The 56,783-nt window shown below is 65.9% G+C and carries 50 protein-coding genes, 1 pseudogene and 2 riboswitches (2 of these 53 only partly in view); of the genes and pseudogenes, 34 read left to right on the forward strand and 17 right to left on the reverse strand.

The window, feature by feature from the left end; translation table 11 throughout:
• Positions 1-637: the 3' portion of a precorrin-3B C(17)-methyltransferase gene (gene cobJ, locus ABIG06_RS25665; RefSeq protein ID WP_124158381.1), read on the forward strand. Its footprint begins 98 nt before the window's first position; the window shows 637 of its 735 coding nt (coding positions 99-735); its start codon lies off the left edge, out of view; its stop codon occupies positions 635-637.
• Here cobJ and ABIG06_RS25670 read toward each other — a convergent pair.
• Positions 613-1,359: a cobalt-precorrin-6A reductase gene (locus ABIG06_RS25670; RefSeq protein ID WP_124158382.1), complete on the reverse strand. Its 747-nt coding sequence runs from the start codon at positions 1,357-1,359 to the stop codon at positions 613-615. The two genes, cobJ and ABIG06_RS25670, sit on opposite strands and share 25 nt — an antisense overlap.
• On the opposite strand from ABIG06_RS25670, the gene cbiE reads away from it, so the two are divergent.
• From cbiE to cobT, 8 genes are all read left to right on the forward strand, one after another.
• Positions 1,358-2,539 carry a precorrin-6y C5,15-methyltransferase (decarboxylating) subunit CbiE gene (gene cbiE / locus ABIG06_RS25675; protein ID WP_370139064.1) on the forward strand — a complete coding sequence of 394 codons (1,182 nt, stop codon included), beginning with the start codon at positions 1,358-1,360 and terminating at the stop codon, positions 2,537-2,539. The two genes, ABIG06_RS25670 and cbiE, sit on opposite strands and share 2 nt — an antisense overlap.
• The gene (locus ABIG06_RS25680; protein ID WP_370139065.1) at positions 2,536-2,904 is read left to right on the forward strand and encodes a cobalamin biosynthesis protein; all 369 of its coding nucleotides are present in this window, start codon (positions 2,536-2,538) and stop codon (positions 2,902-2,904) included. The genes cbiE and ABIG06_RS25680 overlap by 4 nt, the downstream gene beginning before the upstream one ends.
• A complete protein-coding gene (cobM, locus tag ABIG06_RS25685; protein ID WP_370139066.1) occupies positions 2,901-3,683 on the forward strand; it encodes a precorrin-4 C(11)-methyltransferase in 783 nt (260 codons plus the stop codon). The genes ABIG06_RS25680 and cobM overlap by 4 nt, the downstream gene beginning before the upstream one ends.
• Positions 3,683-4,993, forward strand: a complete 1,311-nt coding sequence (locus tag ABIG06_RS25690) for a cobyrinate a,c-diamide synthase (RefSeq protein WP_370139067.1) — start codon at positions 3,683-3,685, stop codon at positions 4,991-4,993. The genes cobM and ABIG06_RS25690 overlap by 1 nt, the downstream gene beginning before the upstream one ends.
• The gene (cobA, locus tag ABIG06_RS25695; RefSeq protein ID WP_370139068.1) at positions 4,990-5,721 is read left to right on the forward strand and encodes a uroporphyrinogen-III C-methyltransferase; all 732 of its coding nucleotides are present in this window, start codon (positions 4,990-4,992) and stop codon (positions 5,719-5,721) included. Before ABIG06_RS25690 ends, cobA begins: the two co-directional genes overlap by 4 nt.
• Positions 5,722-5,766: 45 nt before the next feature.
• Positions 5,767-5,987, forward strand: a riboswitch (cobalamin riboswitch).
• Positions 5,988-6,024: 37 nt separating this feature from the next.
• Positions 6,025-6,702, forward strand: a complete 678-nt coding sequence (locus tag ABIG06_RS25700) for an energy-coupling factor ABC transporter permease (RefSeq protein WP_124158388.1) — start codon at positions 6,025-6,027, stop codon at positions 6,700-6,702.
• Between the two features lie 46 nt (positions 6,703-6,748).
• Positions 6,749-7,495: a precorrin-6A synthase (deacetylating) gene (gene cobF / locus ABIG06_RS25705; protein ID WP_370139069.1), complete on the forward strand. Its 747-nt coding sequence runs from the start codon at positions 6,749-6,751 to the stop codon at positions 7,493-7,495.
• Between the two features lie 10 nt (positions 7,496-7,505).
• A complete protein-coding gene (gene cobT / locus ABIG06_RS25710; RefSeq protein WP_370139070.1) occupies positions 7,506-8,558 on the forward strand; it encodes a nicotinate-nucleotide--dimethylbenzimidazole phosphoribosyltransferase in 1,053 nt (350 codons plus the stop codon).
• Between the two features lie 6 nt (positions 8,559-8,564).
• On the opposite strand, the gene ABIG06_RS25715 is transcribed toward cobT, so the two are convergent.
• The gene (locus ABIG06_RS25715; RefSeq protein WP_370139071.1) at positions 8,565-9,137 is read right to left on the reverse strand and encodes a histidine phosphatase family protein; all 573 of its coding nucleotides are present in this window, start codon (positions 9,135-9,137) and stop codon (positions 8,565-8,567) included.
• Positions 9,138-9,209: 72 nt separating this feature from the next.
• A riboswitch (cobalamin riboswitch) is annotated at positions 9,210-9,412 on the forward strand.
• A 117-nt stretch (positions 9,413-9,529) separates the two neighbouring features.
• On the opposite strand from ABIG06_RS25715, the gene ABIG06_RS25720 reads away from it, so the two are divergent.
• Both ABIG06_RS25720 and ABIG06_RS25725 read left to right on the forward strand, forming a co-directional pair.
• On the forward strand, positions 9,530-11,887 hold the full coding sequence (locus ABIG06_RS25720) for a TonB-dependent receptor (protein ID WP_370139072.1): 2,358 nt from the start codon (positions 9,530-9,532) through the stop codon (positions 11,885-11,887).
• Between the two features lie 13 nt (positions 11,888-11,900).
• Positions 11,901-13,316 carry a PepSY domain-containing protein gene (locus ABIG06_RS25725; RefSeq protein WP_370139073.1) on the forward strand — a complete coding sequence of 472 codons (1,416 nt, stop codon included), beginning with the start codon at positions 11,901-11,903 and terminating at the stop codon, positions 13,314-13,316.
• On the opposite strand, the gene ABIG06_RS25730 is transcribed toward ABIG06_RS25725, so the two are convergent.
• The 3 genes from ABIG06_RS25730 to ABIG06_RS25740 all read right to left on the reverse strand — a co-directional run bounded on the left by ABIG06_RS25730 (position 13,313) and on the right by ABIG06_RS25740 (position 15,827).
• Positions 13,313-14,062, reverse strand: a complete 750-nt coding sequence (locus ABIG06_RS25730; protein WP_370139074.1) for a siderophore-interacting protein — start codon at positions 14,060-14,062, stop codon at positions 13,313-13,315. The two genes, ABIG06_RS25725 and ABIG06_RS25730, sit on opposite strands and share 4 nt — an antisense overlap.
• 39 nt (positions 14,063-14,101) lie before the next feature.
• Positions 14,102-14,794 (reverse strand): O-methyltransferase, encoded by a 693-nt coding sequence (locus ABIG06_RS25735; RefSeq protein WP_370139075.1) that lies wholly within the window; start codon positions 14,792-14,794, stop codon positions 14,102-14,104.
• A gap of 106 nt (positions 14,795-14,900) precedes the next feature.
• Positions 14,901-15,827, reverse strand: a complete 927-nt coding sequence (locus ABIG06_RS25740) for an AraC family transcriptional regulator (protein ID WP_370139076.1) — start codon at positions 15,825-15,827, stop codon at positions 14,901-14,903.
• Between the two features lie 159 nt (positions 15,828-15,986).
• Between ABIG06_RS25740 and ABIG06_RS25745 the strand changes: the two genes are divergently transcribed.
• The 8 genes from ABIG06_RS25745 to ABIG06_RS25780 all read left to right on the forward strand — a co-directional run bounded on the left by ABIG06_RS25745 (position 15,987) and on the right by ABIG06_RS25780 (position 27,745).
• Positions 15,987-17,420 (forward strand): NAD-dependent succinate-semialdehyde dehydrogenase, encoded by a 1,434-nt coding sequence (locus ABIG06_RS25745; RefSeq protein WP_370139077.1) that lies wholly within the window; start codon positions 15,987-15,989, stop codon positions 17,418-17,420.
• Between the two features lie 78 nt (positions 17,421-17,498).
• On the forward strand, positions 17,499-19,016 hold the full coding sequence (locus tag ABIG06_RS25750) for a PLP-dependent aminotransferase family protein (protein ID WP_370139078.1): 1,518 nt from the start codon (positions 17,499-17,501) through the stop codon (positions 19,014-19,016).
• Positions 19,017-19,462: 446 nt separating this feature from the next.
• Entirely contained in the window at positions 19,463-21,472 is a 2,010-nt protein-coding gene (locus tag ABIG06_RS25755) for a hydantoinase/oxoprolinase family protein (protein ID WP_424578409.1), read from the forward strand.
• Complete coding sequence (locus tag ABIG06_RS25760; protein WP_370139079.1) at positions 21,469-23,049, forward strand: hydantoinase B/oxoprolinase family protein; 1,581 nt, start codon at positions 21,469-21,471, stop codon at positions 23,047-23,049. Before ABIG06_RS25755 ends, ABIG06_RS25760 begins: the two co-directional genes overlap by 4 nt.
• An 11-nt stretch (positions 23,050-23,060) precedes the next feature.
• Positions 23,061-24,356 carry an aminotransferase class III-fold pyridoxal phosphate-dependent enzyme gene (locus ABIG06_RS25765; protein WP_370139080.1) on the forward strand — a complete coding sequence of 432 codons (1,296 nt, stop codon included), beginning with the start codon at positions 23,061-23,063 and terminating at the stop codon, positions 24,354-24,356.
• On the forward strand, positions 24,353-26,035 hold the full coding sequence (locus ABIG06_RS25770) for a long-chain-fatty-acid--CoA ligase (RefSeq protein ID WP_370139081.1): 1,683 nt from the start codon (positions 24,353-24,355) through the stop codon (positions 26,033-26,035). Before ABIG06_RS25765 ends, ABIG06_RS25770 begins: the two co-directional genes overlap by 4 nt.
• 112 nt (positions 26,036-26,147) lie before the next feature.
• Positions 26,148-27,080 carry an N-carbamoyl-D-amino-acid hydrolase gene (locus ABIG06_RS25775; RefSeq protein ID WP_370139082.1) on the forward strand — a complete coding sequence of 311 codons (933 nt, stop codon included), beginning with the start codon at positions 26,148-26,150 and terminating at the stop codon, positions 27,078-27,080.
• 5 nt (positions 27,081-27,085) lie between these two features.
• Positions 27,086-27,745, forward strand: coding sequence for a flavin reductase family protein (locus ABIG06_RS25780; RefSeq protein WP_370139083.1), 660 nt, complete (start codon positions 27,086-27,088; stop codon positions 27,743-27,745).
• On the opposite strand, the gene ABIG06_RS25785 is transcribed toward ABIG06_RS25780, so the two are convergent.
• Positions 27,742-28,404, reverse strand: a complete 663-nt coding sequence (locus ABIG06_RS25785) for an aspartate/glutamate racemase family protein (protein WP_370139084.1) — start codon at positions 28,402-28,404, stop codon at positions 27,742-27,744. The genes ABIG06_RS25780 and ABIG06_RS25785 overlap by 4 nt on opposite strands.
• 56 nt (positions 28,405-28,460) lie before the next feature.
• Here ABIG06_RS25785 and hydA point away from each other — a divergent pair, with 56 nt between their 5' ends.
• From hydA to ABIG06_RS25850, 13 genes and pseudogenes are all read left to right on the forward strand, one after another.
• Positions 28,461-29,930, forward strand: a complete 1,470-nt coding sequence (gene hydA, locus ABIG06_RS25790) for a dihydropyrimidinase (protein WP_370139085.1) — start codon at positions 28,461-28,463, stop codon at positions 29,928-29,930.
• 16 nt (positions 29,931-29,946) lie between these two features.
• Positions 29,947-30,922 (forward strand): annotated as a pseudogene (locus ABIG06_RS25795) (NAD-dependent epimerase/dehydratase family protein).
• A gap of 1 nt (position 30,923) precedes the next feature.
• Positions 30,924-31,673 carry an SDR family oxidoreductase gene (locus ABIG06_RS25800; RefSeq protein WP_370139087.1) on the forward strand — a complete coding sequence of 250 codons (750 nt, stop codon included), beginning with the start codon at positions 30,924-30,926 and terminating at the stop codon, positions 31,671-31,673.
• On the forward strand, positions 31,670-33,106 hold the full coding sequence (locus ABIG06_RS25805; protein ID WP_424578410.1) for an NAD(P)-binding domain-containing protein: 1,437 nt from the start codon (positions 31,670-31,672) through the stop codon (positions 33,104-33,106). The genes ABIG06_RS25800 and ABIG06_RS25805 overlap by 4 nt, the downstream gene beginning before the upstream one ends.
• A 118-nt stretch (positions 33,107-33,224) precedes the next feature.
• Positions 33,225-34,844, forward strand: a complete 1,620-nt coding sequence (locus ABIG06_RS25810) for an ABC transporter substrate-binding protein (RefSeq protein ID WP_370139089.1) — start codon at positions 33,225-33,227, stop codon at positions 34,842-34,844.
• A gap of 28 nt (positions 34,845-34,872) precedes the next feature.
• Positions 34,873-35,907 (forward strand): ABC transporter permease, encoded by a 1,035-nt coding sequence (locus ABIG06_RS25815; protein ID WP_124158408.1) that lies wholly within the window; start codon positions 34,873-34,875, stop codon positions 35,905-35,907.
• Positions 35,904-36,752, forward strand: coding sequence for an ABC transporter permease (locus ABIG06_RS25820; RefSeq protein WP_424578411.1), 849 nt, complete (start codon positions 35,904-35,906; stop codon positions 36,750-36,752). The genes ABIG06_RS25815 and ABIG06_RS25820 overlap by 4 nt, the downstream gene beginning before the upstream one ends.
• Entirely contained in the window at positions 36,749-38,419 is a 1,671-nt protein-coding gene (nikE, locus tag ABIG06_RS25825; protein WP_370139090.1) for a nickel ABC transporter ATP-binding protein NikE, read from the forward strand. The genes ABIG06_RS25820 and nikE overlap by 4 nt, the downstream gene beginning before the upstream one ends.
• 143 nt (positions 38,420-38,562) lie before the next feature.
• Positions 38,563-40,164, forward strand: coding sequence for an ABC transporter substrate-binding protein (locus ABIG06_RS25830; RefSeq protein ID WP_370139091.1), 1,602 nt, complete (start codon positions 38,563-38,565; stop codon positions 40,162-40,164).
• A 17-nt stretch (positions 40,165-40,181) separates the two neighbouring features.
• Positions 40,182-41,123, forward strand: coding sequence for an ABC transporter permease (locus ABIG06_RS25835; RefSeq protein WP_370139092.1), 942 nt, complete (start codon positions 40,182-40,184; stop codon positions 41,121-41,123).
• Positions 41,120-42,043 carry an ABC transporter permease gene (locus ABIG06_RS25840; protein ID WP_370139093.1) on the forward strand — a complete coding sequence of 308 codons (924 nt, stop codon included), beginning with the start codon at positions 41,120-41,122 and terminating at the stop codon, positions 42,041-42,043. The genes ABIG06_RS25835 and ABIG06_RS25840 overlap by 4 nt, the downstream gene beginning before the upstream one ends.
• A 31-nt stretch (positions 42,044-42,074) precedes the next feature.
• The gene (locus ABIG06_RS25845) at positions 42,075-43,064 is read left to right on the forward strand and encodes an ABC transporter ATP-binding protein (RefSeq protein WP_370139094.1); all 990 of its coding nucleotides are present in this window, start codon (positions 42,075-42,077) and stop codon (positions 43,062-43,064) included.
• On the forward strand, positions 43,061-44,053 hold the full coding sequence (locus ABIG06_RS25850) for an ABC transporter ATP-binding protein (RefSeq protein WP_370139095.1): 993 nt from the start codon (positions 43,061-43,063) through the stop codon (positions 44,051-44,053). Before ABIG06_RS25845 ends, ABIG06_RS25850 begins: the two co-directional genes overlap by 4 nt.
• Before the next feature lie 251 nt (positions 44,054-44,304).
• On the opposite strand, the gene ABIG06_RS25855 is transcribed toward ABIG06_RS25850, so the two are convergent.
• The 11 genes from ABIG06_RS25855 to ABIG06_RS25905 all read right to left on the reverse strand — a co-directional run bounded on the left by ABIG06_RS25855 (position 44,305) and on the right by ABIG06_RS25905 (position 55,171).
• On the reverse strand, positions 44,305-44,592 hold the full coding sequence (locus ABIG06_RS25855) for a YciI family protein (RefSeq protein WP_370139096.1): 288 nt from the start codon (positions 44,590-44,592) through the stop codon (positions 44,305-44,307).
• A 74-nt stretch (positions 44,593-44,666) separates the two neighbouring features.
• The gene (locus tag ABIG06_RS25860; protein WP_370139097.1) at positions 44,667-45,641 is read right to left on the reverse strand and encodes a sugar ABC transporter substrate-binding protein; all 975 of its coding nucleotides are present in this window, start codon (positions 45,639-45,641) and stop codon (positions 44,667-44,669) included.
• Between the two features lie 42 nt (positions 45,642-45,683).
• The gene (locus ABIG06_RS25865; RefSeq protein WP_370139098.1) at positions 45,684-46,661 is read right to left on the reverse strand and encodes an ABC transporter permease; all 978 of its coding nucleotides are present in this window, start codon (positions 46,659-46,661) and stop codon (positions 45,684-45,686) included.
• Positions 46,658-47,608 (reverse strand): ABC transporter permease, encoded by a 951-nt coding sequence (locus tag ABIG06_RS25870; protein WP_370139099.1) that lies wholly within the window; start codon positions 47,606-47,608, stop codon positions 46,658-46,660. Before ABIG06_RS25870 ends, ABIG06_RS25865 begins: the two co-directional genes overlap by 4 nt.
• The gene (locus tag ABIG06_RS25875; protein ID WP_370139100.1) at positions 47,601-49,124 is read right to left on the reverse strand and encodes a sugar ABC transporter ATP-binding protein; all 1,524 of its coding nucleotides are present in this window, start codon (positions 49,122-49,124) and stop codon (positions 47,601-47,603) included. The genes ABIG06_RS25870 and ABIG06_RS25875 overlap by 8 nt, the downstream gene beginning before the upstream one ends.
• Positions 49,121-50,515 carry an FAD-linked oxidase C-terminal domain-containing protein gene (locus ABIG06_RS25880; RefSeq protein ID WP_370139101.1) on the reverse strand — a complete coding sequence of 465 codons (1,395 nt, stop codon included), beginning with the start codon at positions 50,513-50,515 and terminating at the stop codon, positions 49,121-49,123. The genes ABIG06_RS25875 and ABIG06_RS25880 overlap by 4 nt, the downstream gene beginning before the upstream one ends.
• Positions 50,516-50,570: 55 nt before the next feature.
• On the reverse strand, positions 50,571-51,455 hold the full coding sequence (locus tag ABIG06_RS25885) for an intradiol ring-cleavage dioxygenase (protein ID WP_370139102.1): 885 nt from the start codon (positions 51,453-51,455) through the stop codon (positions 50,571-50,573).
• Between the two features lie 14 nt (positions 51,456-51,469).
• On the reverse strand, positions 51,470-52,372 hold the full coding sequence (locus ABIG06_RS25890) for an NAD(P)-dependent oxidoreductase (RefSeq protein ID WP_370139103.1): 903 nt from the start codon (positions 52,370-52,372) through the stop codon (positions 51,470-51,472).
• A 21-nt stretch (positions 52,373-52,393) separates the two neighbouring features.
• Positions 52,394-53,767 carry an amidohydrolase family protein gene (locus ABIG06_RS25895; protein WP_370139104.1) on the reverse strand — a complete coding sequence of 458 codons (1,374 nt, stop codon included), beginning with the start codon at positions 53,765-53,767 and terminating at the stop codon, positions 52,394-52,396.
• Positions 53,768-53,771: 4 nt separating this feature from the next.
• Complete coding sequence (locus tag ABIG06_RS25900) at positions 53,772-54,851, reverse strand: maleylacetate reductase (protein WP_370139105.1); 1,080 nt, start codon at positions 54,849-54,851, stop codon at positions 53,772-53,774.
• Positions 54,848-55,171 carry a Dabb family protein gene (locus tag ABIG06_RS25905; RefSeq protein WP_124158426.1) on the reverse strand — a complete coding sequence of 108 codons (324 nt, stop codon included), beginning with the start codon at positions 55,169-55,171 and terminating at the stop codon, positions 54,848-54,850. The genes ABIG06_RS25900 and ABIG06_RS25905 overlap by 4 nt, the downstream gene beginning before the upstream one ends.
• Positions 55,172-55,277: 106 nt before the next feature.
• Here ABIG06_RS25905 and ABIG06_RS25910 point away from each other — a divergent pair, with 106 nt between their 5' ends.
• Positions 55,278-56,201, forward strand: a complete 924-nt coding sequence (locus ABIG06_RS25910; RefSeq protein WP_370139106.1) for a LysR family transcriptional regulator — start codon at positions 55,278-55,280, stop codon at positions 56,199-56,201.
• Between the two features lie 13 nt (positions 56,202-56,214).
• Positions 56,215-56,783, forward strand: partial view of a xylulokinase gene (gene xylB, locus ABIG06_RS25915; protein WP_370139107.1) — the start only. Its footprint extends 877 nt past the window's final position; the window shows 569 of its 1,446 coding nt (coding positions 1-569); it begins with the start codon at positions 56,215-56,217; the stop codon falls past the right edge of the window.

The raw sequence follows: 56,783 nt of genomic DNA on the forward strand, positions 1-56,783 counted from the left end.
GGGCTATGCGCCCTATGTCGCACGCGTACCGCCGCGACCGGGGCTGACCCTGCATCCCTCCGACAATCGCGAAGAGCTGCAACGCGCGAGCGAAGCCTTGCGGCTTGCTGCGGAAGGCGGGGAGGTCGTTGTCGTCTCCTCCGGGGATCCCGGCGTGTTCGCGATGGCCTCGGCCGTGTTCGAGGCGCTCGAACAGGCGCCGCAATGGCAGGCGCTGCCGATCCGCGTGCTGCCCGGCGTCACCGCGATGCTGGCGGCGGCCGCGCGTGCCGGCGCGCCCCTCGGTCATGATTTCTGCGCGATCAATCTCTCCGACAATCTCAAGCCGTGGGCAGTGATCGAGAAACGCCTCCGCCTCGCGGCCGAAGCCGATTTTGCCATCGCGATGTACAATCCGCGCTCGGCGAGCCGGCCGGAAGGATTTGGCCGCGCACTTGCGGTGCTTCGAGAGGCTGGTTGCGGCGAGCGTCTGGTGATCTTCGCGCGCGCGATCAGCGCGGCTGACGAGAAGATCGAGACCGTGACGCTGAACGAAGCGACGCCCGAAATGGCCGACATGCGCACGCTGGTGATCGTCGGCAATTCGCAGACGCGCCGCGTCGGCCGCTGGGTCTATGCGCCGAGGCGGATAGAATGACCGAGCCACTGCATGATCTCGGCCACGCTCTCGACCCGCAGCCGCTCGGGCAGTCTTGGTCGCGAGATCATGATAACGGACAAGCCAAGCATGCGAGCCGCCTCGATCTTGGCGCGCGCGCCGTCGCCGCCGGAGTTGCGGGCGACGATCCACGCGATGTCGCGCGAGCGCAGCATGTCCAGCTCGCCGTCGAGGGTGAAGGGTCCACGCGACACGATCACGTCGGCCGCGAAGGGCAGGGGCGCCTCGGGGGGATCGACGAAGCGCAGCGTGTAGGCATGCTGCGGCCGGCTCGCGAACGGCGCGATGTGCTGGCGGCCGATGGCGAGGAACACGTTTGTCGGCGCGTCAGGCAGCGCGGCGACGGCCGCGTTGACGTCGACCACCTCGATCCAGCTGTCACCGGGCGCTTTTGTCCACGGCGAGCGTTCGAGCGCGATCATCGGCGTGCCGGTTTCCGCGCACGCCACGACCGCGTTGCGGCTCATCTCGGCCGCGAAGGGATGCGTCGCGTCGATCACATGGGTGATACTGTCACGGCGAATGTAATCGGCCAGCCCGCTCACGCCGCCAAAGCCGCCGATGCGGGTCGGCAGCGGCTGGTCGGCCGGCGCGCGGGTGCGGCCGCCATAGGAATAGACGGCGTCGATGCCGGCGCGCGCGACCTCCGCTGCGAGCAGGCTCGCATCGGCCGTTCCGCCCAGAATGAGGGCGCGCGTCATGTCTGATCCCTGGCTGACCATCATCGGTATCGGCGAAGATGGCCTTGCCGGGTTGTCCGAGGCAAGCCGAAAGGCGCTTGCCAGGGCCGAAACCGTCTTCGGCGGCGAGCGCCACCTTGCGCTTGCGGAGGTTGGCGGCCGCGGCCGCCCGTGGCCGGTGCCGTTCGACGCCAAGATCGTGCTGAGCTGCCGTGGCCGGCCGACGGCGGTGCTCGCCTCCGGCGATCCGTTCTGGCATGGCGCCGGCGCGGGCCTCGCCGAGAAGCTCGGTAGCGACGAGTGGATCGCGTATCCCACGCCGTCGGCATTCTCGCTTGGGGCAGCGCGGCTGGGCTGGCGCCTCGAATCCACCGTCTGCCTCGGGCTTCACGCCGCACCGTTCGAGCGTCTCGGTCCGCATCTGGCGCGAGGGGCGCGCATCATCTGCCTCGTGCGCGATGGGAAAGCGGCTGGCGATCTCGCAAGGTGGTTGAGCGAGCGCGGGTGGGGCGCCTCGGCCTTCTGGATGCTCGCCGCCCTCGGTGGCCCGCGCGAAAGCATCAGAGAATATCGCGCCGATAGTCTTGCCGGTGATCTCGCCGGAAACCTGGTCACGGTCGCCGTCGAGGCAAAGGGTGGACAGGGGATGCCCCGCAGTTCGGGATTATCGGACGATCTCTTCGTCCATGACGGCCAGATCACCAAGCGGCCGGTGCGTGCGCTCGCCCTCTCGGCGCTGGCGCCGCGGCCCGGCGAACGGCTGTGGGACGTCGGCGCCGGTTCGGGGTCGATCTCGGTGGAGTGGGTGCGGTGCGGCGGGACGGCCACGGCCATCGAGCTGCGCGAAGATCGCGCCGCGAACATTCGCAGCAATGCAGCCGCGTTCGGACTGGAGCATCGGATCAACGTCATCGCAGGCAAGGCGCCCGAAGCGCTTGCTGCGCTGGATCCGCCGGATGCCGTCTTCATCGGCGGCGGCCTTGATGGCATGATGTTCGATGCCATCTGGGCGCGTCTCTCGCCTGGGGTGCGGTTCGTTGCGCATTCAGTCACGCTGGAGACGGAAGCGCTGCTCGGCGAACTGCACCAGCGCCATGGTGGCGAGCTGATGCGGGTCGAATTGGCGCATGCCGCCCCGCTCGGCCGCTACCGATCCTGGGAAGTGACGCGGCCGGTGGTGCAATGGAGTGCGGTCCGATGAAGGTCGCCGGTCTGGGATTCAAGAGGGATGTGACGCTGGCCTCGTTGCGCGAGGCGCTCGCGACAGCCGGCGGCCCAGAAGGTCTTGCAGCATTTGCGACCGTCAGCGACAAGGCCGACGCGGAGGCGCTGAAGCAGCTCGCGCGCGAATGCGGTGTGCCGATCAGGGCCGTTCCCGTCAAAGCGCTGGCCGGCATTGACACGCCGACGCAGTCAAAACTCGTCGCGGAAAAATTCGGCACCGGATCGGTCGCCGAGGCTGCGGCGCTCGCGGCAGCGGGCCCTCGCGCGCGATTGATTGCAACGCGCGTGATCTCGCAGGATCGCACTGCGACTGCGGCGATCGCGGAAGGGGACGGCGCATGACGGTGCATTTTATCGGCGCCGGGCCCGGCGCGCCCGATTTGCTGACGTTGCGCGGCCGCGATCTGATCGCAGCCTCTCCGGTCTGCTTGTATGCCGGCTCGCTGGTGCCCGAAGGCGTGCTGGCGCATTGCCCGCCCGGTGCGCGGATCGTCAACACCGCGCCGCTGTCGCTCGACGAGATCATCGCGGAGATCGCCGCCGCGCATGCGGACGGCAAGGATGTCGCGCGGCTGCATTCCGGCGATCTCTCGATCTGGTCGGCGATGGGCGAGCAGCTCCGCCGCCTGCGTGCGCTCGGGATTCCCTATTCGGTGACGCCGGGCGTGCCGGCCTTCTCGGCTGCTGCCGCTGCGCTGGAAATGGAGCTCACGCTGCCCGGCCTTGCCCAGACGGTGGTGCTGACCCGCACGCCGGGCCGCGCCAGCGCGATGCCCGAGGGCGAGAAGCTCGCCGCATTCGCAGCGACCGGCGCGGTGCTCGCGATCCATCTGTCGATCCATCTGCTCGACAAGGTTGTGGCTGAACTCACGCCGCATTACGGCGCGGACTGTCCGGTCGCGATCGTCTGGCGTGCGAGCTGGCCGGACCAGCGCATCGTCCACGCGACGCTCGGCACTCTTGATGCCGCCGTGAGCAGCGAGATGGAGCGTACCGCCCTGATCCTGGTCGGCAGGACACTTGGCGCTGCGAATTTCGACGAGAGTCGCCTCTACGCCGCCGATTACGACCGCCGCTATCGGCCGCTCGGCGCCGAGCCGCGTTTTCCGGAGGCATCGTGATGGCCGCAGCGCTCGTCATCTCCGCGCCGGCCTCCGGTGTCGGCAAGACCACGCTGACGCTGGCGCTCGCCCGCGCCTGGCGCAATCGCGGATTGAACGTGCAGTGCTTCAAGAGCGGGCCCGACTACATCGATCCCGCGTTCCACGCCGCCGCCACCGGACGCGCCTCCGTCAACATCGATAGCTGGGCGATGGACCGCGCAAGTATCGCGCACCTCGTCAGCCGTGGTGCGGACGCCGATGTCGTGCTTGCCGAGGGCTCGATGGGCCTGTTCGACGGTGTCGCCGCGCGCGGCGTCTGCGGCACCGGCGCCACCGCCGACATCGCGGAGATGCTGGGCTGGCCGGTGGTTCTGGTGATCGATCCATCGGGACAAGCGCAGACGGCGGCTGCGATTGCCGCGGGCCTTCGCGACTACCGCCCCGGCGTGCGACTTGCCGGCGTCGTGCTCAACCGCGTCGCCAGCCCGCGCCACGAAGACCTGGTGCGGCGTGCGCTCAACGAGGCCGGCATCGCCGTGTTCGGCGCGCTGCCGCGTCATGCCGAGATCAGCCTGCCGAAGCGGCATCTTGGTCTCGTGCAGGCCGAGGAGCGGGATGAAATCGGCAAGCTGATCGACGAGGCCGCGCGCTTCGTCGCCGAGCATGTCGATCTCGATGCTTTGCTGGGATCGGCGGCTCGCTGGTCGCCGCTACCAGCCGCGAACGGTCTCAACGTGGCGCCACCCGGGCAACGCATCGCGCTCGCCCGCGATGCGGCCTTCTCCTTCGTCTATCCGCATATGGTGGAGGCCTGGCGCGCGGCGGGCGCCGAGATCTCGACATTCTCGCCGCTTGCCGATGAAGTGCCTGACGCGAGCGCCGACGTCTGCTGGCTTCCTGGCGGCTATCCCGAGTTGCACGCCGGCAGGATCGCGGCCAATGCGCGCTTTCGAGACGGCCTGCGCGCCTTCGCCGAGTCACGGCCGGTCCACGGCGAGTGCGGAGGCTATATGGTGCTGGGAGCTGCTTTGACTGATGCCGACGGCGCCAGCCATGAGATGACGGGGCTGCTTGGGCTGGAGACGAGCTTTGCAAAGCGCCGCATGCATCTGGGCTATCGTCTCGTCGAGCTCGCTGCACCGATGCCGGGACATCGTGTTGGCGCACGCCTGCGCGGTCACGAGTTCCACTATTCGACGATCGTCGCGCAACCGGATGCGCCGCTCGCGGTCGTGCACGATGCGACGGGCGCCGTCATGGCCGAGACCGGCTCGCGGCGCGGCCACGCCACCGGCACGTTCTTTCATCTGATCGCGGAGGACCGGTGAGAGGATTCGTGTCGTTCATTTCCGCCGGACCCGGCGATCCCGAATTGCTCACGGTGAGGGGCGCCGCACGGCTGCGCGAGGCCGACGTCGTGCTCTATGACGACCTCGCCTCCGGCGCGATCCTGGATCTGGCGCGGCCCGGCGCCAATCTCGTCGCGGTGGGAAAACGGGCAGGGCGGCCCTCGACCAAGCAGCACCACGTCAATCGTCTCCTGGTCGACTATGCCGCGACAGGCGCGCGCGTAGTGCGGCTCAAGTCCGGCGACGCCGGCATATTCGGCCGGCTCGAGGAGGAGCTGGAGACGCTGCGCGAAGCCGGCATCGGCTACGAAATCATACCCGGCGTCACATCCGCCTGCGTCGCCGCCGCCCAGGCCGGCATTCCCCTGACCCGTCGGCATACCTCCCGCCGCGTGCAGTTCATTACCGGGGCTGATGTCAGCGGCGAGCTGCCGTCCAACCTGAACTGGGCGGCGCTGGCGGATCCCGAGGCCACGACCGTGGTCTATATGGGCCGGCGCACCTTTCCGGCGCTTGCCGCAAAATTGATCGCACACGGCCTCGCCCCAAACACGCCCGCACTGTTTGCCGAATCCCTCGGCCGTCCCGACGAGCGGCTGGTCCGCACCACCATCGCCGAGCTCGCCGCGCAGCTAGGCCGGGGCGGCGCCGCGTCCACGGCCGCCGTGATCCTGTTCGGCGCGCTGGCAGGGGATTATCCGTCATGACGGTGGCGGTCGCCCTTCGCCTCTTGACGCCCGGCTCGCGAAAGGCGCACACAGGAGAGGCATGGTGCTCGACGCGGCGCAAAGCGCCGGGGCATAATCGGGAATGGGGGTGGGCGGACCAAGTTGCGGCGCCCCAAACCCCAGCCGCCCCCGCGACTGTAAGCGGTGAGGGGCTCCGAATCGCCACTGGGCCGCAAGGTTCGGGAAGGGCCGGAGAACCCCAGTGAACCGCGAGCCAGGAGACCGGCCCTGCACGTTTTGAGGCCAAGGCCGTCGGGTGTGACGGCAGGAAGGAATTGAGCCATGCATATCGAACCCGGAATCGTGACGGGCGCCAAGCTCGTGTTGAGTTACGCAACTGGCATCGCCGCAGGCGGCGTTGCGCTGAAGCTGGCGGTCGAAACCGTCCGCGCGCAGGGCGTCGGCTCGTTCGCCACGCGCACGCTCGCCACCACGGGCCTCGTCTTCACCTTCTTCCAGGTCCTGCCCCACTTCCCGGTCGGCGTCTCCGAAGTGCACTTCATCCTCGGCTCGACCTTGTTCCTGCTGTTTGGTGCGGCGCCAGCCGCCTTCGGCCTCGCATTTGGCCTGCTGCTCCAGGGTCTGTTGTTCGAGCCCGCTGACCTGCCGCAATACGGCATGAACGTCACCACGCTCCTGGTGCCGCTGTTCGCGATCCAGGCCATCGCCACGCGCATCATTTCGCGTAACACCGCCTATGTCGATCTGAAGTACGGTCAGGCGCTGGCGCTTTCGACGACTTATCAAGCGGGTGTTGTCGCCTGGGTGGCGTTCTGGGCGCTCTACGGCTCCGGCTTTGCCATGAGCAACCTCGCCAACATCGCGACCTTCGCGGCCTCCTACGCGCTGGTCATCGTGATCGAGCCGCTCGCCGACCTCGCGGTGCTGGCGCTGGCGAAGTCGCTGCGCGGCGTCACCGCGCCCGGCCTCGTCACGCCGCGCCTGCACAACGGCGCCTGAGAGACAAGCGAGAGGGCGGCCTTGATGGCCGCCCTTCGCGCTCGCGATGCTCACGCTCTCCCTGATAGGCATCGGTTGCGGCGATCCCGAGCAGCTTACGCGCGCCGCGATCGCTGCCATCAACGCGGCCGATCTCGTCCTGATCCCGCGCAAGGGGGCTGCCAAGTCCGATCTCGCCGATCTCCGGCGAGCGATCTGCGCGGACGTGCTCACCAGCGACATAGCCATCGCCGAATTCGATCTTCCCGTGCGCGACAGCGGTGAAGCTGATTACCGCAAGGGCGTAGACGATTGGCACGATGTGGTTGCCGCGACCTGGTCGCAGACGATCGCGAGGCATCTCGAAGGTGAGGGCAAGGTCGCGCTCCTGATCTGGGGCGATCCGTCGCTCTACGATTCCTCGCTGCGCATTGCGCGGCGATTGAATCCGTTGCCGAAAATCGAGGTCGTGCCCGGCATCACCTCGATCCAGGCGCTGTGTGCGGCGCATGCGCTGCCGCTCAACGACATCGGCGAGCCGTTCCTGGTTACGACAGGGCGGCGCTTGCGCGACGGCGGCTGGCCGCAAGGTGTCGATACCGTGGTGGTGATGCTCGACGGCGGCACAGCGTTCCAGTCGCTCGATCCAGAGCGTTTGCATATCTGGTGGGGCGCCTATCTCGGCATGCCCGATCAGATCATCATGTCCGGCGCGCTGGCCGAGGTCGGTCCGCACATCGTGATCGCGCGACAGGAAGCACGCGAGCGGCACGGCTGGATCATGGACAGCTATATTCTCAAGCGCAGGGCGTAAGCGAGGCAGCATGCTTCCCGAATGGGTTTACCAGAACTGCCCCGAGGTCTCCGCGGTTCATCGCGAGGCGGCCATCGCGCGGCAGGCGCAACTGACAAAGCCGACCGGCGCGCTCGGCCGGCTCGAGCAGCTCGCGGTCGAGCTTGCGGGCTTGCAGGCGACCGAGCAGCCCCGCGCTTCGCGGGTGCCGATCATCATCTTCGCCGGTGATCACGGCATCGTCGCGCAGGGCGTGTCAGCCTATCCGCAAGCCGTGACGATCGCGATGATGGCGAATTTTACGTCCGGTGGCGCGGCGATCTCGGTGCTGGCGCGTGAACTGGGTTCCAGCCTGGAGGTGATTGACGCCGGCACGCTGGCCCAGGAGCAGATGGCGGGAATCGTCACCGACAAGCCGCGCAGCGGCACACGCGATTTCAGCGTCGAGGCTGCGCTCACGCCGACCGAGCTGGCCTTTGCCTTCGAGGCCGGCCAGCGCGCTGTCGCGCGCGCAGCAGCTAGTCAGCCCGATCTCCTGATCTTCGGCGAGATGGGCATCGGCAACACCACCACCTCAGCGGCGATCGCGGCGAGTCTGACTGGTGTGAGCGCCGGGGAGATCGCGGGCAGCGGCACCGGCGTCGATATGGCCGGCCGCGCGCACAAGGCACGGGTGATCGATGCGGCGATCGCACGCCACGGCGTCTCCGGAGCGTCGGTCGAGAAGATCCTGTGCGCGGTCGGCGGCCTCGAGATCGCGGCGATCTCAGGCGCGATCATTGCGGCCGCGCAGGCCCGCATTCCGGTGTTGATCGACGGCTTCATCGTGTCCGTCGCGGCCCTGGCCGCGGCGCGTCTCAATCCGTCCTGCCAGCCGTTCCAGCTTGCCGCGCATCAATCGGCGGAGCAGGGGCATCGGCTGGTGTTGCGCGCGCTCAACGTTCAGCCGCTGATCAGCCTCGATCTCAGGCTCGGCGAGGGATCGGGCGCGGCCATCGCGCTGCCGCTGGTCCGCTCGGCCTGTGCGCTTCACAACGGCATGGCGACGTTTACGCAGGCCAACGTGCCGGATCGCCCGGCCTGATGCGGCTCAAGCCACGCGCTGGTTGACCGAGACGACACGCCAGCCCGCCGTGAGCCGGTCGATCCGGGTCAGCGACAGCGGATCGATCACGAAGCGCAAGGCGGCCTGCGGCGTCAAGTCCAGCGCGATGCAGAGCGCGGCGCGGATGGTGCCGGAATGCCCAACCAGCGTTGCCGAGCCTGCGCCAATCCGCGATAGACCCACCTGCACGCGCGCAACCTGATCCGCAAAGCTTTCGCCGCTCGGCGGCCGTCCGTGCGCCGGATCGCGCCAGAACTGCGCGTACGTCTCGCCACCGCTCGCGGCGAGCTCGTCATGCCGACGACCGGTCCAGTCGCCGAAATCCTGCTCGCGAAATTCGCTGACCAATTCCGGTTCGAGCCCCAGAGCGCGCGCCGTCTCGACCGTGCGCCGCGACGGGCTGGCATAGCTGGTGGCATCCGGCGGCAAACGCTGCCGCAGAGCCGCCAACGCGGCCTGATCGCCGAGATCCGCCCGCGCATCGGCTGCGTGGATCGTGCCGGCCACGCCCTCGACGGCCGCATGCCGTATCAACCAGAGGAAGGTCTCGCCTTCCATGCTCATCTCCAAGGAAGTTGGTCGCTGTGGCCACACCGCCGCAACTGCCACATTGACTCTGTCTTGGTGGTAATCCTAGATGCTGGCGACGGTTTTCCCGAGAGGGAATGAAAAGGGAATGCGGTGCGGGGAAACTTGTCCCCAATGCCGCGGCTGCCCCCGCAACTGTGAGCGGATAATCCTTCGTCACAAGCCACTGGGTCCTCGGTCCCGGGAAGGCGACGAAGCGGTGATGACCCGCGAGCCAGGAGACCTGCCGTCAGCCGTGGTCACACGCGAAGATGTCGGTCGGGGAGTACAGACATTCGGCTTCATCGGACGGCCCGAAAGGCCAACAGATGAGACCTCGTTCGCTGTGACGTGCCACTGACGTCATACCGAGGTTTCATATCGTGTCTTCCATCTGTATCTTACGGCCGAGCCGCTTCCTGCTCGCTTGTGCTGCGCTTACATCGTTCGTCGTTGCCGATATGCCTGCCGCCCTGGCGCAGCAGGTCCGCGAACCTCTGCCGCCGGTCGAGGTCTCGCCTGCTGAAACCGGCAGGCGGGCCACGCCAGCCGGCCGTGAAGCGCAGCGCGCACGCCGTGCAGCTGCGCGCCGGCCAGCGATCGTACCGGCCCCGCCCAAGCCCGGCGCGCCGGCCGCGACAGCGCAGACGCCGCTCAACAGCAATGTGGTCGCCGAAAGCGCCTCGCGGCTCGGCCTGACCGTGCGTGAGACGCCGGCGACGGTCGAGGTGATCTCCGCCGAGACCATGCGCGAGCAGGGCTATCGAACTGTCTCGGAGGTGGCGCAGGGTGCCGTCGGCGTCACCTCCGGCGACAATCCGGCCGAGCCCGCGGCGTTTTCCATGCGTGGCTTCACCAACAGCCAGATCAACACGCTCTACAACGGCATCAAGATCGGCCCGCAGAACATGACCTCGCGGATCACCGACACCGCCAATCTCGAGGCCGTGGAGTTCGTCAAAGGCCCGGCCTCGCTGATGTCAGGCGAGGGTGCCGCCGGCGGCGCCATCAACTTCGTTACCAAGCAGCCGCACACCGGACCGATCCGGAACGAAGCCGAATTTTCCTGGGACTCGCTCAACTCATTCCGCGCCCATTACGGTTCGGGCGGCAGCACCAATGTGCAGGGCCTCGACTATCGCTTCGACATCAGCCGTTCCACCCTCAGCGGCTTTGCCGACGACACCAACGTCAAGACGTTCGGCACGTCCGGCCAGCTCAATTACCGCGTCTCCGATAGTCTCAAAATCTGGGGCGCTATCGAGTACCGCGAGGATCGCTCCAAGGCCTATTGGGGCGCGCCGCTGGTGCCGGCCGCCTTCAGCGGCTCGCATGCGACGACGGGGATCGTCTCCGGCAATTACATCTCGAATTACAACAAGACCAATCTTGGCGCGGTCACCATCGACGATCGCACGTTCAACACCAATTACAACGTTCTCGACAACCGAAACGTGGCGCAGGAAGTCTGGCTGCGCGGCGGTTTTGAGCTGAAGCTCGCGCCTGATCTGACCTTGAAGAGCCAGGCCTATGGCTATGGCGCAGAGCGGACCTGGTTCAACAACGAGATCGAGGCGTTCAATTCCACCACGAACCTGGTCGATCGCGAGCGCTTCTATGTCGCGCACAGCCAGCGTCTGGTCGGCAACATCACCGACCTGATCTGGGACGCTGATATCGCGGGCTTTGACAACCGGCTGGTCACGACGCTCTCGTCAAGCTATCTCGATTTCGTAAGGCCGGGCGCGGCCAACTTTCCAGGCGATTCCGTTTCGCTGGTCGATCCCAATCGGGGCTACTACGGCCTGCTCACGACCCAGCAGCAGACCGCGCGCATCGACAACGAGGCGCTGTCGTTCGAGGACCGGCTGAAGCTGACACGTAACTTCGCGCTGGTTGGCGGCCTCCGCGTCGAGCATATCGGGCTCGACCGCAATTCGACCGACGTGAGCGGGCTGGAGAAGGCAGGCTTCCCGTTCACGAAAGACTGGGCGCCGGTGACGGGCCGCATCGGTTACACCTGGGAGGCCGTTCCCGGCCTCACCTTCTTCAGCCAGTACGCCACCGGCGCCGACATCGCCGCCAACAATATCTTTTTGCTTGGGCCGACCCAGCCGCTCGACCTGACGACCGCGCGCACCTACGAGACCGGCGTCAAGCATCTGTTCTGGGACAACAGGGCGGAATGGTCTTTCTCGGCCTACGACATCCTGCGCAAGAACGTCTACGCGGCGGCCGGCGGCATGCAGCTCAACATTGCCGGGCGGCAGGAGTCCAAGGGCGTCGAGCTTGCCGCGGCGGTGCGCCCGATCGAGCCGCTGCGGCTGTGGGGCAACATCGCCTATGTTGACGCTCGCTATGCCGACTACAATTTTGCCGGCGGCTCGTTCTCCGGCAACACGCCGCCGAACGTGCCGCGTATCGTCGCCAATGCCGGCGCGTCGTACCGGTTCTTCACGCCCTGGCCGGTGGAGGTCGGCATCACCGGCCGCCATGTCGGCGACCGCTACAACACCGATGCCAATGTCGTGACGATGAAGGCCTACACCGTCGCCGACGTCTATGCCTTCGTCGACATTCCCAAGACGGTCTTCGCTGCGGTCGACCAGGCCCGCCTGACCTTCCGTGTCCGCAACATCGCCGACAAGCGCTACGCGATCTGGGGCGATCCGTTCTATCCCGACCAGATCCTGCTGGGCGCGCCGCGCACCTACGAGATCTCGGCCGCGTTCAAATGGTAGGGGCGCTGACCGCATGATGGGCGCGATCGCCCTGCTGCATCGCTGGCTCGGGATCGCGTTCTGCCTCCTGTTCGCGATGTGGTTCGCGACGGGGATCGTGATGCACTTCGTTCCGTTTCCGTCGCTGACGGAAGCGGAGCGATTTGCCGGACTCGCGCCGGTGGATCGCGGCGAGACGACGATTTCGGTTGCCGATGCCGTTGCGGCGAGCGGGATCGCCGATGCAATGCGTGTTCGATTGATCCAGCGGCGTGATGGACCGGTCTATGTCGTATCGGGATTATCCCGTTTGCGCGCGGTCCACGCCTCCGACGGACGAGACGCGTCGGTGACATCTGCCGATGCCGCGCTCACCATCGCGCAAGATCATGCCCGTCGGCGCGGGCTCGATGCCGCACGGGCCGCAATCGTCGCTCGTTCGGACCACGATCAATGGAGCGTGCCGAACGGCTTCGATCGCCATCGGCCCTTGTTTCGCGCTGCTCTCGGTGATGCCGCCGGAACCGAGGTCTATGTCTCGTCGCCGGCCGGCGAGGTCGTGCTCGATACGACGCGCAGCGAGCGCGGGTGGAATTGGGCCGGCAGCGTGCTGCACTGGATCTATCCGACGGTTCTGCGCAGCAACTGGGCGGTGTGGGATCAGGTGGTCTGGATCCTGTCGCTGCTGGCCCTCATCGCAGCGTTGCTTGGTGCGGTGCTCGGGATCGTGCGGGTGAGGATACGAGGACGCCGGATCTCCTCGCCTTACCGCGGCTGGCACGCCCTGCATCACCTCATTGGCCTCGCGGCGACGCTCTTCGTGCTGAGCTGGATCTTCAGCGGCTGGCTCTCGATGGATCATGGGCGGCTGTTCTCGCGCGGGCAATTGACACCGACAGAGGCCCACGTGATGAACGCCGCGCCGGATTGGAGGGACGCGCCGTCATTCGATCGGCAGCCAATATCCCCCTCGGCTCGTGAGATCGAATGGTTCGGCTTCAACGGCGGCGTTTATCGGCGCGATCGGGTTGCCGTTGGTCGTCAGAGGTTGATCGGCAGAGGCGTGCCGCCGGACGAACAAACAGGGTTCTTCAGCGCGCGCGAAGTGTCGGAATCGATGACGCATCTCGCTCCTCGCTGCGACGCACCGTCCGTCGTCGCTGGTGACGACCTCTATCTCGTGCGATCGGTCGTCCGGGGTGCTCCGGTCTATCGCGTCCGGTGTAACGAGCTCTGGTTCGACATCGACGGCGCGGACGGCAGCGTGCTGCAACGGCTGGATCCGTCACGGCGGGCCTATCGCTGGGCCTACGGCGCGCTGCACACGTTCGACATCCCGGTCCTCATGGCGCACCCGCATTTGCGCGATGTCCTGATCGTCGGGCTCTGCGCGCTCGGGTTGGTGTTCTCCATGACCGGCATCGTCATTGGCTGGCGGCGCTTGCGCTAGTCCAATCCGGTCTTGCCCAGCGCCCAATAGGCCTTGGTACTCATCCGCGACGTCACGACGCCGGCGGCTTTCAGGGCCCGGCTGATGCGCTGGATCGACGAAGCCTTGCCGGTCAGGACGAAATGCGCGCTTGCGGAAAAGCGCAACAGCTCGGCCTCGACGGCCGCGAGATGGGCGTCATCGCCGCTGCGCACGATCAGTGTGGCGCTGCCGAGGCCGATGGCGGCCAGGACGGAATTTGCCTCCGCAGCATCGGAGGCCTCGAACACGTAAGTTGCACCATCCATTTGCCCATTGTCGCGGAACGCCGAGGCAACGCCGAATGAGGTTTCGTCGCCGAACAAGACCATCGGCGCTTTTCGGGTGGAAAGATCGAGCGAGCGGCGTGGGCCGAAGAACCAGCAGATGTCACCTTGGCGCAAGCCGCTTGCCCATCGGCTGCCGGGGCCATTACCGTGTGCAAAAGCGAGCAGTCGCGTCCGGCCTTTCTCCGCATCCCACGACACCGGTGTGTAGGTCCGCGCGCTCAGGCCGGATCCCATCGCGACCTGGATCTTCTGGCCGATGGACCATGCGACGCCCTTGAGGGCATCGGGTTCGAGCTCGATCGACCGAAAGCGAGGCGAGAGCGTCTCGACGCCGGTGACGCGCGCAGGGCGCATCAGCCATTTCAGCAACATGCGCGCGACTGGCCCCTGCGGCGGCTTCGATGGCTCGGACATCTGCGGTCGGTCGGGCTCGTTCAAAGCCGTGCTCCTGTCATTGGAAGTTCATGTGCGCGCGGATTACCTTGTCCTGATGCTGAGCTCGTTGCCACGGCCGGAATCGAACGGCAGTGACAGCGAGAGGTAGCCGTTCTGGGGATCGCGGACGTAGTCGACATAGCCTGATGCTTCCTCGAACGCGTTCTCGCCGACGATGATCGCGCCGGGCCGCAGGTGCGGCTCGAGCAGCTTGAGCACGGATAGATAGAGCGTGAAAGCGCCGTCGAGCATCACCATGTCGATGTCGCTCCCGAGGCCGGAGCTGAGCGTCTCGCGGGCATCGCCGAGCCGAAACTCGACGAGACCGGCGAGCCCCGCGGCCGCGAGATTCGCGCGCGCCCGCTCGATTTTGCCGGGTTCGATATCCGTCCCGATCAAGCGCCCGCCGCCCATGTCGCGCAGTGCGGCCGCCATGTAGATCGCGGAAATCCCCATTGAAGAGCCGAACTCGACGATATGCTTCGCCTTGCAGGCGCGGGTGCACATGTAGAGGAAGCGTCCAAACTGCGGAGAAACGCTCAGAAAGTTGCCCGCGAAGCCGCGGTAGATTCCTTCGAGATCGCGGCTCTCGGCGGTGATGAGCTGGGTGATCATCTCCTCGCGGCTGCTCGCCTCATTCGTGACGGCTTGCACGAGCGGCGCGTCGGCGGCTTCCGCTTCCCGGTGGAGGCGTTCGAGAACGTCCGCGACGAAGCCGCTGCTGAGTGAATCCATGTTTCGAGCTCCTTGAGTATGCGCCCGCCGGGCGCTCGGGAGTCTGCATACGTTATCGTCTCGCGGGTCGCATTCCGCGAACGGGACAATCGATTGCGATTTCAGGTCAGTGCGTATGGCGTTCCGCCAGATATCGCGCCGGCGGCTTGCCGAGCGCCTTGCGGAACATGGTGACGAAGGCGCTCGCGCCTTCATAGCCGAGATCGAGCGCCACAGCCTGCACCGATGCCCCCTGGTCGAGGCGCTGAAGCGCGATGAGGATGTGGAGCTGCTGGCGCCATCGGCCGAAGCTCATGCCGGTCTCGCGTTGCAGGATCCGGGTCAGGGTTCTGGGAGCGACAGCCATGCGCCGGCCCCAGTCCTCGATCGTCGCACGGTCGGAAGGGGTGGCCATCAGCGCGCTCGCGATCCTGCGCAGCCGGGAATCGGCCGGCATGGGAAAACGCAGCTCTTCGACCGGCGCCAGCGAGAGCTGATCCAGCAGCACGGCCGCGATCCGCCCGTCTGGTCCGTCCACATCGTAATGGGCCGGCATGTGCGTCGCATGGATCAGCAGACGTTCCAGCAGAGGGGAGATCGTCAGGGTGCAGCATTGCCGCGGCAGCGCCGGTATCGCATCCGGCTCCACGAACAGGCAATAGACCTCGACATCTCCGGCGACGCTCACGCCATGCGCAACATGTCCGGGAATCCAGACCGCGCAGCGCGGCGGCACGATCCACATGTTTCGCCCGGCTTCCAGCCTGACGATGCCGCGCCGGGCCAGGACGAGTTCGTCCTTGGTATGGGCGTGCATGGCCACCTCCGTTCCCTTCGTGACCATCTCGCCGCCGAAGGCTACGATGGCGCGCGGCACGTCCTCCGGGTTGAAATCCATGGATTCATCGGGGCGAAGGTCGCCGTCGTCGAGCCGGAAGAAGGGCATGGTGAGCGGATGACCGAGTTGGATGCGATTGACTTGCTCCCGGCAATATCTGGCCCGCGGGCGAGACTTGCAATGCGAGCCGCCGTAATCTCGATCGGTTCTAACCATGGATTCGCCTCCACCAGATGGTGCCCGGGAGGTCAGTGATGCACCGCTGCGGCATCACGCATCTCTTTTCGTCGGATGTCTTTCGGTGTAGCTCTGCGCCGGCTCGAGATGGCGGCGCCAACCCGGCGAAGACTGAAAATCATGCAGGAGACAGCACGGATGTACCCGAAAGTTCAGATGTTCATCGCCGGCGAGTGGACCGATGGTTCGTCCGGCAAGTCGGAGGGCATCCTCAATCCCGCCACCGGCCAGCCGATCGGCAAGACCCCGCATGCCTCGCGTGGGGATCTCGACAGGGCGCTGGAGGCGGCAAGGGCCGGCTTCGAGATCTGGCGCAAGACCTCCCCGTTCGACCGTTACAAGCTGATGCGCAAGGCCGCCGACATCATTCGCTCGCGCGCCGCCGAGATCGCGCCCGTGATGACCATGGAGCAGGGCAAGCCGGTGGTGGAAGCGCAGGGCGAGACCATGCTGGCCGGCGACCTCATCGACTGGTTCGCGGAAGAGGCGCGCCGCGCCTATGGCCGCATCGTGCCGCCGCGGATGGGCAACGTCACCCAGCTCGTGACCAAGGAGCCGGTCGGCCCGGTCGCGGCTTTCACGCCCTGGAACTTTCCGATCAACCAGGCGGTGCGCAAGATCTCCGCCGCGCTGGCCGCCGGCTGCTCGATCATCGTCAAGGGCCCGGAAGAGACGCCTGCGAGCTGCATGGAGCTGGTGCGGGCCTATGTGGATGCGGGCATTCCGGCCGGCGTCGTACAGCTGGTGTTCGGCGTGCCGGCGGAAGTGTCGGAGTATCTCGTTCCGCATCCGATCATCCGCAAGATCAGCTTCACCGGCTCGACCGCCGTCGGCAAGCATCTGGCTGCGCTCGCCGGCTTGCACATGAAGCGCGTCACCATGGAGCTCGGCGGCCATGCGCCGGCGATCGTGTTCGCGGACGCGGACCTCGACAACGCCGCAAAAATCCTGTCGGCCAACAAGTTCCGTAACGCCGGCCAGGTCTGCGTCTCGCCGACGCGCTTCCTGGTGCATGAGAGCGTCTACGAGCCTTTCGTCGACAAGTTCGTGGCGGCGGCCAAGAGCCTCAAGGTCGGCAATGGCCTCGACAAGGACACACGCATGGGACCGCTGGCCAACCCGCGACGCGTCGACGCCATGGAGGGCCTCGTCTCCGACGCGGTCCAGCGCGGCGCCAAGGTCAAGGCCGGCGGCAAGCGCATCGGCAATGAAGGCTTCTTCTTCGAGCCGACGGTGCTCACCGACGTGCCGCGCGATGCGCGTATCATGAACGAGGAGCCGTTCGGCCCGGTGGCGCCGATTACCTCCTTCCGCAGCTATGACGAGGTGGTGGCCGAGGCCAACCGTCTGCCTTACGGCCTGGCGGCCTATGCCTACACTACCTCGACCAAGACGATGCAGGCCATCGGTGCCGACATCGAGAGCGGCATGGTCTCGATCAACCATCACGGCCTCGCGTTGCCTGAAGTGCCGTTCGGCGGCATCAAGGATTCCGGCTACGGCTCCGAGGGCGGCCTCGAGGCGATCGAGGGGTATCTCAACACGAAGTTCGTGACCCAGGCGAGCGCGTAAGGACGAGTCGCGCAGTCATTCCGGGGCGCGCTCCCGGAATGACTGCGGACAGTACCTGCGTTGCCTGTCGGGCGAGACATGAACAACAGCCGTCATCCGAGCAAGCGTGTATCTCTTGCCGGGATACATATCGACCGGACCTCCGCGGTGCCGCTGCACTTGCAGATCGCGAAGCATATCCGGGAGGGTATTCTGTGCGGCGCCTTTCCCTCAGGAACGCAATTTCTCGGTTCGCGCGAGATCGCGCGTGAATTGGGCTGCTCACGCACGGTGGTGCTCACCGCGTGGGATCTGCTCTATGCCGAGGGCTATCTGGCATCGACGCCGCGCGGCAGCGTCATGGTGGCCGCGGTTGCGGCCCCGCATGCCGAGCCCGCGTCGCCTGCTGGCAAGCCTGCGCACATGTCGGAGCGTTGGCGCGCGCTGCTCGGCCTCGAATACGAGACCAACTGGCCGTCCGTGTTCGCTCCGGGCGCGCCCGACATCTCGACCTTTCCGTTCAAGGATTGGTCGCGCCTGCTGCGTCAGGCCTGGCAAAACCCGAGGGAGCAGGAGTGCCTCGATCTTCCACCCGAAGGCCATCCGCGATTGCGGAGCGAGATCGCGAACTTCCTCGGCTCCGTGCGCGGTCTCGTCTGCTCGCCGGAACAGGTCGTCATCACCTCCGGCACATCGGGCGCATTGGATTTCTGCAGCCGGATGATCCTCGATCCCGGTGACGAGGTCTGGGTCGAGGAGCCCGGCTTCGTCGAGGCGCGATGGGCGCTCACCGCGGCCGGCGCAAAGCTCGTTCCTGTTCCGGTCGACGACAAGGGGCTGGTCGTCTCGGAAGGAATTCGGCGCGCACCACGCGCGCGGCTGATCGTGGTCACGCCATCGCATCAATACCCCCTCGGGATCAGCATGGGCCTGGAGCGGCGGCTCGAGCTTCTCGACTGGGCTAACAAGAACGACGTCTGGGTGATCGAGGATGACTACAATTCGGAGTTCAGGCATCAGGACAGCATGATCGCCTCGCTGCGCTCGCTCGATCGCGAGGGCCGGGTGATCTATTTCGGCACCTTCTCGAAGATCATGATGCCGAATCTGCGGCTCGGATATCTCGTCGCGAACAGGCGCTTCATCGAAGGCTTCGCCAAGGGCCGCGCGCGCATCGACGTGCACACCTCCGGGATCGGACAGCTCGCCCTGGCGGAATTCATGCGGGAGGGGCATCTGCTGCGCCACCTGCGCGCCATGCGGCGGGTCTATGCTGCGAGGCGCAAGGCGTTGATCGACGCGATCGGAGCGCTGATGCCGGATGATCTCACGGTGTCCTCCGCCGTCACCGGCCTGCACCTGGTGGCGCTGTTCACCGATGCAATGCAGGCGCGGATGAACGATCGGGAAGCGGTCGCGGTCCTGAAGCAGGCCGGCATCCATGTGCAACCGCTGTCGCAGAATTTCCTGGAACGGCCGACGCGGCAAGGCCTGGTGTTCGGCTACGGACGGTTGCGCGTCGAGGATGCCGCTCCGCTGCTGGCGAGAATCGCAGCTTGCATCGGAGGTGGCTCTCGCAACGGGACGTCCGATCCGCCCAATACGCTCTCTTACTGATCGTACAATAAAGAGAGGCTGAGCCGACCGGTTTGCATAGCTCCTAGGCATCCGGATATCCCGACATTCCGATCGATCGCCTGCAAATTAGACAACTGATCTCGGTCGCTCGGACTGCGGTGCAATAGACATCGCGATTTGCTCAGAGAAATCCGTGGTGCGCTGCGCGTTATTGGCGCGGAACAACGCGCGTTCGCGTGCTGTCTGTGCAGGCACTGCTGCACCAAAACGTGCATCCCCTGCTGCGGCGCGCTGCGCCGGCCGCCCGCTGGCCCAGTGAATTGCGACAACTCTGGCCCTGTCGGAGGGCCACAGCTCTGTCGCACGCTCGCGGACGGTGGCATGACAGGGGATGCAAGATGAGCGCTCTCGGTTCGGCATTCGAGTTTGCGATGGACGGGAAGGGCCCGGCGTCCGGTTCGGACGCCACGCGTAGCTGACGCCACATGAGCTCTTTCGAAAGTCACTGGGAAGTCGGCACGGATATCGGCGGCACCTTCACCGATATCATCGCCATCAGGCGCGATTCCGCCGAGGCCCGGATCGCGAAAGTGCCGTCGCGCCCCGACGCGCCGGTTCAGGCCATGCTGGAGGCGATCGAGGCAGTGGGCCTGCGCAAGAGCGAGGTCAAGCGCTTCGTCCATGGCACCACGCGCGTCACCAACGCGATCGTCGAGAACCGGCTGCCGAAGGTCGCGCTGGTCGCGACCGAGGGCTTTGCCGACGTGCTCGAGATCGCGCGCTATCGCCGCCGCGACCTCTATCGGCTCGACATTCCGCCGAAATCGCCGCCGCTGGTGCCGCCCGATCGCTGCTTCGGGCTTGCCGAGCGCCTCGATCACGAGGGCCGGGTGTTGAAGGCGCTGGAACAAGCGGAGATCGAGCATCTGCTGGCCTGGCTGAAGGACACCGGCGTGCAGAGTGTCGCGGTGGCCTTGCTTCACGCCTATGCCAATCCTGTCCACGAGAAGATGCTTGGCGAGCGCCTCAAGGAGGTCGTCGCCCATGTCTCACTGTCGCACGAGGTCAACCCTGAGGCACGCGAGTATGAGCGGACTTCGGCGACCGTGTTCAATGCAGCCGCGATGCCGATCGCGGTGGAATATCTCAGCGAGCTGGAGCAGCGGCTGCCGATCGGGCCGGGATTACAGGTGTTTCATTCCGCCGGCGCCATGATCCCCATCTCGGCGGTGAAACGTCGGCCGCTGGTGATGGCGATGTCGGGACCGGCGGCCGGTGTCTCTGCCTCGGTCAGCATCGCGCGCCAGCTCGGCACCTCGCGGATGCTGACATTCGACATGGGCGGCACCACGACCGACGTCTGCCTGATCGTCGACGGCCAGGCCGAGATGACCGACGGCCGCATGCTCGGCGACAAGCCGCTGCGCCAGCCGATGCTTGCGGTGCATTCCATCGGTGCGGGCGGCGGATCGATCGTGCGCAACGGTCCCGGCGGTCTGACGGTCGGGCCCGAGAGCGCCGGCTCCGAGCCGGGCCCGGCCTGTTATGGCCGCGGCGGCCAGCAGCCGACGATCACCGACGCCAACGCCGTGCTCGGCTATCTCAATCCCGCGACCAAGCTTGGTGACCGCATCGGCATCGATGTCGAGGCAGCCAGGCGCGTCATCGCACCGATCGCTGGCGCGCTCGGACTGGGACTGACGGAGACGGCGCTCGGCATCATCAAGGTCGCGAACGCGACCATGGCCCGCGCGCTTCGCCGCGTCACGGTCGAGCGCGGCATCGATGGGCGCGATTGCACGCTGCTCGCCTTCGGCGGCGGCGGTCCGATGCATGCCGCGGGCCTCGCCGATCTCTACGGGATTGCAGAGGTCGTCGTGCCCAGTGCATCCAGCGCCTTCTCGGCGCTCGGCTGTCTCACCGCCGATTTCAGCTTCCTGCAGCAGCAGACTCTGCGCGCCGCGCTCGAGGGCATCGACCTCGTACGCGTATCGGAGCGGATCGAGGCCCTGGTTGCCGACGCATCCGCGCCGCTGCTCGCCAATGGCGTTGCGAAGGCGGAGATCCAGGTCGAGCTGGTCGCCTTGATGCGCTATGCGGCGCAGAACGATGCCATTCCGGTACCTTTCGCCTTGCCGCTGGATGTCGCCAGGCTCAAGCAGAATTTCCTGACGCGGCATCACGAGCTGTTCGGCTATGCGACCGGCGAGACTTGCGTCATCGAGTCCGTGCGGGTGCAGGCCCGCCGGCCGTCGACGACCGTCGTCAGCCGGCCGGCGACCGCGGTGAGGGCGGCATCCACGAGCACGCGCGTCTGCTCGTTCGACGGTCACCGCGAGACGGCGACAGCGATCGTCGACCGCGCCGCGCTAACCGAGGTCGTCACCGGCCCGGCGATCATCGAAGACGCGTGGTCGACCGTGGTGGTGCCGCCCGGTTGGCACGCGAAACCTGATGCAACAGGCAATCTGTTCCTGACGCGGAGGAGAGCATGAAGCTCGATCCATTCGTCGTCGAGGTCATCAGGCACGGGCTTTCCGCCGCGGCCGAGGAGATGAGCCTGGTGATGACGCGCTCGGCGCGCTCGCCGCTGCTGCGCGAGGCGGGCGATCTGTCGTCGGCGATCACCGACGGCTACGGCGGCCTCGTCGGGCAGGGGCGCGACATCCCCATCCACCTTGGCGCGATGGCCTATACCATCCCAGAGTTGCTGAAGGTGGTGCCGCGCGACAGCCTGAACGACGGCGACGTGCTGATCTACAATGTCGGCGCGCTCGGCGGCAATCATCTCAACGACGTCAAGGTCGTGCGGCCCGTCTTCGTCGAGGGCGAGATCGTGGCGTTTGCGATCAGCCTTGCGCACTGGCCCGACATCGGCGGCACCTGGCCGGGCAGCTATTTTGCCAAGGCGATCGACACCTTCCAGGAGGCACTGCGGATTCCGCCGGTCTTGATCGCGACCTCGGCCGGCCTCAACACGCCGATCGTGCAGATGCTCAAGGCCAACGTCCGCGACGCGGAGTCCTGCGAGGGCGATCTCCTGGCGCAGATCTCGGCCACCAAGGCCGGCGAGAAGCGCATCATCGAGCTCTGCCGTGAGCACGGCAAGGCCGTCTTCATGGCGACGCAGTCGCGCCTGCACGATCTCTCCGAGATCGAGATGCGGGAGGCGATCCGCGATCTTCCGGACGGCGTCTATGAGGGCGAGGATTACCTCGATGACGGCAGCGACAACAACGCGCCGGCGCGCATCCATGTCAAGATCACCATTCGCGGCGACGAGGCGACCTTCGACCTCTCGGGCAGCTGCGACCGTGTCTCCAATTTCTGCAACACGACGCCGTTCATGGCGCGCTCGGCTGTCGCCTATGCCGCGCGCATCATGAGCGGACGCGACATGCAGCAGAACGCAGGGGCACTCAGGCCTTTGACCATTATCACGCGTCCGGGCTCCATCCTGGAGCCGGGCTGGTCGGCGTCCGTTGCCGCCGGCAACCATGAGACGTCCATGCGCATCGTCGACGCGATCTTTCGCGCCATGCAGGACACCATTCCCGAACGCCTGTCGGCGGGCGGCGCCACCACCGCGGGCGTTCTGTTCTTCGCCGAGCCGCGGCCGAACGGTTCGTGGCAGATGCTCTACGAGGTTCACGGCGGCGGCGAAGGCGCGCGGCACGATCGGGCTGGCATGTCGGCAACCCGGGTGCATCTGTCGAACACCTCGAACACGCCGGTCGAGGTGATCGAAGCGAATTACGCCATCCGGCTCGAGCAGCAGGCCATCCGCCGGCAATCCGGCGGCGCGGGGGCGCATTGCGGCGGTGACGGCTCGGTCCGCACGTACCGCATCCTCGCACCTTCGATGCACCTGACCACTTGCATCGAACGGATGGTGATTGCGCCCTGGGGCATGCAGGGCGGCGAATCCGGCAAGGCGTGCCGCATCTCGCTGGTCAGGCACGGCGCGAACGTCGCGATCGACGGCAAGTCCAACCTGGTGCTGCAGCAAGGCGATCTCGTCACGATCGAGATGTGCGGTGGCGGCGGCTATGGCGCCGCGGCCGCAGAGTGAGGGGACGAGCGATGAGCAGATTGTTGCGAACCGGGCTGAATGCGGGCGACAGCGCGCCGATGGCCGTGGTCGGCGGCGAGGGCGTCTACTTCCATCTGTCCGATGGCCGCAAGCTCATCGACGGCAGCAACACCGGCGGCGGTCTCGGCCATCGCCATCCCGCAATGGTGGAGGCAATCCGCCGCGCGGCGGATACGCCCGTCGTCAACGAGGGCTGGACCTGGGTCGGCCGCGAGCAGGCCGCGGACGATCTGATGACGACTGCTTTCAAGGGCGAGGAGGACTGGGTCGGCGCGGTGCGCTTCTGCATCAGCGGCAGCGAGGCCAACGACATGGCGCTGTCGCTCTGCCAGGCGCTGACGCAGCGCTCGGCGCTGGCGACGCGCGAGCGCGCCTATCATGGCATCACCGGCCTGTCGCGCAGCATGACGGTGCAGCCGCAATGGCATGGTGGGCTTGCGGTGCATGCCGGTGGTTCGAAGCTGCCGGCGCCGATGGCGCCGGTGCGGATCCTGCCGGCGCCGGATGGCGCGATCTACGGCGCACCGGCCAACAATAATCCGCCGAGCGAATATCTCGCGGATGCCACCCGGCTGCTCTCGGACACGGCGGCAACCATCATCGACTACACCCAGGGCGGCATCTACTACGATGGCGCCTATCAGGACGAGGTCGCGCGCTGCGCGCGGCAGGCTAGATCTTACTGGATCGCCGACGAGGTCGTCACCGGCGCCGGGCGCGCGGGCCGCTGGTTCGCGTTCCAGGGGGCGCAAAGCCGCCCGGACATCGTCACGCTTGGCAAGTCGCTCGGTGGTGGCGCCGCCGCGGTGGCAGCGGTCGTGGTGTCCAAGGACATCGTCGAGCGGCTCAAGGGTACGAGCTGGCAAAACTATGGCACGCTGCGCGGCCATCCCATCAGCATGGCGGCCGTCAGCGCCTATCTGAAGGTTGTCACCGGCGACAAGATTCTGGAGCGTGTGCAGCAGCTCGAGAAGCTGTTCACCCGTCGCCTGCTCGCGATCGCGCAGAAGCATCCGAGCGTGCAGCGCGTCGCGGGGCAGGGGCTGCACTGGACGGTGGAGCTGCACGGCCCGGACTGGCGCACCTGGCATGCCGACACCACGGAGGTGCCGATCGCCTCGCGCGTCGCGGAGCGTGCGCTGGAGGCCGGCGCGGTGATCGGAACCAGCGGCGAGCAGACCTCCCTGTTCCTGGCGCCGCCGCTCGTCATTTCCGAGCGCGAGGCTGACCAGCTTCTGGACGCGCTCGATCACGGTCTCGATGTCGCCGATGAGGAGCAGGGGTGAGCGCGGATCACGCAGCGCTCCGCCGGTCGCCGGCCTGGCCGGCGGATGAGCCCTGGCATCTCGCGATGCCAGAGGGAACGCTTTACGATGCGCTGGTGCGGGCCGCACAGGAGCGCCCCTCGCATCCGGCGACGGTGTTCTACGGCGCGAGCCTGAGCTACGCCGAGCTGCGCGACCGTGTCGATGCCGTGGCCGGCTTCCTGCAGGGCGCCTGCGGCGTCAAGCCCGGCGACCGCGTCATGATCGCGCTCCAGAACTCGCCGCAATATGTCATCGCCTATTACGCGGTGATGCGGGCGGACGCTGTGATCGTCCCCGTCAATCCCATGAACAAGACCGCCGAGATCGCGTATCTCGCCGTGGACAGCGGGGCCAAGGTCGCGATCATCGGGAGCGAACTGAGCGAGGTGTTTACACCGCTGCTGGGCGAGGCCATCAGGCATGCGATTGTCGCGCAGTACCGCGACGAGGTTCCAGCCGCGACGCCCTATACGCTGCCATCATGCGTCACGGAAGCGCCGGCCGAGGTGCCGTCGTCACCGGGCTGGCATTCCTGGTCGTCCGCGATCGCGAATGGCGTGAAACCGGGCAAGATGATCGCGAGCCCGGACGATCTCATGATCCTGCCCTACACGTCGGGCACCACAGGCAAGCCCAAGGCGTGCATGCATACCCATCGCGGTGCGCTGTTCACCGCCGTGTTGCAGGCGCGCTGGTATGGGCTCGGCGGTGACGATGTGGTTACCGGATTCATGCCGTTGTTCCATGTTGCAGGCATGCAGGGCTCGATGAATGCGGCCATGGTCACCGGCGCCACGCTGCTCCTGATGGCGCGCTGGGACAAGGATCTGTTGCCGGACCTGTTCGAAACTTATGGCGTGACGTTCTGGAACGCGGCGCCGACCATGATCGTCGACGTGCTCGCAAGCGCCCGCTTTCGCGACAAATGCTTTGCGAAGCTCAAGGTTCTGACCGGTGGCGGCGCGGCGATGCCGACTGCCGTCGCCGAGCGGCTGAAAGGCCGCTTCGGGCTCGACTTCGTCGAGGGCTACGGCATGACCGAGACGATGTCGCCGACGCATCTGAACCAGATGGCGGCGCCGAAGCGGCAGTGCCTCGGCATCGCCGTCCACGAGACGGATGCAAGGGTCGTCGATCCCGAGAGCCTGATCGAGCTCGGCGACAATGTTGTCGGCGAAATCGTCGTGCACGGACCGCAAGTGTTGCAGGGTTACTGGAACAGGCCGCAGGCGGATGCCGAAGCATTCGTGGAACTCGACGGCAAGCGGTTCCTGCGCACGGGCGATCTCGGTTTTCGCGACGCCGACGGCTACTTCTTCGCTGTGGATCGCTTGAAGCGGATGATCAATGTCAGCGGCTTCAAGGTTTGGCCGGCCGAGGTCGAGGCCGCGATGTACCAGAACCGCGCCATCCGGGAGTGCTGCATCATTTCAGCGCCGGACGATTACCGCGGCGAGACCGTCAAGGCGCTTGTCGTGCTGGACGAGGCGGCACGGGCAACGACATCGCCCGATGACATCGTTGGCTGGGCGCGTGGCGTGATGGCGAGCTACAAGGCGCCGCGCGCGGTCGTCTTCGTCGACCAGCTGCCGCGCACCGCAAGCAACAAGATCAACTGGCGGCTGTTGCAGGATGCCGAATGGGGGCGAACGGCATGAAATCTGCTTGGCTGGAAAACGGACGCAAGGCGGCGTTATGCTGCCGCTACACCCTTGAAGCTGCGATCCCCAGCCTCGCCAGGAAATTCGTGAAGAGATCAGGAAGTCGCTGATGCGCATCGTCAATGTCGCCGCCGCCCAGATGGGCCCGATCCAGAAAGCCGACAGTCGCCAGGCCGTGGTCAAGCGCATGATCGCGCTGATGGACGAGGCCAAGAGCAAGGGCGCCGACCTGATCGTCTATCCCGAATTGGCGCTGACGACGTTCTTCCCGCGCTGGTATGCCGAGGACCGGGCCGAGTTCGACGTCTGGTTCGAGCGGGAGATGCCGAACGCGGCGACGAAGCCGCTGTTCGAGCGCGCGGCGCAGCACGGAATGGCGATGAATTTCGGTTATGCCGAGCTGACGCCCGACGGTCATCACTTCAACACAGCAATTCTCACCGACAGGTCCGGCAAGATCGTCGGCAAATATCGCAAGGTCCATCTGCCGGGCCATGTGGACTACGACACCAAGCGCTCGCACCAGCATCTGGAGAAGCGTTATTTCGAGCCGGGCGATCTCGGCTTCAAGGTCTGGCGCGAGCTCGGCGGCATCATCGGCATGGCGATCTGCAACGACCGCCGCTGGCCCGAGACCTATCGCGTCATGGGCTTGCAGGGCGTCGAAATGGTGCTGATCGGCTACAACACGCCGTCGGTGAACGCGGAGAAGAGCGAGGAGGGCGTCGAGAAGCGCCTGTTCCACAACCGTCTCTCGGTGCAGGCCGGCGCCTACCAGAACGCGACCTGGGTCATGGCGGTGGCCAAGGCCGGCGTCGAGGACGGCCACCCGCTGTTCGGCGGCAGCCTGATCGTCGATCCCAATGGCGAGATCGTTGCAGAAGCCAGGACGGACGACGACGAGGTCCTGGTCCATGCCTGCGACCTCGATGCCACGACCTTCGGCAAGACCACGATCTTCGATTTCGCCCGGCATCGCCGCATCGAGCATTACGGCCTGATCACCAGTCAGACCGGCGTGGTGCCGCCGCCGGAGTCGTGACGCCGATGGCTGACAAGGGCATTTCCCTGCGCGAGCTGGATCCGCGTGACCGCTACAAGCTGCTCTGCGGCGTTGTGGTGCCGCGGCCGATCGCGCTGGTGACGACGCTGGACGAGAACGGAGCCGTCAATGCCGCGCCGTTCAGTTTCTTCAACGTCTTCTCGGAAAGCCCCGCTCTGGTCGTGCTCGGGCTCCAGCACAAGCCGGATCACAGCCCGAAGGACACGACCCGCAACATCCATCGCGACGGCGAGTTCGTCGTGCACATGGTGGATGAAGCGCTGTCCGTGGCGATGAACGACTGCGCGGTCGATTTCCCCTCCGGCGACAGCGAGGTCGCAGCGACCGGGCTTGCCACGCTTCCATCGATCGATGTGAGGGTGCCGCGCCTCGCCGCAGCGCCGTTCGCGCTGGAATGCCGGCGCCATGTGGTGCTGACCTTCTCAACTGATCGCGAGCTACTGGTTGGCGAGGTGCTCAGGGTGCATGCCCGCGAGGGTCTCGTCGACGAGACCAACATGTATGTCGATCTCGACGCCTACCGGCCGATCGGCCGCATGTTCGGCAATCTCTACACCACGCAGCGGGACACGTTTGCGCTTGTCCGCGAGAGCCATGCGCAATGGCTCGCGCGGCAGGACGCCAGAGAGCTGAAGGACGCCTAGTGAGCCGAGAACTGCACCGTACCCAGCGCCATGGTGACGGCCGCCTGTGTCGGGTCGATCACGGGAATGCGCAGCGCGTCTTCCAGAGCACGGCGGTGGCGCGCCATGCCGGCGCAGCCCATCACGATGGCGCGGGCACCGTCCTCGTCGCGCAGCGCGCGGCCGACCTCGATCATCTTGGCAAGCGTGCCTTCGCCCGAAGCGGTTTCGGCCACGCTCATGTTCAGCGGCCGCTCGCCGGAAAAGCGGTCGGTCAGACCCATCTGCCTGAGGTAGCGCATGTGCCGCGGGATCGAGCGCTGGGCGATCGCGATGACGCCAAAGGTCTCCGCGCGAGAAAGCGCCGTCAGCACGCCGCACTCGGCGATGCCGAACACTGGGCGGTCGGTGCCTTCACGGCAGACCTGAAGCCCGGGATCGCTGTAGCAGGCGATGACGAAGGCGGCCGAGCTGTTGTCGCTCTCGACCAGCTTTCGCAATGGGATCGCAACGCCATCGGCGTCCGCCTGGCTTTCGATGCCGAACGGACCCTCGGCCAGCGTCTGGCAGACCACTTCCGGCCCGCCCTCGAAGTCGAGCGGCTTCAGCGCGTCCTCCAGCCCTTGCGTGACCTTGTGGTTGGAGTTCGGATTGATGACGAGAATGCGCGGCCGGGACATGATGGTCTTCCTGCGAAATTGCGATGTCGTGCCTCAAGCCTATCACGGAGCGCCTCATGACTGAACCCGTTTACGACCTGATCATCCGCGGTGGCCGCGTCGCCACCACCACCGATGTCTTCGAGGCCGATGTCGCGATTTCCGGCGAGACGATCGCGGCCGTCGGAAAGGGCCTTCTCCCCGCCAAGCGCGAGATCGACGCGCGCGGCAAGCTTGTGCTGCCCGGCGGTGTCGACAGCCATGCCCATATCGAGCAGCTCTCCGCCGCCGGCATCATGAATGCCGACACGTTCGAGAGCGCGACCGTCTCTGCCGCTTTTGGCGGCACCACCACGGTGATTCCGTTCGCCGCCCAGCATGTCGGCATGAAGTTGCCGCAGGTGGTGGAGGACTATCACGCGCTGGCGAGGAAGGGCGCGGTGATCGACTACGCCTTTCACATGATCATTGCGGATGCGACCAGGCAGACGATCGAGGAGCACATTCCGGCGCTGGTGAAGCAGGGCCACGCGTCGATCAAGATCTTCATGACTTATGACCGGCTCAAGGTCGATGACGAGCCGTTGCTGGACATCCTGCTCGCCGCGCGCCAGTCCGGCGCGATGCTGTGCGCCCATGCCGAAAATCATGGCATCATCTCCTGGATGGTGAAGCGCCTGCTCGCGCGCGGCTACACCATGCCGAAGTACCACGCCGTCAGCCACGCCCGCGTGTCGGAGGCGGAGGCCTTCACGCGGCTGATCGGCATGGCGGCGCTGATCGACCAGCCGATCATGATCTTCCACGTCTCGACCGCCGAAGGCGCCAAGGTGATCCGCGATGCACGCGGGCAGGGGCTCAAGGTGTTCGCCGAGACTTGTCCGCAATATCTGTTCCTCACCGCTGCTGACCTCGACAAGCCCGGCTCCGAGGGCGCCAAATGGATGTGCAGCCCGCCGCCGCGCACGCATGCCGACCAGGAGGTGCTATGGCAGGCGCTCTCGCTCGGCGATCTCCAGACCATCTCCTCGGATCACGCGCCGTATCGCTATGACGAGACCGGCAAGCTGCGCGCCGGCCCCAATCCCAACTTCAAGCAGGTCGCCAACGGCCTGCCCGGACTTGAGCTGCGGCTGCCGCTGCTGTTCGACGCGATGGTGTCGAAGGGACGCCTGGGCCTCGAGAAATTCGTCGAGCTCACCGCGACCGCGCCGGCAAAGATCTACAATCTGCATCCGCGCAAGGGCTCGATCGCGGTCGGCGCCGACGCCGATATCGCGATCTGGGATCCCAATCGTGAGACCTTGATCGCCGACGAGATGATGCACGACCTCGCCGGCTATACGCCGTTCGCGGGCCGCAAGCTCAAGGGCTGGCCGGTCTCGGTGCTGTCGCGCGGCCGCGTGATCATCGAGGACAACAAGTGCCTCGCGAGCGCCGGCAGCGGAAAATTCCTGGCGCGCAGCGGCGGCGAGGCGGCCAGGCCGACCGGCCGGCTGGTTGCCGACATGGATCCGGAACGGAATTTCGGGGCAAACCTGCTGTGACGGCGGATCGCGCGCGATGAGGATCGTCATCTTCGGCGGCACAGGCTTTGTCGGCCTCAATCTCGCCGAGGTGCTGCTCGCGCGTGGGCACGAGGTGACGCTGTACGATCGTGCGGCGTTACCCCCGGCTGCGCAGAGGTCTCTGGCTGACTACGGTGCTCGGCTCAAAACCGTGCAGGGCGATATCAGCGATGTAGACGCCATCGACGCCCTTGTCGCAAAGGGCTGCGACGCGATCGTGCTGGGCGCCGCGATCACCGCGGGCGATGACCTCGAACGGGCATCGCCCGCGCGCGTTCTCGAGATCAACGTCATGGCGCAGATCCCGATCCTGCAAGCCGCGATTCGCCATAATGTTCGCCGCGTCGTCAACCTCTCGTCGGCCTCGGCCTATGGCGCGGCGGGCCAGCGCTATCAAATCCTCGACGAGGAGACGCCCTGCGATCCCGTCTCGTTCTACGCCGTCAGCAAGTTCACCTCGGAGCGCTCCGTCGCGCGCCCATGCCGAGCTCTTTGGCGGCGATTTTCTGAATGTGCGGCTGAGCGCCGTGTTTGGCCCATGGGAGCGGGCCGGCGCGGTGCGCGATACGCCCAGCCTCCAATTCCAGATCCTGGCGGCGTTCGCCCGCGGCGAGCCGGCGATCATGCCGGGACCTGGCTTCAAAGATTGGACCTACGCGCCGGACGCCGCCGAAGCCGTCGCCGTGCTGATCGAGGCCGAGCGGCCGCGCCATCGGCTCTACAGTATCTCCAGCGGCGCGGCCTGGTCGGCGCTGCAATGGGGCGAGGCGTTTGCGGCGCTGCATCCCGGATTGGAGTGTCGGCTGGCGGAGCCGGGCGAGAAGACCTTCATCAAGCTTCATGGGGGCGATCGCGCGCCGCTCTCGGTCGCACGGATGGCCGACGAATTCGGCTGGCGCGCGCGGTTCGGATGTGCCGAGTCCGCCGCCGCGATGAGTGCCTGGTGGATGCAGCACAAGGAAGGGATCTGACATGCGGCTGAATGGGCGCACCGCCATCATCACCGGCGCGGGCTCGGGCATCGGTCGCGCCAGCGCAAAGCTGTTCGCGGAGCAGGGCGCGCGTCTCGCTCTGGTCGATCGCGATGCCGAGGGGCTCCAGGGAACGCTTCGCCTGGTGGGCGAAGCAACGACGCATGTCGGCGACGTCGGCGATGCCGCATTCGCCGAGGCTGTTGTCGGCGAGGTCATCGCGCGGCACGGTCGGCTCGACATCCTGATGGCGGCAGCAGGCTTCTCCTGCGGCGGCACCGTGCTGACGACGAGCCTCGAAGACTGGGACGCGGTGTTCCGCGCCAATGTTGGGGGCACCTGGCTGTGGGCGCGGGCCGCGGTGCCGCATATGCAGCGGCAAAGGAGCGGCTCTATCATCACACTGGCCTCGCAGCTCGCGATGGCCGGCGGCAAGGGCAACAGCGCCTATATCGCCGCAAAGGGCGCGATCGTCAGCCTGACTCGGACGATGGCCGTGGATTTCGCCACCGACGGCATCCGCGTCAATGCGATTGCCCCGGGTGCGATCGATACGCCGATGCTTCGCCGCAGCTTTGCCCGTCACGCCAATTCGGACGAGGTGCGTGAGGCCTCGCGCAACCGTCACGCCATGAAGCGGTTCGGCAAGGCCGAGGAGATCGCGCAGACCGCACTGCATCTCGCCAGCGATGCGTCTTCGTTCACGACCGGCACCGTGGTGGTGGTCGACGGAGGCTGGCTCGCGGCATGAGTGAGGCGCTGACAGAGCTCGAGGCCGCTATTCGCGCTGATCTCGCGATGATCGCGCATCCCGGCGCCGCGTGGCTCGAACCGAAGACAGGGCCCGATGGCAAGCCGGCGCTGGACGTGCTCATCGTCGGCGCCGGCCAGTCCGGCATCGCTATCGGCTTCGGCCTGATGCGCTCACGCGTCAGCAACATTCTGCTCGTGGACAAGGCCGAGGAGGGGATGGAAGGGCCTTGGCTCACCTATGCCCGGATGCCGACGCTGCGCAGCCCGAAGGACTACACCGGTCCCGATCTCGACATCCCGAGCCTTACCTACCAGTCCTGGCATGAAGCCCGGTTCGGGAAGGAGAGCTGGCAGACGCTCGATCTGATTCCGCGCGCGCACTGGGCCGAGTACCTGCTCTGGCTACGGCGCACGATCGGCTTGCCCGTGCGCAACGCTTGCGAGCTTCTGGAGATCGCGCCATCGGCAGATGGTCTGCTCGCCGCACGCGTGAAACAGGCCGAGACCATCGAGACTCTCTATGCGCGCAAGATCGTGCTGGCGACGGGGCAGGAGGGCATGGGCGGCTGGATGATTCCGGAAGCGCTTCGCCATCTGCCGGCGAGCTCGGTTGCAACCGTCGCCGACGATATCGATTTCGAAAGTTTGCGCGGCAAGCGCGTGGCCGTGATCGGTGCCGGCGCATCCGCCTTCGACAATGCGGCAACAGCATTGGAGGTCGGCGCGGCCGAAGTGCACCTGCTGTGCCGCCGGGCGCAGATCCAGGTGATTCAGCCCTATCGCTGGCTGACCTTCCGCGGCTTCCTGCGTCATCTCAGCGATCTCGACGATGCCTGGCGCTGGCGCTTCATGCGCAAGGTCCTCGAGATGCGCGAGGGATTTCCGCAACCAACCTATGACCGCTGCGCGCGTCACGCCAATTTCACGCTCTACGAGGGCGCGCCTATCGTAGCCGCGCGCAAAACCGATCGCGGGATCGAATTGCAGACGCCGCGCGGCGACATTACCGCCGATTTTGTCATCTGCGGCACCGGCATCGACATGGATTTTGCCGGCCGCGGCGAGCTCGCCGGATTCGCCGGCAATATCGCGACCTGGGCCGATCGTTACGAGCCCCCCGAGAGCGAACGAAGCGAGCGGCTCGGCCGCTTTCCCTATCTTGCCGATGACTACGCTTTCATCGAGCGCGTGCCGGGCAAGACACCGTGGATCTCCGACATCCACCTCTTCGCCATCGCCTCGACCATGAGTTTCGGTCCATCGGGATCGTCGATCAATGCGATGACCACAGCCGTGCCGAAGCTGGTCCACGGCCTGACACGCGGCCTGTTCCGCGCCGATGTCGACCGGCACTGGGCTTCGCTCAGCGCCTACGACGTGCCGCAGGCGGTGGTCACCCGGCCCGCGCGAACAATGGAGGAGGAGCGATGATCATCCATGCGCCGCCGCGACGAAGCATCCCCAGAAATGCCTAGGAGACTGGCGCGCAACTTGCTTCATTCTGAACCTGCCTTGCTGGCGTTCTCGTTCGAAATTCAGGGAAAAACCAATGCGTTTTGTGTCTTTCAGGTCGGCGACTTCAGTCCTCGCTACCACTGCGCTGTTGCTTATCGCCGCTGCGCCGTCGCAAGCACAAACCCGGGCGGAGACGTTGCGCTACGTCACCGGCTCGGCGGTCAACACGCTCGATCCCAACATCCCGGGCTCGACGCGCGAATCCTTCGCGCTGAGCATGAGCACCTATGACCGGCTGGTGGCATTCGGCCGCAAGCAGCTCAATGGCAAATGGGTGTTCGATCTCGACACGATCACCGGCGAGCTCGCTGAATCCTACGACGTCAGCCCCGACGGCCTGAAGCTCACCTTCCGCCTGCGCAAGGACGCAAAATTCCAGGACGGCTCGCCGGTCACGGCCGAGGACGTGAAATGGTCGCTCGATCGCTGCGTCACCGCGCCGATCCTCGGCAAGGCGCAGCTGCTGACGGGCTCGCTGACCTCGGCCGACCAGTTCAAGGTGATCGATCCGCTGACGATCGAGGTGACGCTCCCCAAGCCCGACAAGCTCGCGCTGCCGAATCTGGCCACCGTCTATCCCATGATCATCAACTCGAAGGTCGCCAAGGCGCATGCGACGCCGGATGATCCCTGGGCCACCGCATGGCTGAAGGAGCACACCGCCGGCAGCGGCGCCTATGTGGTCGAGACCTTCAAGCCGGGCGAGCAGGTGATCCTCAAGCGGGACGAGAGCTGGAATCGCGGCTCGGCCAACAAGCCCGCGTTCTTCAAGCGCGTGATCGTGCAGTCGGTGCCGGAGCCGGCGACGCGCGCCAATCTGGTCGAGCGCGGCGATGCCGATCTCGTCGTCGATCTGCAGGCCAGCGATGTGCAGTGGCTGGAGGCCAAGGGCAAGCTCAAGGTGGTCTCGACTCCGCAATACAATGCGATCACCTACGTCTCGATGAACAACCAGATGCCGCCCTTCGACAATGTCAATGTGCGCCGCGCCATCGCTTATGCGCTGCCCTATGACGACATGTTCAAGGCCGCCCTGTTCGGCCGCGGCGCGCCGCTGTTCGGCGCGACCTGGCCGGACGGCAAGCCGCTGACCGGCATTTATCCGTTCCAGCAGCCGGTGAAGATGGATCTCGACAAGGCCAGGGAATATCTGAAGGCCGCGGGTCTGCCGGAAGGCTTCTCGACCACGTTCAGCTTCAATGTCGGCCAGTCCTCGACTGCGGAGCCAATGGCCGCCCTCGTCAAGGAGTCGCTTGCCAAGATCGGCATCAAGGTCGACATCCAGAAGCTGCCGGACGCACAGATGTCGACGCAGATCAACGAGAAGAAACTGCCGTTCTTCACCGAAGGTATCGTCGCCTGGCTGCCGTCGACCGATTACTTCTACCGCAACTTCTACACCGGCAATCAGCGCTGGAATTACAGCTCGATCAACAACCCGGACCTTGCTACGATCGCGCAGGAAGCCCGCTTCGAGCCGGATAAGGCCAAGTATGAGGCGGCAGGCCGCAAGCTCAACGCGATGCACTTCGATCTGATGCCGCAGATCATGCTGTGGCAGCCGAACCAGGACGCCGTCATGGCGCCGTCGATCGAAGGCTACACCTACGAGTTCCATCGCCAGGTGGATTATCGCGATGTCAGCCGCAAGTGACATCGGCAACCAACAGGGACGCTGAGCGGTGATGACCGGTCTTGGTGCAACAATGGTGCGGGCGGGCAGGCGACTTCTGTCGTCGCTGCCGGCGCTGTTCGGCGTGCTGGTCTTCACCTTTCTCTTGATGCGTGTCCTGCCCGGCGACCCCGCCGTGTTCTTCGCTTCGGGGCCCAATGCCGGCAAGGAGGAGATCGAGCAGATCCGCAAGCAGATGGGGCTCAACAAGTCGGTGCCGGAGCAGCTCGTGTTCTATCTCTCCGATATCGGCCACGGCAATCTCGGCCGGTCCATGATGACGGGACAGCCGGTGCTCAAGGATCTGCGCGAGCGGCTGCCGGCCTCGCTGGAACTGACCTTCGCCGCACTCTTGCTCGCGCTGATCGCGGCGGTGCCGCTCGGCGTGGTCGCTGCCTTGCGCCCTGGATCGATCGTCGATCACGGCGTGCGGCTGTTCTGCGCGCTCGGTGTCTGCGTGCCGACCTTCGTGTCGGGCCTGCTCTTGATCTACGTCTTCTACTATCTGCTCGGGCTGGCGCCTGATCCGACCGGGCGGATCGACGTCTTCACCTCATTGCCGCCGCAGCACACCGGTTTCCTGCTGATCGATTTTCTTCTCGCCGGCGATTTCGAGGGCTGGTGGACGGCCTGCAAGCAATTGATCCTGCCGGCGGTGAGCATGGCCCTGTTCGTGATCGCGCCTCTGGCGCGGATCACGCGCGCGTCGATGCTGGTCTCGCTGGGGAGCGATTTCGTGCGCACGGCGCGCTCGGTCGGATTGTCCTGGCGCAAGGTGGTCGTGACCTACGCGCTGCGCAATGCGATCCTTCCCGTCATCACCATCGCCGGCATCGTGTTCTCGACCATGCTGGGCGCGAACGTGCTGGTGGAGAAGGTGTTCTCCTGGCCCGGCGTCGCCTCCTATGCGCTCGATGCGCTGCTGTCCTCCGACTATGCGCCGGTGCAGGGCTTCGTGCTGCTGATGGCCAGCCTGTTCGTGCTGGTCAATCTCGTGGTCGATATCTGCTACGGCATCGCCGATCCCAGGGTGTCGATCGAATGACCAGTGCAACCCTCCGCCATTCGGTCTGGATCCTGCGCGGCAATCCGCTCACCGCGGTTGCCGCCATCGGTGTCCTCGTCTTCGTCCTGGTCGCGATTTTCGGACCGTGGATCGTGCCTTACGATCCCGTAGCCTCGAACGTCTCGGAGGCGTTGCAGCCGCCGAGCGCGACGCACATTGCCGGTACCGACCAGCTCGGGCGCGACGTGTTCAGCCGTCTCATCATCGCCGCGCGGCTCGACCTCGCCATCGCAGTCTCCGCGGTCGGGATCTCCTTCGTGATCGGGGCCGTCGTCGGCGCGTTCTGCGGCTATGCCGGCGGCCGGCTCGATCGCGCCGTCGGCCGTTTCGTCGACGTGATGATGGCGTTCCCGCTGTTCGTGCTGGCGATGGCGATGGTGGCTGCGCTCGGCAACCGGATCGAGAACATCGTGATCGCGACCGCGATCATCAATCTTCCCTTCTACATCCGCTTCGCACGGGCCGAGGTCAATGTCAGGCGCAATGTCGGCTGGGTCGAGGCGGCCCGCGCCTGCGGCGAGAGCCATTTTTCCGTGGTGCTGCGCTTTCTGCTGCCGAACATCCTTCCGGCGATGGCGGTGCAGATCTCGCTCAATCTCGGCTGGGCGATTCTGAACGCGGCCGGCCTGTCCTTCATCGGGCTCGGCGTCAAGCCGCCGACGCCGGAATGGGGCATCATGGTCGCCGAAGGTGCGCGCTTCATCTCGACCGGGCGGTGGTGGCTGGTGGCCTTTCCGGGCCTCGCGCTGATGATGGCTGTGCTGTGCTTCAACCTCCTTGGCGACGGGATGCGGGACATTCTCGATCCCCGGATGCGCACATGAGCGAGGACCTGCTCAGGATCGACGACCTCCACGTGGCGTTCTCGACGCGGCGCGGAATGGTCGAGGCCGTGCGCGGCGTGACGCTGACGGTCAAGGCCGGCGAGATGCTCGGTCTCGTTGGCGAGAGCGGCTCGGGCAAGTCGGTCACCGGCTTTGCGACGACACGGCTGCTCGATGCCGCCGGGCGCGTCACCGGCGGCAGGATCCTGTTTCGCGGGCAGGACGTCACGAAGCTCAGGGGCGATGACCTCCGTCAGCTCCAGGGCGCTGCGATGTCGATGATCTTCCAGAACCCACGGGCGGCGCTCAATCCGATCCGCGCCATCGGACTGCAGATCGCGGACGCGATCCTCACGCACAAGCGTATCTCGAAGGAGGCCGCGCGCGCCGAGGCGCTGGACTTGCTGCGCGCCGTCCAGATCCGCGATCCCGAGGCGCGGATGAACGCCTATCCGCACGAGCTCTCCGGGGGCATGTGCCAGCGCGTGATGATCGCGATTGCGATCTCCTGCAATCCCGCGCTGCTGATCGCCGACGAGCCGACGACCGGGCTCGACGTCACCACGCAGAAAGTGGTGATGGATCTGCTGGCGGACATTGCCGCCGCGCGAGGCATGGCGACGATCCTGATCACGCATGACCTCGGTCTCGCGGCGCGCTATTGCCGCCGCATCGCCGTGATGGAGCGCGGACGCATCGTCGAGGAGGCGAGCCCCGGCGCACTCTTCAGTGCGCCGCAGCACGCCTATACGAGGCGCCTGGTCGCGGCGTCGCCGACGGCGACGTCACGGATCGAGGACCTCGTGACGGAGGAAGAGAGAGAGCGTTACACCGCCGTGCTCGGCAAGCCACGGCCGGTGCCCGCACACGGCACGCCGCCGCTCCTGGAAGTGCGGAAGCTCGCAAAGCGCTTCGACCAGGGCTCTGCCGCGGTCGCCGACTTCTCGATGACGATGTCCGGCGGCGAGAGCGTCGGTCTGGTCGGCGAATCCGGATCGGGGAAAAGCACGACCTCGCGGATGATCTGTCGCCTGATCGACCCGAGCGAAGGCGACATCGTGTTCGACGGGCAGTCGATCGGGCATGTGGCGTCGCGTGATTTTCACCGCTCGCCATTGCGCAAAGACATCCAGATGGTCTTTCAGGATCCGAACGAGAGCCTCAACCCGCGCTTTACCGCGTTCGATTGTATTGCCCATCCCTTGACGCGGCTCGACGGCATGCGTGCGGGTGAGGCGCTGCGCAAGCGGGTGGAAGAATGCGCGGAACGGGTTGGACTTCCGCTGGATCTGTTGCCGCGCTTTCCGCATCAGCTCTCCGGCGGGCAGAAGGCGCGCGTCGGCATCGCGCGCGCGATCGCCTGCCGGCCGCGGCTCCTGGTGCTGGACGAGCCGACCGCTGCGCTCGACGTTTCGGTGCAGGCGGTGGTGCTGCAGCTGCTCGACCGCCTCAGGCGCGAGAACGACATCGCGCTGCTGTTCGTCAGCCACGATCTCAACGTGGTGCGCATGCTCTGCGACCGCACCATCGTGCTGCGCAATGGCGGCATCGTCGAGCAGGGCGAAAGCCGGGCACTGTTCGACAATCCGAAGACCGACTATACGCGCAAATTGGTCGAGGCGATCCCGCATATCGAGACAGGACCGACGTTGGCCGCGGCCCTTTGAAGCCTGGACCTGCCAAAAAAGGGCGATGAGATCCCGCTGGCGAAGGGGCATTTAGTGGCATACCATTTGCTTGCAAATGGGTTCGGTTTCACTTTGCCCTTGGCCAGACGATGGCCGGCATCACGGCATTACTGGAGGACTTCATGGATCGCAGGACCGTATTGAAGGGACTGGCCGGCGCGGGCGGTCTGGCGTTGACCGGCCTCTCGGCGCCGGCGATCGCACAAGGCGCATCCGCCCGGACGCTCCGCTTCGTCCCTCAGGCCAATCTCGCCAATTTCGACCCGATCTGGGGTACGCAATATGTCGTGCGCAATGCGGCCGCGATGGTCTGGGACACGCTTTACGGCATCGATTCCTCGCTGCAGCCGCAGCGCCAGATGGTCGAGTCCGAGGAGGTGACCGACGACGGCACGACCTGGACGTTCAAACTGCGGCCGGGGCTCAAGTTCCATGACGGCGAGCCGGTGCTGAGCAAGGACGTCGTTGCGAGCCTGACGCGCTGGTCGGCGCGCGATCCGATGGGATTGATGATCAAGGCCCTGCAGCAGGAGTTGACGGCCGTCGACGACCGCACCTTCAAATGGGTGCTCAAGCAGCCCTTCCCGAAGATGCTCTACGCGCTGGCCAAGAACAACTCGCCGTGCGGCTTCATCATGCCGGAGCGCATCGCGCAGACCGATCCGTTCAAGCAGATCACCGACTATGTCGGCTCCGGGCCGATGAAGTTCGCCAAGGCCGAGTGGGTGCCCGGCGCGAAGGCGGTGTTCGAGAAGTTCACCGATTACGTGCCGCGGCAGGAAAAGGCATCCTGGCTCGCGGGCGGCAAGCAGATCCTGGTCGATCGCGTCGAATGGATCGTGATGCCGGACCCCGCCACGGCAGCCGCGGCGTTGCAGAACGGCGAGGTCGACTGGTGGGAGAGCCCGATTGCAGACCTCGTTCCGGTCCTGAAGAAGAACAAGAACATCAGCGTCGACATCGGCGATCCCCTCGGCAATATCGGCTCGTTCCGCATGAACCATCTCTTTGCGCCGTTCAACGACGTGCGGGCGCGGCGTGCGGTGCTGATGGCGCTCAGCCAGGAAGACTATATGCGCGCGATCGTCGGCGACGACACGGCACTCTGGAAGCCGTTGCCCGGCTTCTTCACGCCGGATACGCCGCTTTACAGCGAAGCCGGCGGCGAGATCCTGAAGGGCAAGCGCGATTTCGATGCCGCCAAGAAGCTGCTGGCCGAGAGCGGCTATTCCGGCCAGCCGGTGACGTGCCTCGTGGCACAGGACCAGCCGATTACCAAGGCGCAGGGCGACGTCACCGCGGACCTGCTGAAGAAGCTCGGCATGAATGTCGACTTCGTCGCCACCGATTGGGGCACGGTCGGCTCGCGCCGCGCGCAGAAGACGCCGCCGGGACAGGGTGGCTGGAACATGTTCCACACCTGGCACGCGGGTGCGGACTGCATCAATCCCGCCCCATACACCGCCATTCGCGCCAACGGCGACAAGGCCTGGTTCGGCTGGCCGAACAGCCCCGGCACGGAGAAGGAGGTGGCGTCCTGGTTCGAGGCCAAGAACCTCGACGAGGAGAAGGCCGCCATCGGCCGCCTCAACAAGGCGGCGCTCGACGACGTCGTCTACGCGCCGACCGGCTTCTTCCTGAGCTACACCGCGTGGCGCAAGAACGTCTCCGGCATCACCAAGGGACCGCTGCCGTTCTTCTGGGGCGTGTCCAAGTCTGCATGATCGTGCGCTGAGGCCAGATGCTCTCCTACATCCTCCGTCGCATCGTCGCGACCTTGCCAGTCATGGCGATCGTCGCGCTGTTCGTGTTCAGCCTGCTCTACATCGCGCCGGGCGATCCGGCCGTGGTGATCGCGGGCGACCAGGCGAGTCCGGAGGATGTGGAGCGCATCCGGCAGAGCCTCGGCCTCAACCGTCCGTTCCTGGTCCAGTTCGGAAGCTGGGTCTGGCGCATCCTGCACGGCGATCTCGGCACCTCGATCTTCACCAACCTGCCGGTGTCGGCGATGATCGGGCAGCGTCTCGGGCCGACCTTGTCGCTGATGATCGTCACCCTGCTGCTCACGATCGTGGTGGCGGTGCCGCTCGGCGTGGTGGCGGCGTGGAAGGCCGGCAGTCTGATCGACCGCGTCATCATGGGCTTTGCCGTGTTCGGATTCTCGCTGCCCGTGTTCGTGGTCGGCTACATGCTCGCCTACATCTTCGCGCTGGAGCTGGAATGGCTGCCGGTGCAGGGCTATACGCCGCTCACGCAGGGCTTCTGGCCATGGCTCGAGAACCTGATCCTGCCGGCGGTCGCGCTCGGCTGCGTCTACATCGCGCTGGTCGCACGCATCACGCGGGCAGCCATGCTCGAAGTGCTGCAGCAGGACTATATCCGCACCGCCAAGGCCAAGGGACTCGGGCAGGGCGGCATCCTGTTCATTCACGCGCTGAAGAACGCGGCGGTACCGATCGTGACCGTGATCGGGATTGGCATCGCGCTCCTGATCGGCGGCGCGGTCGTGACCGAGAGCGTGTTCGCGATCCCCGGCCTCGGCCGCCTCACGATCGACGCGATCCTGCGCCGCGACTATCCGGTGATCCAGGGCATCGTGCTGCTGTTCAGCTTCGTCTACGTCCTCGTCAATCTGATGATCGACGTTGTCTATACGCTCGTTGACCCGAGGATCCGCTATTGACCGATACCACCGTCAATCCGCAATCGCTGCCGGCCGGCCTCGTCGTCGCGCCACAGCTGCCCGAGATCCTGCGGCCGGTCGCGATCCGGCGCGGCTTCGTCGGCCTCCTGCGCGGCCATCCGACGGTCGCGATCGGCGGCGCGCTGCTGCTGACGCTCGTGCTGATCGCGGTCTTCGCGCCTTATCTCGGCACGGTCGATCCGACCGCGCTCGCGCCCGCCAAGCGCACACGGGCGCCGTCGGCCGATTTCTGGTTCGGCACCGACGTGCTCGGCCGCGACATCTATTCCCGTGTGCTGTTTGGCGCGCGCGTCTCGCTCACGGTCGGCCTCTCGGTCGCGATCTTCGCATCTGCGGCGGGTCTTGCCATCGGCATGATCTCCGGATTCATCCGCTGGGCCGACGGCATCCTGATGCGGTTCATGGACGGCCTGATGTCGATTCCGCCGATCCTGCTCGCGATCGCGCTGATGGCGCTGACGCGCGGCAGCGTCGGCAACGTCATCCTGGCGATCACCGTTGCCGAAATCCCGCGCGTCTCGCGCCTGGTCCGCAGTGTGGTGCTGTCGCTTCGCGAGCAGCCCTATGTGGATGCGGCCGTGGCCTGCGGCACGCGCTCTCCAATGATCATTCTCCGCCATATCCTGCCCAACACGGTCGCGCCGATGCTGGTGCAGGCGACCTATATCTGCGCCAGCGCCATGATCACCGAGGCGATCCTGTCCTTCATCGGTGCCGGAACGCCGCCGACCATCCCGTCCTGGGGCAATATCATGGCCGAGGGCCGCGCGCTGTGGCAGGTGAAGCCCTACATCGTGTTCTTTCCGGCGGCGTTCCTGTCGGTCACCGTTCTCGCCGTGAATTTGCTCGGCGACGGCCTTCGCGATGCGCTCGACCCGCGCATGGCCAAAAGCCTTTGATGTTGCCTGTGATGGATCGAGGCTGATCGCGATGGCTTTGCTCGAAGTCGAGAACCTCCAGACCCATTTCCGCACCCCCAGCGGCATCAATCGCGCGGTCGACGGAGTGTCCTTTCATGTCAACGAGGGCGAGACGCTCGCCATCGTCGGCGAGTCCGGCTGCGGCAAGTCGGTGACCTCGATGTCCTTGATGCGACTGATCCCGGAGCCGCCGGGCAGGATCGCAGGCAGCATCCGCTTTGCGGGCAGGAACCTGCTGAAGCTGTCCGATCGCGAGATGCGCGCGATCCGCGGCAACGACATCTCGATGATCTTCCAGGAGCCGATGACCAGCCTCAATCCGGTCCTGACCGTCGGCCGCCAGATCCGCGAAACCTTGATGATCCATCAGGGCCTCGACAAGCAGGCGGCCGAGGCGCATGCGATCGAGATGCTGACGCTGGTCGGCATTCCCGAGCCGAAGCGCCGCGTGCGCGAGTATCCGCATCAGCTCTCCGGCGGCATGCGCCAGCGCGTCATGATCGCGGTTGCGCTGGCCTGCAATCCGAAGCTTCTGATCGCGGACGAGCCGACCACCGCGCTCGACGTCACGATCCAGGCCCAGATCCTGAAACTGATGCTCGATCTGAAGCGCCGGGTCGGCGCTGCGATCATCCTCATCACCCACGACCTCGGCGTCGTCGCCGAGATCGCCGAGCGCGTCATGGTGATGTATGCCGGCCGCAAGGTCGAGGAGGCGCCGGTGGCCGAGCTGTTCCGTTCGCCGCGTCATCCCTATACGCAGGGTTTGCTTGGCGCGGTGCCGCGGCTCGGCTCCTCGCTGACGGGCACGGCAAGACGGCTCGCCGAGATTCCCGGGCAGGTGCCGGATCTCCGCAAGCCGATCACCGGCTGCGTCTTTGCCGGCCGCTGTGCGCTCGCGACCGATCTCTGCCGCCAATATGCGCCGGGGCTGGAGGAGAAGGGCCCCCGCCACGTCGCCGCCTGTCATTACGCCGCCAAAGGAGCCATCGCGGCATGAGTCCTCCGCTGCTCCAGGTCAACGACCTCAAGAAGCACTTTCCGGTCAAGACCGGCCTGTTCGGGCGCAAGTCCGAATTCGTCTATGCGGTCGACGGCGTGTCGTTCGAGATCGCGCGGGGCGAGACGCTGTCGCTGGTCGGGGAGTCCGGCTGCGGCAAGTCGACCGTGGGCCGTGCCATCCTGCGGCTGTTCGAGATCACCTCGGGTCAGGTCATCCTCGACGGCCAGAGGATCGACGACGCTGCGCCGAGCACGATGCGCCAGATGCGCCGGCGCGTGCAGGTCGTGTTCCAGGATCCGTTCTCGAGCCTCAATCCGCGCATGCGCGTGCGCGACATCCTGGCCGAGCCGATCCGCAATTTCGGACTCGCCAAGTCCGCGGAGGATCTCGAGGTTCGCGTCACATCGCTGATGGACACCGTGCGCCTGCCGCGCGAGGCGCTGAATCGCAGGCCGCACGAATTCTCCGGCGGCCAGCGTCAGCGCATCGGCATTGCGCGCGCACTCGCGGCAGAACCCGAGCTGATCGTGTGCGACGAGGCGGTCTCCGCGCTCGACGTTTCAGTCAAGGCGCAGATCGTCAATCTGCTGCAGGATCTCCAGAGCGAGTTCGGCCTCGCGCTGCTGTTCATCAGCCACGATCTCGCGATCGTCGAGCACATGACTCATCGCGTTGCGGTCATGTATCTCGGCAAGATCGTCGAGGTGGCGCCGCGCCGCGAGATCTTTGCCGCGCCAAGGCATCCCTATACCAAGGCACTGCTCTCGGCGGTCCCGCTGCCGGAGCCCGGAGCCCAGCGCAATCCGATCATCCTCAAGGGCGACGTGCCGAGCCCGATCAACCCGCCGAACGGATGCCGCTTCCACACCCGTTGCCCGTTCGTCTTCGACCGCTGCCGGACCGAGGAGCCGGCGCTGCGTGCGGCGGGAGCCGAGCAATGGGTGGCCTGCCATCTCGAAGAGGCTGCACCGGCCATGAGCAGCTGAAGCACCTGACGTCAATCTGCGTCGCGCACTCGCGCCGACGCTTGAGCGGGTGCCTGGACGGAGGACGGAGTGACGTCGGGTAATGATGGCATTATGCCCCTGTTTTGCCCGACGAGTCAAAATCCACAGCCGATCTGGGTCGGCATTGGCCTCGGATCCGAAGCCGCGCGGTGCATCGGAAATTCGTAAGCAAAGACAAGCCCCGCTCTACTGTGCATGGGGTTATTTTCGCACTTTTGTTGTGGCGGACGTCAACCCTGCCGGCGCAGGAAGCCGGTGATCGTGACCTTGTCCCAGATGCCGGCCGCGGCAAAGGGATCTGCATGGTTGAAGGCTTCGACCTCTTTGCGGCCGGGCGCCTCGATCAGGAACAGGCTGCCGATCATGGTCTGGCCGTCGTCGGACACCAGTGGCCCCGACATCACGATCTTGACGCCGAAGCGCGAGGTGTCGCTCAGGAAGGCCTTGTGGGCGTCGTAATTGGCAAGCCGCGTCGGCAGCGCCCCGGCGCGATCGAGAGCGTGAATGGCGAACAGCATGGTGTCTCCGTGTCTTGCTTCAGGTGTTGGGACGGCCGCAGGCGCGGCCGTCCGGGTTCGTTGTGGTCGTCAGTTTACTTCGCGCTGAGCTTCCCGGCGTCCTCGAAGGTCGGGCAGGTCCGCTGCTCCAGCGGGACGTCGAACGGCTGGTAGTTGTCCTTGGTGATCACGGTCGGCTTCAGCACGATCTCGCTGATGACAGGCTGATTGCGCAAGGATCGGATCGCCATCATGGTGCCGAGGCAGCCTTGCGCAAAACCGTTGTAGTCGCCGCTCGCCAGCAGCTTGCCGGATTTGATCGCGTCGATCGCCTCCTTGGTGCCGTTGATGCCGATCACCTGCGCCTTGCGGTTGGCGCCGTCGAGCGCCTCGATTGCGCCGACCGCCATGGCGTCGTTGGCGGCGAGCACGCCGTCGATCTGCGGGTTCGACTGCATCAGGTTTTCCATGACCTGAAGCGCCTGGAGCCGCTGGTAGTTGCCGGGCTGCGAGGCCAGCAGCTTGGCGCCAGGGGCCTCCTTCAGCGCGTCGTTGAAGCCGCGGACGCGGTCGACATTGGTCAGCGAGCCCTTGACGCCTTCGATGATGACGATGTTGCCCTTGCCGCCGAGCGTCTTCAGCAGGAAGCGCGCGGTCTCCAGCCCGAGGCTGTAATCGTCGGCGCCGACGAAGGACAGGAACTTGCCGCCGGCCGAGCGGTCGGTAATGTTGACGACCGGGATCTTGGCCTCGTTGATCTTCTCGACGCCGGGCACCATCGCCTTGTAGTCGACCGGCGTGAAGACGATCGCGCTCGGCTTCTTCACCACGACGTCCTCGATCTGGCTGAGCTGCTCGGGGATCGAGTCGGGCTTGGTCGGGATGTATTGAAGCGTCTTCGCGTTCAGCGTCTTCGCCATGTTGTCGGCGCCGACCCGAACCGTCTGGAAGAACGGATTGGTCTGGTTCTTGGTGAAGACGGCGATGGTCTCGCCGTCGGCGCGTGCGTGCGTTGTGAACGCGGCCGCCATCAGCAGCGGTAGCGCCAGATAGCCAAGCTTCTGTTTCATGTTGCCTCCATCCCTCGTTTTGCTTGTTGGAACTTCAAGAACTCATTGCGCGCGGCGGCGGGTCTTCATGTCGAGCCAGACCGCGAGAATGACGATGACGCCGGTGACGAGCGGCTGCCAGTTGGCGCTGACCGAGAGCAGGTTCATGCCGTTCAGCACCAGGGTCAGGATCAGTGCGCCGATGAAGGTCCCGAACACGGTGCCGACGCCTCCGAACAACGAGGTGCCGCCGATCAGCACGGCCGCGATCGCCGGCAGCGTCAGGCTTTCGCCGATGTCGGCCTCGGCCGAGTTGAGCCGCGACAGGAAGATGATCGAGGCGAGCCCGGCCATGGTGCCTGATACCGCGTAGACCAGCAGCAGGCGACGCGCGACGGGAATACCTGACAGCCGTGCTGCGACCGGATTGGCGCCAATCGCGTAGATCTCCTGGCCCCAGATCGTGCGCTGCGCGAACAGCATCCCGATCCCGAGGAAGACCAGCAGCAGATAGACCGGGATCGGAAGGCCGAACAGATAGCCGCTGCCGATCTGGCGGAAGCCCGTGGGGAAGCCGTGCAGGGTCTCGCCCGCCATGTACCAGTAGGTGAGGCCGTTCAGCACCCAGAGCATGCCGTAGGTGGCGATGAAGGAGGGGATGCGCAGCGCAGTGACCATGATGCCGTTGAGCAGACCGACGATGCCGCCGCAGGCAAGGCCGGTGAGGATACCGAGCGCCGGCGAACCGGTCGTGTGGATCACGGTCCCTGCGATACAGGCGGACAGTGCGACATTGGCGCCGACGGACAGATCGAGGCCGGCGGTCAGCACCACCAGCGTAAGGCCGGAGGCGATGAAGAAGGTCAGGCTCGCCTGCCTGAGCACGTTGAGGATATTGCCGAGGCTCAGGAACGAATCGCTGAGCACGGCGAGCACCGCGCAGATCAGGAGCGCCGCGAGCAGGCGATAAAACACCTGGATCGCATCCTGCGAGAGGAACGAGCGGGGCGGCGCGATGGCGTCCTTCGTGATGTCGGTCATGCGCGGCTCCTGAGGCCGTCGAGGAACAGGGCAACGATGACGAGCACGCCGACACTTGCGACCTGCACAGAGGACGGCAGCGAGATCAGGTTCAGCCCGTTGCGCAGCACGCCGACCGAGAGGACGCCGAGCAGCGTGCCGAGCAGCCAGCCATTGCCGCGCTCGAACGAGGTGCCGCCGACGGCGACCGCGGCGATGGCATCGAATTCGAGGCCAAGACCGGCGGTGGGGTGGCCGGAGTTCATCCGCGCGGTCATCAAAAGGCCGGCGATGCCGGCCATGGCGCCGCCGATCGCATAGACCGCGATCAGCAGCTTGTTCGGCGACAGGCCGGCGTAGCGCAGCGCCTCGCGGTTGCCGCCGAGGGCGAAGATGTAGGTGCCGAACCTTGTATGATAGAGCAGCACGTGGAAGATCGCGTAGGTCACGAGCGCCATCACGATCGGAACGGGGATGCCGAGAAGCGTCGCCGAATAGATGTCGCGCACGCTGTGGGGAATGCCGACCACGCTCTGGCCGTCGCTGACGATCAGCGACAGTCCCTGCGCCATGCCGAGCGTGCCCAGCGTCGCGACGAAGGGCGGAATGCCGACGATCGCGACCAGCCAGCCATTGGCGAGGCCGAAGGCCGTGCCGACAAGCAGGCCGGCGCCAAGGCCCAGCAGCATCGACTTGGTCGCGAGCGACACGATGGCGACGCAGAGCGAGGTCAGAGTCAGCACCGCGCCCATGGACAGGTCCAGCCCCTCTGTCATGATGATCAGCGTCATCGGCAGTGCGAGCATGGTCAGGATGGTCGACTGCACCAGCACGTTGGAGAGGTTGGCGACCGACAGGAAGCCGGGCGCGATCACGCTGAACAGCGCGATCAGCAGCACCAGGACCATGGCGACGCCGGGAATGCGTTGCAGCGGATTGGGCTGAGCGACGACAGCGGCCTCACGCATGATGCATCCCCAATCGCACGATGTTCTCCTCCGTCAGTTCGCTGCGTGTCAGGTGCCCGGCGATGCGTCCCTCGCGCATCACATAGGCGCGGTCGCAGACATGGCAGATCTCGACCTGCTCGGACGAGATCATCAGGGCCGCCGCGCCGTCCGCGACGAGGCGGTCGATCAGCGCAAAGATCTCGGACTTGGCGCCGATGTCGATGCCTCGCGTCGGCTCGTCGAAAATGAACAGCTTTGAGCCGGCCGCCAGCCACTTGCCGATCACGACCTTCTGCTGGTTGCCGCCCGAGAGCAGGCCAACGATCTGGCGCGCGCTCGGGGTTGCAATGCGGAGCTGCCGGATCAGCCCGTCGGCGGTGCGCTGCGCGCTGCGCTGATCGAACAAGCCGCTCGGGAACAGCTTTCGCAGCGCCGATACCACGAGATTGTCGCTCACAGACCGGAGCAGCGCGAGGCCCTCGCTCTTGCGACTCTCCGGGATCAACGCGATGCCGCGGCGGGCGGCGAGGTCCGGCTCGCCGGAAATGCTCTTGCCGTCGAAGATGATCTCGCCTGACGTGACGGGATCGGCGCCGAAGATGGCGCGCGCGACCTCGCTGCGACCGGAGCCGACTAGGCCGCACAGCCCGACGATCTCGCCCCGGCGCACCTCGATGTTGATGTCCGAGATGCCGGTCGGCGCCGTCAGACCCTTGACCTCGAGCAGGAGGTCGCCGGGCTTGTCGGCAAAATGGCGCGGATAGGTCATGTCGATGTTGCGGCCGACCATCATGCGCACGAGTTGGTCCGGCGTGACGTCAGCGGGACGAACGCCGTCGATGCGGCGGCCGTCGCGCAGCACGGTGATGCGATCGCCGAGCGCGAACACCTCGGCCATGCGGTGCGAGATGTAGACGATGGACACGCCGTCGGCCTTCAGCCGCGCGATCAGCGCGAACAAGAGCTCGGTCTCGCGGTCGGACAGCGCCGCGGTGGGCTCGTCCATGACCAGGATGCGGGCGTTCTGGCTGATCGCCTTCGCGATCTCGACCATCTGCTGCTGTGCCACGCCGAGCTTGTCGACGGTGGTGGAGGGATCGATATCGAAGCCGATCGTGCCGAGCACGCGCCTCGCATCAGCCAGGATCTTGCGGCGGTCGATGGTACCGGGGATGCGGCCCTTCGGCTCGCGTCCCAGGAAGATGTTCTGGGCGATGTCGAGATGAGGGACCAGCGAGAATTCCTGGAAGATCACGGCAATGCCGAGCTTCTGCGCGTCCGCGGTGGAATCGATCGCGACCGTCTCGCCCTTGTAATAGAATTCGCCGGCGTCGGCGCGGTAGGCGCCGCACAGCACCTTCATCAGGCTCGACTTGCCGGCGCCGTTCTCACCCAGCAGCATATGGACTTCGCCCGGGTAGACGGCAAAGGACACGTCATCCAGCGCCTTGACGCCCGGGAACTCCTTGCTGATGCCCCGCAGCTCGAGCAGCGGCGTCGGCGAGGTGACCTCGATCGGAAGAGCGTCGCTCATATCCTGGCTCCGCTGGCAAAGATCTTTCCGGGATTCATCAGTCCATCAGGGTCAAGCGCGGTCTTGATCTGCCACATCACGTCGACGGCTTCGCCGAGCTCGTCGGAAAGATAGCCGATCTTGCCGAGCCCGATGCCGTGCTCGCCGGTGCAGGTGCCGTCCATGGCGAGGGCGCGGGCGACCATGCGTGCCTGCAGCGCCTTGGCGCCTTCGGCCTCCTCCGGCTTTGCCGGGTCAATCAGGATCAGCATGTGGAAATTGCCGTCGCCGACATGGCCGACGATCGGCGCGGTAAAGCCGTGCTCGTCAGCGTCGCGCCGCGTCTCGGTCAGGCATTCCGCCAGGCGGGAGATCGGCACGCAGACATCGGTGATCACCGCGCGTGCGCCGGGTCGCAGGCCGAGGCCGGCATAGAGCGTGTTGTCGCGGGCGTGCCAGAGCCGGCTGCGGTCCTCTGGAGCCTTTGCCCAGGCAAAGCCGTGGCCGCCATGATCGGCCGCGATCGCTTGCGCCGCCTCGGCCTGTTCGGCAACCGAGCTTTCAGAGCCGTGGAATTCGAAGAACAGGGTCGGCGCCTCGCGATAGCCGAGCTTGGCGTAGGTGTTGATGCCGCGCATCATGACGTCGTCGAGCAGCTCGATGCGGGCCACGGGGATCGCGGACTGGATCACGGAGATCGCGGTGTCCACCGCATCGTGCAGCGTGTCGAAGCTGCACACCGCGGCCGAGATCGCCTGCGGCACGGGGTGCACCTTCAGCGTGATCTCGGTGATGACGCCGAGCGTGCCTTCCGCGCCGACGAACATGCGTGTCAGGTCGTAGCCGGCCGCCGATTTCCGCGCGCGCCGGGCGGTGCGGATCACGCGGCCGTCCGCCAGCACCACCTCCAGCGCCATGACGTTGTCCTTCATGGTGCCGTAGCGCACTGCCATGGTGCCGGAGGCGCGCGTCGAGGTCATGCCGCCGATCGAGGCGTCCGCGCCGGGATCGATCGGGAAGAACAGGCCAGTATTGCGCAGCTCGGCATTCAGTTGCTTGCGGGTGATGCCGGGCTGCACCACGACGTCCATGTCACTGTCGTGCACTGCGAGCAACTTGTTCATGCGCGCGAAGTCGAAGCAGACGCCGCCCGCCACCGAGGCCGCATTGCCTTCGAGCGAGGTGCCGGCGCCGAACGGGACAATCGGCATGCCCGCGTCGGCGCACAGCTTGACGATCTTGGCGACTTCCTGCGTCGTCTCGGGGAAGACGACGATGTCGGGCGGCAGGCTCTGATAGTGCGATTCGCTCTGCCCGTGCTGATCGAGCACGCCGCGCGCGACGCTCGCGCGCGGGCCGATCATGCCGGCGAGGCGCTCGGCCAATATGCCCGTGCTGACCCGCGGTCCCATCCTTAAGCTCCCGTCTGCTCCCTGCTGTCGGACTCTTGTTGGTCCGCAGCCCAGCCTAAGCGGCTCTCGCGTTGTTCGCGACCTGCTTTAGGCCGAAATCGTAGTTGAGATGAAAATACTCGTGCTCCACCATGCGACCATCCGGCGCACGGCCGGCGGGATGACGGACGAACTCCCGGATCAGGCTGTCCTTGACGCCGAACACCACGTCGCTGTCGAGATACTGGTCGCCGGCAACGAACACGTGTGTCACGAGCTGCTCGAAACCGGGCGCTGAGATCATGAAGTGCACATGGGCCGGGCGCCAGGGATGGCGGGCCTGCACCTCCAGCATCTCGCCGACCGGGCCGTCATGCGGAATGGGGTAGGCGGCAGGCTTGATCGACCAGAAATGGAAGCGGCCGTTGGCGTCGGTGTGGAAGCGGGCGCGCATCGCGAGATCACCGATCTTGTCGAGCTGCTGCACGTCGTAATAGCCGTCATCGTCCGAATGCCAGACGTCGACCACGGCGCCCGCGAGCGGCTTTCCGTCCACGGTCGAGACCGAGCCGGTGACCAGCATGGGATCGCCTTCCATGGGACCGGAGATATCCGCGCCGCTGTCTTTTTCCGGGGCCGCCTGAACGAAGAACGGGCCGAGCACCGTGGTCTCGGTGGCGCCCTCCGGCACCGGATGGTTGATGGCATCGACCAGCATGGAGACGCCAAGCGTGTCCGACAGCAGGATGAACTCCTGGCGCTTGTCGTTGCACATGTGCCCGGTGCGGGTCAGGAAGTCGATGCCGTACTCCCACTCCTTTTGGGTCGGCCGCACCTCGCGGACGAAGGCGTGCAAGTGCCGCACCAGTGCTTCGCTCACCTGCTTGATGCGTGGATCGGTCGCGCCCGCGATTCGCTCCAGCACCGCGTCCGTGATCGTGCTCTCGTTGAAGTTACGCATGTGTATCTCCGCGATCAGAGTTTTGGTTCGCTGAGGCCGGACAGCCGCTCGAGATGCCTGACGGTCGCAATAAAGTCGGTGTCGCCGTCGCCCTGCGCGACCAGTGCGCCATAGGTCTCGCGCACCTGCGCCGCGAGCTGAAGCGGCACGCCGACGGCATGGCCGGCGCCGAGGATGAGGTCTAGATCCTTGGCCATCTGCTTGCAGGAGAAGGTGGACTCGAAATCGCGGGTCCGCAGCGGCGCGGTTTTGTACTTCACCATCGGCGAGGCAATCGCGCTGTCGTCGAGCACATTCAGGATGTCCTGCCAGGCGATGCCGCCCTTGCGCGCCAGCGCCAGGCTCTCCGCCATCATCGCCGCCGACACCGCGATCATCAGATTGACCGAGAGTTTTGCGTACCGCGCTTCCTCGGCGGGGCCGAGATAGGTCTGAGCACGGGTGAAGGCTCCGAACAGCGGCATGGCGCTTTCGAAGGCGTCCTTCGGTCCCGAGACGAAGCAGGTCAGCGCGCCCGTGTGCACGATGCTGGCATTGCCGGAGACCGGCGAACGGAGATAGGAAATGCCGCGCGCCTGCGCTGCGGCCGCAACTTCGGTCGAGGCCTCGACGCTTACGGTGCTGGTCTCGATGAGGACAGAACTTGGCGTCATCGCGGCGATGATGCCGGTCGGGCCGAGCAGCGCACCGCGCAGGGCAGCGTCGTCGGGCAGGGACGTGATGACCGCCGGCTTGCCGCTCACGGCGACGACCGGCGAAGCGGCAACCGAAACGCCGAGTGCGCGTGCCTCGTCGAGCCGTGCGGCACTCTGATCGAAAGCGGTCACGGCATACCCGGCCTTGATAACGAGCGCCGACATCGGCAGACCCATCTTGCCGATCCCGATGAAAGCAACATTCCTGGAAACGTCAGTCATTGTTCTTGTCCATTGGCGCCGTCAGGCAGCGCGTCCCTGTCGTTCGATGTCTCGCACCAGCCGCCGGCCGGATTGCGCCAGCAGCTCCTTCTTCGTCTCCAGCCCCTCGGCCAGCAACCGGCTGTTCCGTTTCTTCCAGGCGCCGCCGATCATCACGGCCTCGATGTTGGCGAGGCTCGCCTGCATCACGACGGTGGCGACGGGGTCATGCGCCGGGACAAGATTGAGATCGGAGGCGTTGATGATGACGAGGTCGGCGAGCTTGCCCGGCGTCAGCGAGCCGATCTGCCTCTCGCGGCCGAGCATGCGGGCACCTTCCGTCGTGATCCAGCGCAACGCCTCGCGTACGGGAATCGTGGTCGTCGCCGGAATGGCGCCGCTGGTCTTGCGCGACTCCGCATTGTCGAGCGCCCGCTGCATCGAGAGCGCGACGCGGGCGGCGGAGAACAGATCGCCCGCCAGCACGGATTCGAGATCGACGCCGACAGTCGGTCGCACGCCGCGCTTGAGGAGACGTCCGGTGATCGGAAAGCCATGGCCCTGGATCATCTCGTTCTCAGGCGTCACCGAGAAGGACACGCCGAGATCGACCATCCGGTCAAGGAGATCGTCAGGCAGATCGTTGCCATGGACGACGTTGACGCCCACGCCGACGAGGCCGGCCTCGATCAGCTTCTCCCAAGCGCCGGGCGTCTTGGCCGGACCGCCGCCCTGATGCATCGATGCGATCAGATCGAGCTCTAGCGCCAGGCGGAAATCGTGCATGGCGACGTCGAGCGTCGAGTAATGCGGGCCGAGAATGGCGAGCCCGAGCGTGACGAGGCCGTCGCGGTCGGCGAGGGGACCTGCGAGCAGCCGCTCGACCTCGCGGCGCGGATGCGGCACTTCCGAGAAATGCGGCTCACCCGGCTTCGGCTCGGGCTTCGGCGAGCCGTGGAAGAACGCGGCGCGAATGCCACTCTCGATCAGGCCGCGCACGGCGGCGTCGGTGTGATCAGGCGTCGGATTGTTGTGGCACCAGTCCACCAGCGTGGTGACGCCGTGATTGATCTGGTTCAGCGCGCCGACCAGCGTCGCGATATGGATGTCTTCCGGCCGGAACACGGTCGCGAGCCCGGCATGCATGCGGCGGAAATATTCGAGCAGCGTCCAGTTCGCGGCATAGCCGCGCAGGCCCGTCTGCCAGGTGTGCATGTGCGCGTTGATCAGGCCGGGGATGAGGATGCGCCCGGCGCCGTCGACAGTTTCGGTCTCGGCGGCACCGCTGCCGAGCTCGATCGATGGGCGCACGTCGACGATCCGGCTGCCTTCGACCAGCACATCGCCGCTCGAAAGATCGCCGACCGCGTCATCCATGCTGATGACGGTGGCTGATTTGATCAGTGTGCGCCGCATCGCTTCAAGCCGCAGCTTTGATGGCGCAAGGCGGCTCGCCGGCCCAGGCGCGTGTAATCAGGTCACGGATGGCGTTTCGCTCGAGCGGTCGCGGATTCCAGTAGGCATTGGTGACGGCGAGGTCGGCCGCCTCGTCGATGCCGCTTTCGGGCATGCCGATATCGCGCAGAGCGACCCTCGCACCCAGCCGCTTCGCGAGTTCGAAAAGCCCCTGCGATGCATCGGCAGCGCCGATCGCGCGCGAAATGCGCGTCATCGCGTCGGGCACCGCCGGTGCGTTGTAGGCCAGCGCATGCGGCAGCACGATGGTGTGGGTTTCGGCGTGCGGCAGATCGAAGGTGCCGCCGAGCGTGTGGCAGAGCTTGTGATGCAACGCCATGCCGACGGTGCCGAGGCACACGCCGCACAGCCATGCGCCATAGAGCGCCTCGGTGCGGGCCTCGCGGTCGTCGCTTCTGGTGGCAATCGCGGGCAGGGCGCGAGCCAGCGCGCGGATGCCTTCTTCCGCCATCAGCGAGGTCACGGGATTGGCGTCGCGCGCGTAGAGCGCTTCCACCGCATGGGCGATGGCGTTGATGCCCGATGTCGCAGCCAAGCTCGCCGGCAGCGTCAGCGTCAGATCGACATCGTAGATCACAGTCTCCGGCAGGATCGCCGCATCGCGCACCGTGGTCTTCAGGCCGTTCACGGTCTGGCCGACGATCGGCGTCATCTCGGAGCCGGCATAGGTGGTCGGGATGCAGAGCTGGTTGACGCCGGTGCGCAAGGCCAGCGCCTTGCCGAGGCCCGTGGTCGATCCGCCGCCGAGCGAGACGACGCAATCCGCCTCGCACGCCTTCAGCGCGGCGAGCGCCCGTTCCGTGACCTCGACCGGCGTGTGCATGGTCGCGCCGGAAAACAGGCCGGCATAGAGCGGGCCGAGCGCGGCGCCCAAGCTCTTTCCTTGCGCCTCCTGCTGCGGCGTCGTCAGCACCAGCGCGCGTTTGCCGCCGAACCGCTCGACCTCAACCTTGGCGGAAGCCAGCGTTCCGCTGCCGAACACGACGCGGCAGGGCAGGTCTTCAAAGGTGAACGAACCGATCATGCGCCGGTCTCTTTGATGGGATAATCGACTTGGAAGCGTCCGATCCGCAAGTCGCCCAACGCCTCGCGCACGCGCAGATGTTCCGGATGGTTGGCATAGGCGGCAAGCGCCGCCTGATCCGTGAATTCGGAAAGCAGAACCACGTCGCAGGCGTAGTCGACAGCGCTGACGTCCATGCCGACTTCGATATGGGTGAGGCCGTCGATCCGGCCCTTGAGGCCCTCGAACAGGGTCTTGACCTTGAGCCGGGCGGCCGAGCGCTCCGCGGGCGTCTCCCCGCGCAGTCGCCACATCACGATGTGCCTGATCGGGCCCGACATTTCCTGATTTCCTCGCCTGCAATTTGCTTTGTTGCCGCCATTTTGCCTTGCAGAAATCGGAAATAAAGGTCAAAATTTGTAAGTCTCTTTTCCTTATTTCGCAAAAATGGACCGGCTGCTTCAACTCGAGGTCTTCGCCAAAACCGCTGAGCTCGGCAGCCTTTCCAAAGCTGCCGAAATCCTGCGGATGTCGAACGCGGCCGCGAGCCGTCATCTCAGTGCGCTCGAGGAGCGGCTTGCGGTACGGCTGATCGAGCGCAATACGCGCCGGCAATGGCTGACCGAAGCGGGACAGGAACTGCTGCAGCGGTGCAGCACGCTCCTGAACGAGCTGGCCGAGGCCGAGGACGCGGTTTCCGACCGTGCGCTGTCGCCGAAGGGCATGCTGCGCGTGACGTCTTCGCTGTCCTTCGCGATGATCTACCTCGCGCCGATGCTGCCTGCCTTCCGCGCGCTCTATCCTGATCTCAGCGTGCAGATCATCAGCGCAAACCGCTATCTGGACTTCATCGAGGCCGGCATCGACGTCGCGATCCGCACGCGCGAGCACGAGCCGGATTCAAACATCGTCGTCCGCCGCATCGGCCAGATGCACCGCGTGCTCGCGGCGTCGCCGGCCTATCTGGAGAAGCATGGCCGGCCGGAGCATCCGGCCGATCTCGCCCGCCACAACATGCTGATCTACAATCTCGCCAACGATCCCTATTCGCTGCGGCTCAGCCAGGGCAGCACGACGCAGACCATTCGGATCGCGCCGACGCTCGACAGCAATGACGGCCAGATCATCTGTGGTGCGGCGCGCGCGGGGCTCGGCATCCTGATCCAGCCGCTCTACATCGTGCAGAGCGATATCGCGGCCGGCCGGCTGGTGCCGGTCCTGAGGGACTGGCAGCTGCCGTTGCTCACCATGAACATCGCCTATCAAAACCGCGTCAGGCTGCCGGCCAAGATCAGGGTCTTCTCGGACTTCCTGGTCAGCCACATCCGCGAGCATTCGGAGCCGGGGATCTGGATCGACGCGGCCAAGTGAGCGGGAAGCATCCATGTATCTCGGCATCGATCTCGGCACCTCGGCAGTCAAGACCGTTCTCGTCGACGATGCCCAGCGGGTGATTGCAAGCGAGAGCCGGCCGCTCGCGACCGCCTCGCCACAACCGGGCTATTACGAGCAGGACCCCGCGGAATGGATCGATGCGGCCTTCGCCACGCTGGATGCTCTGAAGGCCTCGCATGCCAGCGCGCTGGCGGCGGTCAATGGGATCGGGCTGTCCGGCCAAATGCATGGCGCGATACTGCTCGACGCGAGTTCGAGGCCGCTGCGGCCCTGCATCCTCTGGAACGACGGACGCTCCGCCGCCGAGTGTCGTATCCTGGAGCAACGCTGGCCCGCCTTGCGTGCGACGACGGGCAACAAGGCGATGCCGGGATTCACCGCGCCGAAGCTGCTCTGGGTCGCGACGCACGAGCCGGATATCTTTGCGGCGACCAGACTCGTTCTGCTTCCAAAGGCCTATCTGCGCCTGGTGCTGAGCGGCGAGGCCATCGAAGACGTCTCGGATGCGTCGGGATCGCTATGGCTCGACGTCGCGCGCCGGGATTGGTCGGACGCAAG

It is taken from the genome of Bradyrhizobium sp. USDA 326, assembly GCF_049739485.1.
In the GTDB taxonomy this organism is placed as follows: domain Bacteria; phylum Pseudomonadota; class Alphaproteobacteria; order Rhizobiales; family Xanthobacteraceae; genus Bradyrhizobium.

Excerpts from the sequence above, each read along its gene's own strand:
- cbiE (WP_370139064.1), top strand. The coding sequence starts at position 1,358 with ATGTCTGATCCCTGGCTGACCATCATCGGTATCGGCGAAGATGGCCTT.
- ABIG06_RS25670 (WP_124158382.1), bottom strand. The coding sequence starts at position 1,359 with ATGACGCGCGCCCTCATTCTGGGCGGAACGGCCGATGCGAGCCTGCTC.
- ABIG06_RS25680 (WP_370139065.1), top strand. The coding sequence starts at position 2,536 with ATGAAGGTCGCCGGTCTGGGATTCAAGAGGGATGTGACGCTGGCCTCG.
- cobM (WP_370139066.1), top strand. The coding sequence starts at position 2,901 with ATGACGGTGCATTTTATCGGCGCCGGGCCCGGCGCGCCCGATTTGCTG.
- ABIG06_RS25690 (WP_370139067.1), top strand. The coding sequence starts at position 3,683 with ATGGCCGCAGCGCTCGTCATCTCCGCGCCGGCCTCCGGTGTCGGCAAG.
- ABIG06_RS25700 (WP_124158388.1), top strand. The coding sequence starts at position 6,025 with ATGCATATCGAACCCGGAATCGTGACGGGCGCCAAGCTCGTGTTGAGT.
- cobF (WP_370139069.1), top strand. The coding sequence starts at position 6,749 with ATGCTCACGCTCTCCCTGATAGGCATCGGTTGCGGCGATCCCGAGCAG.
- cobT (WP_370139070.1), top strand. The coding sequence starts at position 7,506 with ATGCTTCCCGAATGGGTTTACCAGAACTGCCCCGAGGTCTCCGCGGTT.
- ABIG06_RS25715 (WP_370139071.1), bottom strand. The coding sequence starts at position 9,137 with ATGGAAGGCGAGACCTTCCTCTGGTTGATACGGCATGCGGCCGTCGAG.
- ABIG06_RS25725 (WP_370139073.1), top strand. The coding sequence starts at position 11,901 with ATGATGGGCGCGATCGCCCTGCTGCATCGCTGGCTCGGGATCGCGTTC.
- ABIG06_RS25735 (WP_370139075.1), bottom strand. The coding sequence starts at position 14,794 with ATGGATTCACTCAGCAGCGGCTTCGTCGCGGACGTTCTCGAACGCCTC.
- ABIG06_RS25740 (WP_370139076.1), bottom strand. The coding sequence starts at position 15,827 with ATGGTTAGAACCGATCGAGATTACGGCGGCTCGCATTGCAAGTCTCGC.
- ABIG06_RS25745 (WP_370139077.1), top strand. The coding sequence starts at position 15,987 with ATGTACCCGAAAGTTCAGATGTTCATCGCCGGCGAGTGGACCGATGGT.
- ABIG06_RS25750 (WP_370139078.1), top strand. The coding sequence starts at position 17,499 with ATGAACAACAGCCGTCATCCGAGCAAGCGTGTATCTCTTGCCGGGATA.
- ABIG06_RS25755 (WP_424578409.1), top strand. The coding sequence starts at position 19,463 with ATGAGCTCTTTCGAAAGTCACTGGGAAGTCGGCACGGATATCGGCGGC.
- ABIG06_RS25760 (WP_370139079.1), top strand. The coding sequence starts at position 21,469 with ATGAAGCTCGATCCATTCGTCGTCGAGGTCATCAGGCACGGGCTTTCC.
- ABIG06_RS25765 (WP_370139080.1), top strand. The coding sequence starts at position 23,061 with ATGAGCAGATTGTTGCGAACCGGGCTGAATGCGGGCGACAGCGCGCCG.
- ABIG06_RS25775 (WP_370139082.1), top strand. The coding sequence starts at position 26,148 with ATGCGCATCGTCAATGTCGCCGCCGCCCAGATGGGCCCGATCCAGAAA.
- ABIG06_RS25780 (WP_370139083.1), top strand. The coding sequence starts at position 27,086 with ATGGCTGACAAGGGCATTTCCCTGCGCGAGCTGGATCCGCGTGACCGC.
- ABIG06_RS25785 (WP_370139084.1), bottom strand. The coding sequence starts at position 28,404 with ATGTCCCGGCCGCGCATTCTCGTCATCAATCCGAACTCCAACCACAAG.
- hydA (WP_370139085.1), top strand. The coding sequence starts at position 28,461 with ATGACTGAACCCGTTTACGACCTGATCATCCGCGGTGGCCGCGTCGCC.
- ABIG06_RS25800 (WP_370139087.1), top strand. The coding sequence starts at position 30,924 with ATGCGGCTGAATGGGCGCACCGCCATCATCACCGGCGCGGGCTCGGGC.
- ABIG06_RS25805 (WP_424578410.1), top strand. The coding sequence starts at position 31,670 with ATGAGTGAGGCGCTGACAGAGCTCGAGGCCGCTATTCGCGCTGATCTC.
- ABIG06_RS25810 (WP_370139089.1), top strand. The coding sequence starts at position 33,225 with ATGCGTTTTGTGTCTTTCAGGTCGGCGACTTCAGTCCTCGCTACCACT.
- ABIG06_RS25820 (WP_424578411.1), top strand. The coding sequence starts at position 35,904 with ATGACCAGTGCAACCCTCCGCCATTCGGTCTGGATCCTGCGCGGCAAT.
- nikE (WP_370139090.1), top strand. The coding sequence starts at position 36,749 with ATGAGCGAGGACCTGCTCAGGATCGACGACCTCCACGTGGCGTTCTCG.
- ABIG06_RS25830 (WP_370139091.1), top strand. The coding sequence starts at position 38,563 with ATGGATCGCAGGACCGTATTGAAGGGACTGGCCGGCGCGGGCGGTCTG.
- ABIG06_RS25835 (WP_370139092.1), top strand. The coding sequence starts at position 40,182 with ATGCTCTCCTACATCCTCCGTCGCATCGTCGCGACCTTGCCAGTCATG.
- ABIG06_RS25845 (WP_370139094.1), top strand. The coding sequence starts at position 42,075 with ATGGCTTTGCTCGAAGTCGAGAACCTCCAGACCCATTTCCGCACCCCC.
- ABIG06_RS25850 (WP_370139095.1), top strand. The coding sequence starts at position 43,061 with ATGAGTCCTCCGCTGCTCCAGGTCAACGACCTCAAGAAGCACTTTCCG.
- ABIG06_RS25855 (WP_370139096.1), bottom strand. The coding sequence starts at position 44,592 with ATGCTGTTCGCCATTCACGCTCTCGATCGCGCCGGGGCGCTGCCGACG.
- ABIG06_RS25860 (WP_370139097.1), bottom strand. The coding sequence starts at position 45,641 with ATGAAACAGAAGCTTGGCTATCTGGCGCTACCGCTGCTGATGGCGGCC.
- ABIG06_RS25865 (WP_370139098.1), bottom strand. The coding sequence starts at position 46,661 with ATGACCGACATCACGAAGGACGCCATCGCGCCGCCCCGCTCGTTCCTC.
- ABIG06_RS25870 (WP_370139099.1), bottom strand. The coding sequence starts at position 47,608 with ATGCGTGAGGCCGCTGTCGTCGCTCAGCCCAATCCGCTGCAACGCATT.
- ABIG06_RS25875 (WP_370139100.1), bottom strand. The coding sequence starts at position 49,124 with ATGAGCGACGCTCTTCCGATCGAGGTCACCTCGCCGACGCCGCTGCTC.
- ABIG06_RS25880 (WP_370139101.1), bottom strand. The coding sequence starts at position 50,515 with ATGGGACCGCGGGTCAGCACGGGCATATTGGCCGAGCGCCTCGCCGGC.
- ABIG06_RS25885 (WP_370139102.1), bottom strand. The coding sequence starts at position 51,455 with ATGCGTAACTTCAACGAGAGCACGATCACGGACGCGGTGCTGGAGCGA.
- ABIG06_RS25890 (WP_370139103.1), bottom strand. The coding sequence starts at position 52,372 with ATGACTGACGTTTCCAGGAATGTTGCTTTCATCGGGATCGGCAAGATG.
- ABIG06_RS25895 (WP_370139104.1), bottom strand. The coding sequence starts at position 53,767 with ATGCGGCGCACACTGATCAAATCAGCCACCGTCATCAGCATGGATGAC.
- ABIG06_RS25900 (WP_370139105.1), bottom strand. The coding sequence starts at position 54,851 with ATGATCGGTTCGTTCACCTTTGAAGACCTGCCCTGCCGCGTCGTGTTC.
- ABIG06_RS25905 (WP_124158426.1), bottom strand. The coding sequence starts at position 55,171 with ATGTCGGGCCCGATCAGGCACATCGTGATGTGGCGACTGCGCGGGGAG.
- ABIG06_RS25910 (WP_370139106.1), top strand. The coding sequence starts at position 55,278 with ATGGACCGGCTGCTTCAACTCGAGGTCTTCGCCAAAACCGCTGAGCTC.